The following is a 57,671-nucleotide window of genomic DNA, read 5'->3' on the forward strand; positions in this document are numbered from 1 at the left end:
GGTGCCGCCGACGCGCTCGAAGGTGCCGTCCTGCAGAACGCGGAGCAGCTTCGCCTGCACGCCGAGGGGCAGCTCGCCGATCTCGTCGAGGAAGAGGGTGCCCCCCTCGGCCAGCTCGAAGCGGCCTTGCTTGCGGCGGTCGGCCCCGGTGAAGGCCCCTTTCTCGTGGCCGAACAGCTCGCTCTCGAGCAACGGTTCGGGCAAGGCCGCGCAATTGACGGCGACGAGCGGGCCGGATCGGGTGGCGTCGGCCAGGTGGAGGGCCTGGGCGACCAGCTCCTTGCCGGTGCCGGTCTCGCCGGTGATCAGGACGTTGCAGTGGGCCGAGGCCACGCGCTCGACCCGCTCGAAGACGTCACGCATGCCGGGGCTGGTGCCGAGCAGGTTGTGGAAGCCGAAGCGCTGGCGGAGCCGGTCGCGGGCGTCGTTCACCTCGTCGAGCAGGGAGCGGTCGGCCAGGGCGCGCTCGACGAGCACCTGCACCTGGTCGGGGTCGATCGGCTTGGTCAGGAAGTCGTAGGCGCCGAGCTTCATGGCCTCGACGGCCACGTCGATCGAGGCGAAGGCGGTCATGACGATGACCGTCACGGGCAGGTCGCGTTGGCGGATCTCGCGGATCAGGTCGAGCCCGTCGATCCCCCGGCCGTCCATCCGCAGGTCGGTGAGGACGAGCGAGAACTTGCCGTCGACGATCCGTTCGAGGGCCTCGGTGCCGTTGGTGACCACCTTGATCCGGCGATCGGGTCGGCTGAGCAGCAACGAGAGCTGCTGGCAGGTCAGCTCACTATCATCGACCACGAGGATGCGTCGATCCATGGCGCTTCATCCCGGTTGAGCAGGCCCCCGGGCCCCTCCTGGGCAGGCCCGGCTTCGCCACTCGGGGCACTCCGGCCCCGATCCGGCGACGGGCGGGAGGACCCCGCCCGGTGGCGCATCATGCGATACACTGTAACCGACTATCGTGCGTGAGAGGCCCCCTGTCAAGACGTTTGACCCCCTTCGCGTGCTCATGCGATCACGCCCGGGGGTTGCCCAGGTGATGGTCGAGGAACCGGTACGACCGCTCCCGGACGTCGGGCGGGAAGTCGTGCTCGTCATCCGGATACTCGACGACCAGGTGATCGGGGGCCCCCAGCAGCCCGTAAATCGGCGTCGCCGACGCGATGCAGACGCGGACCCCCTCGACCTCGAAATTGGCGTCCCGCAGCGGGGAATTCGAGAAGAACGGCCGGGGGGCGAGCGCGCCGATCAGCTCGGGGAAATCGAACGGCATCTTCGCCGGGTCGGTCCCGTACTTCGAGACGATCCGGGGCATGTACCCCTTGTGCGACCAGCCGGCGATCTTCCCCTCGTAGTAATACGGGAAGCTGTTGTAGCCGCAGGACGAGACGATCGCCTTCACCCGGTCGTCGAAGACGGCCAGGAAGATCGAATTGTGCCCGCCGAGCGAGTGGCCGATGGCGCCGATGCGGTCGGCGGCGACCTCGGGGCGGCTCGCCAGCAGGTCGATGCCCCGCATATGGTTCCAGATCCCCTTCATCGAGGCGCTGGCGTAGCCGAGGGCGTAGGGATCGACCGTGTACTCGCCGAAGTTCGGGTAGTCGGGGGTCAGGACGACGTAGCCCCGCTCGGCCAACTCCTTGGCCGACGATCGGTTGGGCCGGGCCTCGACCCCGACCGGCTCGTCCTTGCCCGACCGGACGGTCTGGTGCAGGCAGATCATGGCCGGGAAGCCCCCTTCGGGAGGCTCGCCGTCGGGGATGGACAGCCAGGCCGGCACGCGGTCGCCCGGCTCGCTGGCATAGGTGACGTGGATGCGCGTGTAGCCGTCTTCGGCGACTTCCTCGCCGTACTCGGGGGCGAGGGGGACCCGGCGCTCGCCGCCGGGGAGCGGGCCCATCACCTCCTGGAGGTGGAAGAGGATGTGAGCCCGGCGCACGTCCCAGTCGCTCGGCGAGTCGACCGGATGCGGATTCCCCTGGCCGTCGAGCACGGTGGTCAGGTCCGTGTGGTCGTCGTAGGTCGGTGCCTTGAGTGAAGGATCGGTCGTCTGACGGTACATCGGGGTGCGGCTCCGGGGACGGGACGCTTAGCTCGGGGCGGGAGGGTTGGGGCCGTTCGTCTCGCCATTCCGCGACGGCCTCGGCCGGATGATCGATCTTTGTTGTACGGCCTGACGCGATTCGAGGCAACACGCGATCGGCTCGCCGGGCAGCCGAGGTGATCCGCCCGCTCCGCCCCGGTGTCGGCCAGGCGACGAGCCGAACGAATTCGGGGTGTGACCTAAGACTATCCTGGGGTCATCCGTTGTCTGATCGAGGGGCGTGGTACACTGAGGGCCACGTCCCGGGAGGGGCCGGTTTCTTGCCGGCGCGGTTGATCGAACCGATTGCGATGAGGCATTTGCGGACTCGCAAGGCACGACTGGACACGAAGAGGAGCGTCTGCCATGAGGAACTGGCACGGCCGAGCCGCCGTCTCGATGGCCCTGGTGCTGTCGGGGGCCATTGCCGTCTCCGCGCGACAGGGAGGGGGGAATCCCGACGACACCCCGAACGGAGAGGCGCTCCGGGTGCCGGATGCCCGGCAGGTGATCGAGCCGATCGCGCCCGACCTGCCCGGCGCGGTCGTCGAACACCTGCAAGAAGGCCAGTACGCCGAGGCCGCCGCCCTGCTCGAGGAATGGGGGGCGGCCGATGACGCCGACGCCGACCGCCGCGCCTATGCGGCCTGGATCCGAGGGGTGGCGCTCCGCCTCGGCAAGCAGCCGGACCAGGCCCGCGAGGTCCTGACCGCCGCCCTCGACGCCGACCCGGACGGCCGATGGTCGATCAAGCTCCGCTCCGAACTGGCCGCCACCGAGCTGGCCGCCGATCGCCCCGAGGTGGCCGAGACGCTGGCCCGCGCCCAGGTCGAGACCCTGCTCGACCCGGATCGCAAGGACGGCCTGGCCGGCGTGTACGTGGCCTTCGCCGATCGCCTCCTGGAACCCGAGCAGCCCTCCGCCACCCCCGATCCCGAGGCCGCGCACGCGCTGCTCGATCAGGCCCGATCGCTGGCCAAGGGGGACGAGCTGCGCGCCCGGATCCGCTTCCGGATGGGCCTGGCCAGCCAGCAAGCCGAGGTCTACGGGCGTGCCATCGAGGAATTCCAGGATTACATCGCGACTTTCCCCGAGGGGGACGACCTCGCCCGGGCCCGGTTCCATCTGGGAGAGGCCCAACTCGCCCTCGGCCAGTTGCTCCCGGCCCGATTGACCTGGACCGACCTGGCCCGCGACCTTGAGGACGACGACGCCGCGAAGGACGTGCGGGCCGACGCGATGTTCCAGATCGCGCGGACCTACGGCATCCCCCAGCCGCCCGACGACACGAGCCTCGACCTGGGCATCGCCGCCCTGAGGCGCTATCTCGACGCCTTCCCCGACCACGAAGAGGCCGTGAAGGCCGCCGCCTGGATCGGCACCTCGGCCCAGTTCCGCGGCCAGAGCCAGCGGGCGCTCGACGCCTTCCGCGCCTTCCTCTCGGAGGAGGCATTCCGCGTGACGACCGACGCCGCGCGCGACGACCTGGCCGAGCTGCGGATGACCGTCGCCTTCCAGGTGGCCCAGGTCCTCCGCCAGCAGGAACGCTTCGCCGAGGCGATCGACGCCTTCCGGGGCTATCTGGCCCAGTACCCCGACGGCCCGCAATCGGCCGACGCCCAGCGCGAGATCGTCAACACCCAGCTCATGATCGCCAACGATCAATGGCGCAAGGAACAGTTTGACGAGGCCCGGGCCTCGTTCCGCCAGTTCGTCAACCAGTATCCGCTCGATCCGAGGGTGCCCGAGCTGTTGTGGCAGGTCGGCGAGAGCTTCGCCCAGCAAGAGCGGTTCGACGAGGCGATCGCCGCCTGGGAGACGCTCATCGGCAAGTTCCCCGGCACCGAGGCGAGCGGCCACGCCCAGTTCCGCATCGGCGAGGTGCTGGAAGTCGAGCGGCAGCAGCCCGAGCAGGCCATCGAGCGCTACAAGCGCGTGGCGGTCGAGCCGTGGCAGTCGCGGGCCAGGCAACGGATCGTCACCATGGAATCGACCGAGCTGACGGTCGTCACCCCGAGGACCTTCCGGTCGGGCGAGGTGCCGGTGCTGGAGATCACGACCCGGAACATCGAGACGCTCACCTTCCGCTCGTTCACGCTGAACCCCGAGTCGTACTTCCGCAAGAAGCATGGCCTGAATGGGGTCGAATCGCTCGACGTGGGCCTGGTCGCCCCCGATGCCGAGTGGACGGCGGAGGTCCCCGACTACACCAACTATGCGCCGATCAAGCACGAGTTCACGCTCGATCAGGTCGAGGTCCCGGGCGTCCACGTCATCAAGGTCAGCGACGAGGAGAAGCTCCAGGCGACGACCCTGGTGATCGGCAGCGACCTGGACGCGATCGTCAAGACCTCGCGCGATCAGATGCTCGTCTTCGTGCAGGACATGGTGAAGGGGTCGGGACGGCCGGGGGCCCGCGTGCTCGTCTCGCAAGGGGGCCAGGTCGTCGTTGAGGAGACGACCGGCGACGACGGCGTGGTGCTGGCCGATTGGCCGCAGCCGAGGGACCCGGGTGCCCCGCTCTCGTACCTCGTCATCGACGGCCCGCACGTGGCCGGGACCGGCCTGGGCGTGCCGCAGCAGGTGGCCCGCGGCCTCAGCCCGAGGGCGTTCCTCTACACCGATCGCCCGGCGTATCGGCCCGGCCAGCAGGTCGAGCTGCGCGGGGTGGTCCGGGAGGTGAAGGACGGCCAGTATGACCACGTGCCGGGGGCGTCCTATCGCCTGGAGGTGGTCGACAGCCGGGGGCGGCGGATCATCGAGAAGGAGGTGACGCTCTCCGGCTTCGGCACCTTCCACGAGTCGATCCCGATCGATTCCTCGGCCCCGGTCGGCTCGTATCAGGTCCGGCTCGAACAGCCGGGCAAGAGCAGCTTCTCGGGGGCCTTCCAGGTCCAGGCGTATCAGTTGCGCAAGGTCGACCTCACGATCGACCTGCCTCGCTCGGTCTACTTCCGCGGCGAGACGGTCGAGGGGAAGGCAATCGCCCGCTACCAGTACGGCACGCCGCTGGCGGGGCGCTCGATCCTGGTGGAATTGCCCGACGGCCGCACGCTCTCGGGCGAAACGGACGACGACGGCGAATATGAATTTTCGTTCGAGACGACTGGCTTCGGCGAGGAGCAGCCGCTCGTCATCATCGGGCGGTTGCCCGAGGAAGGGGTGGCCGTCACCGGGTCGGCCATGCTGGCCGTGCGGGCCTTCCGGATCGACCTGACCACCTCGCGCGACGTCTACCTCGACGGCGAGGCGTTCCCGCTCAACGTCCGCACGATCGACGCCCTCGGCGAGCCGACCGGGGCGGAGCTGGAGCTGGCGATCCTCAAGCGGGTCGGCGAGCGGGGGCGGGTGGCCGAGCGTCAGGTCGAGATCAAGGAATTCACGACCGACGAGGCGACCGGGGCCGCCTCGGTCGACCTGGCCATCGACGATTCCGAAGGCGGCTCGTACGTCCTCCGGGCCTCGGGGACCGACCGCTTCGGCAACCCGATCGTCGCCGAGCGATCCCTCACGATCTCCGGCTCGGAAGACGCCGAGAAGTTGCGCATCCTGGCCGATCGCCTCGCCTTCAAGGTGGGCGAGCGGGCCGAGGTCAATGTGTACAACCGATCGGGCACCGGCCCGGCGCTGGTGACCTGGGAGGCCGACCGGATCCTCGACTACCGGATCGTCACCCTGAACGACGGGGAAAACACCGTCGCCTGGGACGCGAACGACGCCCAGTTCCCGAACGTCACCCTGGCCGCGGCCCGCATGGCCGATTCGGCCTTCCACAAGGCGCAGGCCGAGATCACCCTGCAGCGGGATTTGCGCGTGACGGTCGAACCGGCGAAGGATCGGGTCGGGCCGGGCGAGGACCTGGAGGTCGTCGTCACCGCGACCGACCAGCTCGGCAATCCCGTGAAGGCGGAGCTGTCGCTCGCGCTCGTCGATCGGGCTTTACTGAGCCTGTTTGAGGACCCTCATCCGCCGATCGGCCCCTTCTTCTACGACCAGGTGCGCACCGGGGCGTTTGCGACCGAGGCGACCAACACCTTCCGCTACGCCCCGCCGACCGAGCCGATCGCCGACGCCCTGCTCGAAGAACAGCAGCGGCAGGAACTGGCCGCCCTTGCCGATCGCGAGGCCGATGCCGCCCGCTCGCAGGCAGGCCAGATGATGGGCATGGAAGGTATGGGAGGCATGGGGGGAATGGGAGGCATGCCGGGTGGTCGGGACGGGATGTTCGCCGCCCCGGCCCCTGCATCCGAAAGTGCTGAGATGTCCCAGCTTTCCGTCGGTGCGGCCCTGGGGGAGGCCCAAACTCCCGCGATGGACGCTGAGGGAACGGTAATGGGGCGAACCAGGGCGCTCAACGCCCCTGCCCGCGCCAAGTCGGAATTCTTCTTCCGAGACATGGTTGAGAGTCGAGGGGCGGGGCGCCTCGAAGGGGTTGAGCCGGTCACCCGCCAGCAGTTCGTCGAGACGGCCTACTGGAACCCGAGCATCGTCACCGGCGAGGACGGCACGGCACGCGTGACCCTGACCGCGCCGACGGCCCTCTCGCGCTATGAGTTCTCGGCGCGGGGTGTGACCGGCGCCGACACCCTCGCCGGGCAAACCACGGCCGAGGTGCAGGTGGCCCAGGATTTCTTCGTCGAGCTGGGCGTGCCGAGCATCCTGACCGAGGGGGACCAGCCCCGGTTCCTCGCCCGGGTGCATCACACCGGGGTGAAGGGCCGGGTCGAGCTGCGGCTCGCCTCGTACGCGACCGGGCAGGAACGCCTCGACCCGAAGGCGATCGAGGTCGACGGCGACGGCGTGACCGAGGTCCTGTTCGACCCGCTCCCGATCCCCGACGCGACCTCGATCGAGTTGACCCTGACCGCCCGGGCGGGCGACCGGGCCGACGAGATCGCGACCACCGTCCCCGTCCGCCCCTGGGGCGTGCAGGCGATCGCCTCGGCCTCGGGATCGAGCCGCAACGATGCCACCGTCTTCCTCGAACTGCCGAAAGGGCGGCGCTACGACGCCCCCGAGATGCTCATCACGCTCTCGCCGTCGGTGCAGCGGATGCTGATCGAAGTGGCCCTCGGCCAGCAGTTCTGGCTCCGTTCCGGCCGCCTCGACAGCGACCTGGCCCGCATCTGCCTGCCTCCGTCGCACTCGGTGGCCGATCGCGCGTCGGACCTCCTGGCCGCGACCGAGGCGCTCGTCTATCTCCGCAAGGTGGGCGGGTCGGAGGCCCCCGAGGCCGCTCGGCTGACCGCCCGCATCCGGGGGCTGGTGGCCGAGCTGGTCGGGTTGCAGAACGAGGACGGCGGCTGGCCGTGGGTGCCGTCTCGGCCGGAATCGCCCGGGGCGAGCGACCGGCTCACGTCAAGCTCTGTGCTCTGGGCGCTGGCGGCGGCCGATTCGGTGGGGTTGCTCAGCGATCGCTCGGTCGCCGATCGCGCGGTCGGCTGGCTGGAACAGCAGTTCGCCCAGCTCGACGCGGGGGACCGCGAGACGCGGGCCGCCCTGCTCCACGCCCTCAGCACCCGGGGCCGAGGCGGATTCGAGCAGGCGAACCGCCTGAACCGCGACCGCCAGGATCTCTCCAATAGTGCGCTGGCGTTCCTGGCGCTGACGTTTGCAAACCTCGATCGGTCGAGCCTCGCCTCCGAGGTGCTCGGCGTGCTCGGCCCCCGGTCGAAGACGACCGCGCCCGAGCCGGGCGCCCCCCTGCAACGCTACTGGGAGGCCGACACCCGCCACCCCTTCCACCAGTCCACGACCGAGGTCACGGCACTGGCCGCGCTGGCCTATGCCCGCGTGCGACCGACGGCCCCCGAGGGCGACCAGGCCGCCGCCTGGCTCCTGGCGCAGCGGGTCGGGTTCGGCTGGAACCCGTACAAGGCGAAAGGGCCGGCGATCGCCGCGCTGAGCCGCGCCTTCGGCGAGGCCGACGCCGCGGCAGACAATTACCGGCTGGTCATCACCGTCAACGACGAGGAGGTCCACCGCGTCGAGGTCTCCGGGCGATCCGAAGGCCAGGCGATCCGCGTGCCCCGCAAGGCGATCGACCCCGCCGGGCGGAACCGCGTCCGATTCGACCTGGAGGGGCGCGGGACCTTCGGCTATGCCGTCACGCTGACCGGATTCACCCGGGAGTTCGGGCCGGATCAAGATCGGCACAACCGTTCCTTCACGATCGATCGCCGGGTGATGCTGGCCGCGGCCCCGGAGTTCGAAGGGAAGCCGCTGCCCACCGGCTTCTCGGTCGCGGTGAACCCGCAGACCTTCCGCAACGAGGTCTCTCAGGTCGCCCTGGGCGGCCGGGCCCGGGTCGAGCTGTCGGCGAGCCGGTACACCCCGTCGGGCCAGCCGACCTGGGAGCGCGAGTTCCTCGTCATCGAGGAACCCCTGCCGGCCGGCGTGATGCTGGTCGAAGACTCGATCCAGACGAGTGCCTCGCATTATGAGGTGAACGACGGCCTGTTGACCCTCTTCTTCGCCCCCGACCAGTACCCGGGGACGACGACGTATGACGTCTTCGGCAACCTCTCGGGGACGTTCCGAGCCCTGCCGCCGTCGATCCGGAGCGCCTACGATCCGGGGCGGGCCCACCTGGGCGCGCCGATGAACGTCACCGTGCTCGAACCCGGCCGGTCCTCGACCGACCCTTATCGGCCGACCCCGGACGAGCTGTTCGCCCGGGGGTCGGCCCTCTTCCAGGCGGATCGGTTCGCCGAGGCGGCCGAGGCCCTCGGGGCGCTCTGGTCCGGCTACACGCTGCGGGACGACGTCGCCCGGGAGGCGGCCCGGATGCTCCTGACCGCGCACATCCGGCTCGACCAACCCCGGCCGATCGTCCAGTTCTTCGAGATCCTCCGCGAGAAGGCCCCCGACATCGTGATCCCGTTTGAGGAGATCGCCGCCGTCGGCCGCTCCTACGCGGCGATCGGCGAATCGGAACGGGCCTATCTCGTCTGGCGGGCCACGGCCGAGGCGAGTTACCTCGAAGACGCCCGCGTGGGAGAGGTCCTTCGCCAGCGAGACCGCCCGCTCGAAGCGGTGGCGTACCTGCTCGACCTCTGGCGGACCTCGCCGGAAACCGCCTCGATCGAGAGCGACTTCTTCGCGCTTTCACAGGTCCTTGCGGGCCTTGCGGGCCAGGCGGGCGAGGATCCGGGCCTCCGGCAGACCCTGCTCGACGCCGAGGTGGCCCCGCCGCAGTTGCTCCTGCAGTCGATCCGGCTGGTGCGGACCTTCCTCGCCCAGTCGCCCGACAGCCCGATGGCCGACGAGGCGAGCCTGGCCCTGGTCAACACGTACCTCGACCTGAACGATCATGAGACCGTGGTGCGGCTGGCCGAGCGGTTCGCCGATCGCTTCCGGGAGAGCACCTATCTCGATAGCTTCCGCTACTCCGAGGCGCTCGGCCGCTTCCGCCTCGGTCAGTATGACCGCGCCATCGCCGTGGCCGAGACGATCGCCGCCGCCACCTACCGCGACGACCGCGGGGCCGAGGTCCCGAGCCCGAACAAGTGGCAGGCGATCTACATCCTCGGCCAGATTTTCCACGCCCGTCGCGACGCCTCGAAGGCCGTCTCGTTCTACGAGCAGGTCGCCGACCGCTTCACCGACGCCGCGGGGGCCATCCAGCAACTGACCCGGGAGGAGCTGGAACTGCCCGAGATCACCGAGATCCACCCGGCCCCGGCCCCCGAGGTCGCCGCCGGCGGCGATGGGGTCGTCCGGGCCTTCCTCGATGAGGACGACAACCCGGCCGACGGGCCTTCGGTCTCGCTCCGGTCGCGCAACATCGAGGAGGCCGCGGTCACGGTCTACCCGGTCGACCTGATGCGGCTGTACCTGACCCGCCGCAGCCTCGACGGCATCGCCGGCATCGACCTGGCGGGGATCACCCCCCTGGTCGAGACGACCGTGCCCCTCTCGGAGGGGATCGACTTCGACGCACACGCGACGGAGATCCCCCTGCCGGTCGAGTCGGAGGGTGCGTATCTGGTGATGATCCGGGGGGACGATCGCTATGCCTCGGGGATCGCCCTGGTGAGTCCCCTCGAGCTGGACGTCCTGGAAGAGACCGCCGCCGGGCGGGTCCGCGTGACCGTCCGACTCGCCGAGACCGGCGAGTTCTTGCCGGGCGTCCAGGTCCGCGTGATCGGGTCGGGGAATGAGCGGTTCTTCAGCGGAGAGACCGACCTGCGTGGGGTCTTCGTGGCCGAAGGGGTGCGTGGCCAGGTCACGGCGGTCGCCCGCCGCAACGGCGATCAGTACGCCTTCTATCGAGGGGCTTCTCCGGTGGGGGTTCCTGAATCGCCGCCCGTCCCGTCCTCCGAGCCCTCGGCCCCCGCGGAGGCGTCGCTCGAAGAGAACCTCCGACTGCAGAACCGCTCGAACCAGCTCCGCCAGATGGAACGCCTCGAACAGCGATTCCAGGAAGGGGGAGGCAAGGGCGTGCAGGTGGACAAGGCGTATTGATTGCAGGGCCGTGTCGGCTTGAAGTCGTGGGTCGTCGCCATGTCGATCCGATCCGGAGTTGCCCGGGTCGGATCGACATGGCATGATTCATCATGAACTCCACTCGAACTCGCTGGCCGTTGGTGACGACTCCTCCACCCCATCCCGATCCTGATCTCACGGTGACGGGCGAGGCCATGCCGTGCCCCTTCCGTCCCGATCGTGCACTTCGGCTGATTCATCGGCTCGCGTTTCCTCGCGCGGTGGGTTCGCCCGGAGAACGTCTGGCCGCGCGTCTGGTCGAGCGAGCGTTGGCCCGATCGGGCCGCGCGGTCGTCCGAGAGCGCTTTCCGGTCGGCACGACTGCCCGCAGGTTCGGCAGTCTGCTGGCCTTCCTCGGGGCGTCGGTCCTGGTGACGATCGGCGCGGTGGGTGCCATGCACGCGCCCGTTATCCTGACGCTGGCAGCCCTGGGGGCCGGATACCTGGTCAACGCCCCCTGGCTCGTGACCCGGTCGCTGGCCGACCGGCTCCGGGCTCGTGTCTGGTCAAACAACCTGGTCGCCTGGCCGCCTCGGGACGACGAGGCCGAGGCCCCTCCCGCCCGGGTGGTCTTCCTGGCGCACTACGATTCGAAGTCGCAGCGATTGCCGACCGGCCTGCGGGTCGCCCTGGTCGTGGCGGTGACGGCCGGCTGTGCGATGCTGGTGGCGGTGTCGATCGGGAGCATGATGCCGGGCGTCGCGGTCGGTGTCGTTCCGCTGGCGGTGATGGCGACCTTGATCGACGCCTGTCTCCTCGCCTTGATGTGCAACGCCTCGGGCAACCGCAGCCCCGGGGCCCTCGACAACGGCTCGGGACTGGCCGTCTTGCTGGAGCTGGCCCGATCGTGGCGTCCCAGGCCCGATGCGCCGGTCGATGCCGTCTTCCTGGCCACGGGGGCCGAGGAGGTCGGCCTCGACGGCGCCAGGGCCTTCCTCCAGCGTTATGAGTGGTGGCTCCGCGAGCGCCCGACCCTGCTCATCAACCTTGAAAGCCTCGGGGCGGGTGCCCGCGTCTGGCTCGCCGGATCGCCCGGGGCCGTCGCGCTGGCCGAGTCCGTGGCCGGGGCCGAGGCCATCCCCACCGCCCGCTTCCGCATCCTGGGCGCGGGCATGGACCACGAGCCGTTCGCCGCCGCCGGGCTGGAGGCCGTGAGCCTGCTCGGCGATGTGGTCGGCACGTCGGCATCACTGCATACCCCGCGCGACGGCGTCCATTTGATCGACCTTGATGCGATCGCCCGGTCCGCGCGGCTTGCCTCGGTGCTCGCCTGGAACTGGGGCGAGCGGCACCGTCTTCCGGACAGTCCGTCTCGGCCGACATCTCTGCCACCACCTTGCGAAAATGACCACAGCGTCCCGATCATGACTTAAGGTCCAGTGGGAGCGTTCCTCGTCAGGAGACGCTTGGCAAAGAATCCCGATGGCGTGATCCCAGAGGAGAGCAAGCATGTCGCTCGTGAGAGGTTTCGGCGCCCTGGCGCTCGTGGTCCTGTGTTCCAGCCCGGTGGCTGCCCAGCTCTATCCCGGCGCCATGATGCGCGGCGGTTGGGGCGGTTTCGGCACGGGAGGACGGGACCCAGGGGCCGATTATCTTCGGGGAAGCGGCTACTACATGCGGGCTCAGGCCGATTATCAGGTCAAGGCGGCCGAGGCGAGCAAGCTCCGGGCCGAGGCGTACGCCAAGTGGAACCAGGCGATCTCCGAGGCCCGCAAGGCCCAGGAGACTCGAGACGCCCAGCGGCGCGATCGCCAGGCCGTGGAGACCGCGATCCTGACCCGCGAGGGGATGGTCGAGGCCGGCATCCTGCTCAATCAAGCCGTCGATCGTATCCTTGATTTCCCGGCCGATGGCACGCACGACGCCCTGGCCTCCATCCCACTCGAGGCCGAAGTCCTGCGCGACATTCCTTTCGAAAACGCCTCGGAACCGATCACCGCCTGCCTGGCCGTGCTGACCCAGGAGGACGGCTGGCCCCCGCTCCTGCGTCAGGAGGAGTTCGATGAGCCGCGCCGGGCGTTCTCGAAGGCCATCACCGCCGCCCTGGCCGAGGACCTCTCCGGCTCCCTCTCCGACGCGACCCGATCGGAACTCGACGACGCCCTGAACGCGCTCCGGTCCGTGCTCAAGGGGGAACAGAAAGGCTTCCCCGTGGTCGGCGCCGACGACGCCGACCAGTTCCTCCGGACCCTCGCCGGCATGATCCGCTTGCTCGACGACCCCGAAGGCGGGGCCGTTTACCGGATGATCCAGTCGTATGAGCACGGGTCGATGGTTGACCTGGTCGGGTTCATGCACGCCTACAACCTGCGCTTCGGGCGGGCCAAGACGGATCGGCAGAAGGAAATTTACCGGCAGTTGGATGCCATGCTGGCCTCGGTTCCGGTCGCCCAGGCCCCTGCTCCGGATGCGGCCACGAAGCCTCTGGTCGAGAGCAGCAAGCTCGTCGGCGAGTCGGCCAGGGAACTCTTCTCGAACCTGAGCTGGGACGACATCGACAAGGCCGCCGGTCGCTGAATCGATCGGGCGATCGCCGTCGCGCGGCTCGCACCTCCGGCCGCGCAACCGGAATCACCGCCGACCGGGGTTCTCGAGTGCCCCAGCTTCGCGATCCAATGCGGCGATCGTCCACCCCCGGTCATCATGGCGGAGGTCGTTCACCGCGACGTGACGGATCGCGATGCGGTGATAGTCGGCCGGGGAAAATGCTTCAAACAGTGAGGTAATCAGCACGCGAATCACCACGCCATGCAGCACGACGACGACCGTCTCGCCCCGGTGCCGATCGGCCAACTCCCGGAACGGCGGCACCACCCGATCGCGCAGCTCCCGGTACGATTCGCCCCCGGGGTGGGCGGCATCCAGGTCCCCCTCGCCCCATCGTTTGATGAACGTATCGACCTCGGCGCGGACCTCGGCGATCGTCGCGTTCGACATCGAGCCCATCCGTCGTTCGTGAAGCTCGGGGACGATCCCCAGCGTCACCCCGCACGACCGGGCGATCGGCCCGGCCGTCTCGCGGGCCCGCGTCATGCCCGAGCTGTACACCGCGTCGGGCCGCAACCGGGCGATGGCCTCGGCGGCGGCCCGGGCCTGTTCGAACCCCTGAGGGCCGAGGCCGATGTCGGACTCGGCCCCGTGGAACCGGTCGGGGGCGGCGGTCATCGCGTGGCGAAGCAGCAAGATCCGCGTGGCAGGCATCGAGGGGGAACCGGTGGTCATGACGGTTGGGTTTCTCGGTCAGATGGTGTAAACTTTGAGGTGAATTTTCCCCGGGTCGGCGAGCACCCGACGACGGCCAGAACCCCGGCCTCGCGCATCCGGGGTTCCTCGTCGGGCGTGTGGCACGCACGATGGGCTTCGACGCCTTGCCGATCCCTTCCCTCGCCCGCCGCGTTCCCGATCGCTTGAGGTCGTCTCATGGCCCTGCCCGACAAGTTCCGGACCATCCTCCTCTTCGGCATGCCGGGCAGCGGCAAGGGAACGCAAGGCGTCGTGCTCGGCCACCTGCCCGGGGTCGTGCATATTTCCAGCGGCGACCTGTTCCGGAAACTCCCGAAGCACGGCGACCTGGGCCGAGAGGTCGTGTCCTACACCTCTCGCGGATTGCTCGTGCCAGACGATTTGACCATCCGCATCTGGAAACGTCACCTCCAGATTCTCCTGCTCCAGGAGGAAGTCACCCCCGGCTGCACCACCCTGGTCCTCGACGGCCTGCCGCGCAACTTCGAGCAGGCCGGGATGCTCGACGACGTCCTCGACGTCATCCAGATCTTCCACCTGATGATCTCCGACATCGACAAGGCCAGGGACCGCCTCGCCGCCCGGGCCCTCCGCGAGAACCGGCTCGACGACATCAACGAGGAGGTCGTGCAGCGCCGGCTCCAGGTCTACCACGACGAGACCTTCAAGACCCTCCAGTTCTACGACCCGTCGATCATCTACGAGATCAATGCCTCGCAATCCCCCCTGAAGGTCCACATGGACATCGTGCAGCGGCTCTGCGAGATGGAGAAGGTCCGCCAGTTCTCCACCGCCCCCGAGGTGGGGGCGAACGGCGGCGACCCCGGACCCGAGGACGCCCAGCGATCCGGCTTGACCGACTCGACCGATCCGGATAGAACCCCCTCGACGGTCGGCTAGCCTTCCGGGCTCTCCTGCGCGGCGAGCCCGAGCCGCTCGCCGCCACCGCCCCGGATCGTCCCGGAACGACTCTTGAATCCACCCCCACCGCGCAGAGGGACCGCCGCGCGATGGCCCACGCGACACGGAAGGTCGCCTTCCTGACGCCGCTCTACTTCGATGAGGCCTCGTGCCTCGGCGGCGGCGAGCGCTACGCGACCAACATGGCCGCCGGACTGGTGGAAGCCACCGGCGGGCGCTACGAGGTTGACCTCATCTCCTACGGAGTGGCCCCGGCCCGTCGCGAGCTCCGCCCCGGCGTGAGCCTCCGCGTGCTCCCGGTCGCCCGGCGCCCCGACAACCCGCTCGACGCCGTCTCGTGGGACCTGCCGGCCGCGATCGCCGAGGCGGACCTCGTTCATGTCCACATGGCCTTCAGCCGCTCCGGCGAGTTCGGCCTCCTCTCCGCACGGCAGCAGCGCAAGCCCACCTGCGCCTCCGACCACGGCGGCCATTCGAGCTGGCTCGGCGCGTCGCTCGGCAGCCTGGAGCTGGCCGATCGGATCGTCGCCTATTCCTCGTTCGGGGCCTCGCTCTTCCGCACGCCGACCCCCGTGGTCGTGATCCGGGGCGGCGTGGATGCGGCCCGATTCGCCCCCCCCGAGCCGCGCCCCCCGCGCGACCGGGTCCTGTACGTCGGCCGATTGCTCGCCCACAAGGGGATCGACCGCCTGATCGCCGCCCTGCCCCCCGAGCTTCCCCTGACCGTCTGCGGGCGGCCGTACGACCCCGACTACTTCGCCCTGCTCCGCCGCCTGTCCGCCGGCAAGGACGTGACCTTCGTCACCGACGCCGACGATGCCGCCGTCCGAGACCTGTACGCGAGGGCCTGGTGCAACGTCCTCCCGTCGGTCTACGTCGATTGCTACAACCGCCGCTACCGGGCCCCCGAGCTGATGGGCTTGACCCTGCTGGAGGCCATGAGCTGCGAGGCCGTGCCCGTCGCCTCCCGCGTGGCGGCCATGCCCGAATTCATCAAGCCCTATCAGAGCGGCTATCTGTTCGACACCCCCGACGAGCTGACCGCCCTGCTCCGCCGCCTGGCGAACGAGCCGGAGACGGTCGCCCAGGTGGGCCAGGAGGCCCGGCGCGAGGTCCTTCGGGCCTTCGATCTCACCGTCGCCGGCGCCAAGCTCGCCGCCCTGTACGACGAACTGCTCACGCCCCAGGCATCGCGGGAGGAGCGGGTGTCATGAAGATCCTCGTCCTTTCGAACTTCTACCCTCCCGAGGTCGTCGGCGGTTACGAGGTCGCCTGTGCCCAGGCCGTCGAGGCCCTGCGGCGCCTCGGCCATGAGGTGCTCGTCCTCACCGCGGCGGGCCGCTCGTATGTCGAGCCGCAGGAGGGCGTCCGCCGGGCGTTCGCGATCACCGACATCTGGAACCAGCACGCCATGAACCGCCGGCCCGCCGTGGTCCAGCGGGTGATGGACGTGCAGTCGCGGCTGATCAACGCCGCCAACGTTCAGGTGCTGGCCGAGACCGTCGCCCGCTTTCGGCCCGATGTCGCCTATGTTCATAATCTGACGGGCCTGGGCGGGCTCGGACTGATGGCCGCGCTCAACCACCTGGGGGTGCCCTGGGCCTGGCAACTGGGCGACTCGGTGCCGTCGTACTGCTGCTCGGTCTGGGGCAAGGTGGTTCCCGCGCTGGCCGATCGCTTCGGGGCCGAGATGCGGGGGACGTTCCTCGCCGTCAGCTCCCGGCTGGTCGCCGAGATCGAAGGCCAGGGGGTGCCGCTCAACGGCCGGGTGGAACTGCTCCCCTACTGGATCGACGGCCAAGCCGCCCCCCTCCCCCGCCGATCGGTGCGGAACGGCCCGCTCAAGGTGGTGTCGGCAGGACGCTTGACCCCCTACAAGGGGATCGACCTGTTGATCGAGGCGGTCGGCCTCGTCCGCGAGCAAGGCTGGTCGGTCGAGCTGGATCTGATCGGGGCCATCGCCGACGTCGATGAGAACCACTACCCCGCCCTGGTGCAGCAACATGGTGTCGATGACCGCGTCCGGTTCCTCGGTCCGCTCGACCATCAATCGCTGATCCGTCGATACCGCGACTACGAGATGTTCGCCTTCCCCACCTGGGAGCGGGAACCGTTCGGCATCGGGCCGATCGAGGCCGCGGCCCACGGGGGTTGCCTGCCGGTGATCTCGCAGAGCTGCGGCCTGGCCGAGTGGCTGGTTCACGGGGTCCACTGCCTGAAGGTCGCACCGACCGCACCCGCGATCGCCCGGGTGTTCCTCGACGTGCTGGAGCGACGGATCGATGCCGAGGCCGTCGCCGAGCGTGCCCGGGCCTCGACCTGGCGTGATTTCCATGTCGATGTCCTGGCGCCCCGCCTTGAGCAATTGCTCACCGATGCCACCCATGCGGCCCCCGTGTCGACTCCCGGCAGCCCGGCTGACGCCGTTCGGCTCGCTCGGCTTGCCGAGGGGCTGGCGGAGTCGCTGGTGGCCGAGGCGGCGTAGGTGGTCGACCAGTCCCTCCGCCGTTTCGCGAGGCGTGTCGCATTCCCAGTCTTCCCATGGTCCCCGCCCAGGAGGCCCGATCCCCCGTGCGAGACTTCGCCTTTTACAACGCGGGCATCACCGATGCGAAGGGACCGAAGCGCGTGCTCGGCCTGGCCCGTCGCCTGGTGCGCAGGCTCCTTCGCCCCATGTTCTTCCACCAGGAGGCCTTGTATCGCGACCTCCAGGGGCAGATCGACCACCTGCACGCCCAGGTCGAGGCCCTGAGCCGACGCTCGGCGACGTCCGATGCGTTTCGCTGGGACGCGGTTGCCATGTCTCGTCGACTGGCAACCATCGAGGACCATCTCGCCCGGGAGGGATGCCCGGACCACCCGCGACGAGCGGTCGCCGCGCCCGGTTGTCGCATCGACCCGGCCACGGGACACCCCTCGCCCCATGTCGGCTCCGTCAGCGGGCACCCGGCGTCGCGTGACACGGTCCCCGCATCGGGCGATGATCGTGACCTGGCGTGAGCTCCGGCTCGTGTGATGAACCGAATCACTTCTTGATCCCCGGCCGTCCGACCATGGCTCAGCCCTTGCTCTTGTCTGGTGCGCAGTCGCCCGGTGACGCGGTCCGTCCCGCAGGGCCCAACGAGGCCGCGGCCATCTGCACGGGCCGAGGGCCGGTGCCTCGTGATCGCCTCCGGGTCCTCATCGCCATCCCCACCACGAACCAGATGTACTCCGGCATCGGCCGGGCGATTTTCGAGCTGGCGAGGCGGCTGCATGATCGGGTGGAGTTCGCCTTCGCGATGGATGACCGCGACCCCCGGTCCCTGCGCCGCGTCTGGGAGTTCGCCGCCCCGCTGGACATCCCCCTGCTGATCGGTCCCCACCGGTTCGAACCGGATTGCGTCGAACCGGTTAACGAGTGCTTGCCTGAAGTGATCCGATCCTCGCGATGGGACGCCGTCGAACTGATCGGCTTCGCCAACGCCGCGACCGGCCGAGCGGTCCTGGAACACCTCGACGACCGGACGACGCTCTGCTACACGCCCCACGATCAGCCGCTCTGGACGGTCCCCATGACCCCCGAGCAAGAAGCGAACGTCGCCGCCACCCACCGCCGCGTGATCGAGCGGGCCGACCTGGTGCTGGCCGATTCGCCCGCCGAATGCCGGGCCTTGCGGCGCATCGCCCCCGGACAGGTCAATGCCGTGGCCGTGCCGCTCGGCTGCGACTTCGAGGCGTTCGGGCCCGGGCCGACGGATCGCCCCCCGCAACTGCTCTTCGTCGGGGATCTGGCGGAGATCCGGAAACGCTTCGATCGCGTCATCCGGGTGTTCGAGCACGTCCTGGCCCGCTGGCCCGAATACCGGCTCGTCGTGATCGGCAATCGGAGCGAGGCGTCGGCCGACCGCATCCCGCCTGCCCTGCGCCCGTTCGTCGAGCTGAAGGGTTATGTCGGCGAGGCGGAGTTGCGGGCCGCGTATCGGTCGAGCCGCGCACTCCTTTTGCTGTCCGATGTGGAGGCGTTCGGCCTGCCCATCCTCGAAGCCCTCGCCAGCGGGACCCCCGTGCTCCTGGGCCGCCTGGAGACGACCGAGAGCCTCTTCGCCGACTGCCCCGGGGCGCATTTCTGCCCGCTCGACGACCACGAGGGGACCTTGCAGGTCGTGGATCGGCTCCTGAGTCAGCCTGCCACGAGCATCGCCCGGGCATGCTCGGATCGGCCGCGACTCCGGGCCGTGTTCGATTGGGACGCACTCGCCGAGCGGAAGTGGGAGCTGCTCCGCTCGGCCTGGGCGCGGCGTCACGCCTGGGCCTGGAGTGAGCCCCTCCGGGGATCGCCGCCGCGCGGTCCCTCCCGAACCGATTCCGTCACCGCTGCCCCGCCCCGGTCCTCAACCCCCGAGCGCGTCCCATGCCCATGATCTCCTACGCGCAAAATGCGGAAGACGTCCTCCTCCGTCGCGTCTTCCCCGACACTGACCGGGGCTTTTATGTCGATGTGGGGGCCAATCACCCCACCTTGCATTCGGTCACCCGGCATTTCTCCGATCGCGGCTGGACGGGGGTCAACGTCGAGCCGGTCGCGCGGGTCTGGGAGATGCTCCGGGCCGAGCGCCCGAACGACGTGAACCTCTCCCTCGCCATCTCCGATCACGAGGGGACGATGACCCTGCACGAGCCGAGCGACTCGCTCGGCATGTCCACGCTCGACGTGAACTTCGCCGCCGGACTGAAGTTGCACGGTTACTCGTATGTCGAACGGATGGTGGAGGTCATCACCCTCGCGACCCTCTGCGAGCGTCACGTGGGCGACCGGACCATCGACTTCCTCAAGATCGACGTCGAGGGGCATGAACTCGCCGTCATCCGGGGGGCCGACTGGCGCCGGTGGCGTCCTCGGGTCCTCGTGATCGAGGCCACCATCCGGCCCGAGACCTGGGAGCCGATCCTCCTGGCCGCCGACTACCTCCCCGCCGCCTTCGACGGCCTGAATCGTTACTATGTCCGCCTTGAAGATCGCAACTGGCTTTCACACTTTCAAGCACCGGTTAATGTGCTCGACGATTATGTTCCGTTTGAGCACTTGCAACAGCTTGACGTTCTGCGTCGTGAGCGAGACGAGGCCCTTGCTCGGCTTTCTCGCTACGAGGACCTGGGCGCCACCAGCCTGACCGTCGCCCGACAACTTCGGCGGGTGGCCCGTCATGTGCCGATCGTGCCGTCGGTCGTCCGCCGGATGCTCCCCAAGGTCGGCTAGCCGGACAACACAAACGGGATTTCAGGCCATCATGACCTGAAATCCCGTTGTTTGACTCCGCGATCGGAACCGTCGGTCGATCAGACCTGATCGGGCACGACGTACGGTGCGCGGTACTCGCGCGTCAGCATCGCGTTGGCCTCGGGATCGTCGAGGAACGCCTCGTTCTCGACGTCGATGTGCAGCTTCCGGCCCAGCCTTAGGGCGATGTTGCCCAGGTGGCAGAAGGCGCTCGACAGGTGGCCTTCCTCGATCTCGGCGTTCAGGATCGAGCGGTCTCGGGTGCGGACGGCCTCGATGAAGTTGGCGTAGTGGTCGCCGCCGCCCGTGCCCTTCGGGCCCGGCTCCATCTTGTGGCCGAAGAAGGTCTGCCAGGTGGTGTAGCTGTCGAGGGTCAGGATCCCCTCGGTGCCGTAGAAGATGTCGCCGACCTTCACACCCTGCTCGTCGTTGGTGGGCAGGCCGCGCACCTCGAATTGCAGCAAGACGTCGTCATACTCGAAGTTGACGGTCTGGGTGTTGGCCGTCTCGCCGTCGTCCTCGTACCCGTAGCGCCCGCCGGCCGACATGACGGTCCTCGGGAACTCGTTCTTGCCGATCCCCCAGCGGGCCAGGTCCATCTGGTGGATCCCCTGGTTGCCCAGATCGCCGTTGCCGGTGTTCCAGACCCAGTGCCAGTTGTAGTGCAGGATGTTCGGGTTGTAGACGCTCGGGTCGCCGGGCTTGTGGAACTCGGCCGGGCCGGTCCAGAGGTCGTAGTCGAGCCCTTCCGGCACCGGCTGCAGCGAGCCGTGGCCGATCGACCCGCGGGGCTTGTAGCAGAGCCCCTTGGCCATGTAGACCTTGCCGATCCCCCCGTCGCGGAGGAACTGCATCGCGTCCTGGATCCCCTTGTGGCTGCGGCACTGGGTCCCGCACTGGACGATCCGGTCGTACTTCCGGGCCGCCTCGACCAGCTTCCGGCCCTCATACACATTGTGGCTGACCGGCTTCTCGACATAAGCATCCTTGCCGGCCTGGCAGGCCCAGATGCCCATGAGGCTGTGCCAGTGGTTCGGCGTGGCGACGGAGATGATGTCGATCGCCGGGTCGTCGAGCACCTCGCGGACGTCCTTCACCAGCGACGGGGCCGACCCGCTGGCCGTCTCGATCGCCTTCATCGCGTTGCCGACGACGTTCTCGTCGACGTCGCAGACGGTCGTCACGCGCACGCCGTCGTCCTTCAGGTTCAGGAACCCCCGGACGTGGTCCATCCCCCGGCCCCGGACCCCCACGACGGCGACGTTCAGCGAGTCGTTCGCGCTGGTGCGCCGAGGGGCCGTGCGGGGCTCGGCCGAGGCTCGTGAGGCGTTCGAGGCGGTCAGGGCGGCCAGGCTGGCGGCCGACGCCTGGAGGAAATCTCGGCGCTGGAACGATCGCATCGTGTTGGACTCCAGAGAGCTTCCGCGAAACAATGGGAGGGTCCGAAGCCTTCATGAGAACCTCCCGGCGCGGCCTCGTCAAGCGCCGAGCCGGGCCGATCATGCGTCGATTTGAGCAGGACGTTGCCGTGATCCTGACGATTCCGAGACGTTGCCTCGTCGTCCTGGTCGGCCCGACCGGCTCGGGCAAGAGCACCTTCGCCCGCCGCCACTTCCGGCCGACCGAGATCGTCTCGTCCGACGAGTGCCGGGCGATCGTCTCCGACGACCCGAACAACCAACTCGCCACGGCCGACGCCTTCGACCTGCTCCACCTGATCGTCGACCGCCGCCTGGCCCGGGGGCGGCTGACCGTCGTCGACGCCACGAACGTCCGCGCGTCGACCCGGTCGGCCCTGGTCCGCCTGGCCCGGATCCATCACGTCGAGCCGATCGCCCTGGTCTTCGACCTGCCCGAGTCCCTCCTGCTCGATCGCGCCCAGGCGCGGACCGATCGGCGGATCGAGGCGGATGTCGTCCACCGCCACCGCTCGCAGCTCTCGCGGTCGATCGCCGACCTCCCTCGCGAGGGGTTCGACCGCATCGTCACGTTCTCGAGCGCTCACGACATTGAGTCCGTGGCCATCAACCGGGTCCCCCTGCCCAGCGACCGCCGGGGCGATCGGGGGCCGTTCGACCTGATCGGCGACGTGCACGGCTGCGCCGACGAGCTGGAGCAACTGCTCGACCGGCTCGGCTACGAGGCCGCCTCGCAATCGAGCGAACCGGCCTGGCCCGGCCCCGTCTACGCCCACCCGGAGGGTCGGGTCGCCGCCTTCGTGGGCGACCTGGTCGATCGCGGGCCCCGCATCCTGGACACGGTCCGGATCGTCCGGAACATGGTCGCCCACGGGTCGGGCCTCTGCGTGGTGGGCAATCACGACGACAAGCTTTTGCGCAAGCTCCGCGGCCGGAACGTCCGGGTCGCCCACGGCCTGGAGCAGACCCTGGCCGAGATCGAGCTGCTTCCCTGGGGGATTCGGGAGACGACCGTCGACGCCCTGACCGACTTCTTCGGCACCATGTCGCACCATTATGTGCTCGATCGCGGGCGGCTCGTCGTCGCCCATGCCGGCCTGCCCAAACCGATGCACGGCCGAGACGCCCCGGGCGTCCGCGGCTTCGCGCTCTATGGCGAGACCACCGGCGAGGTCGATCAGTACGGCCTCCCCGTACGCCTGAAGTGGGCGAGGGACTACCACGGCCGAGCGCTGGTCGTCTACGGTCACACGCCCGTCCCCGAGCCGGAGTGGATTCGAGCATCGGTCAACATCGACACCGGTTGCGTCTTCGGCGGCCACCTGACCGCCCTGCGCTACCCCGAGCTGGAAGCCATCGCCGTGCCCGCCGCCCGCGAGTACTGCCAGTCGAGACGCCCCTTCCGGGCGAGCCGACCGCCCATCGACCCGCCCGCCTTGCCGGCGGACCAGGCGGACAGCCCCCCCTGATCGCCCCCAGACGCGATCGCCGCCCGACCTGTCCTGCCGTCCCGCGAGGCTCGCGAAGCCGGTGCGCAACTTGCACACTCATGATGCTCGCCAACGGGGTCTGACCCGGCCGGAATCGCCCGGCCGCATGTTTGAATGCTGATCGAGGCGCGATCATGATGCGAACGATCGTCCTGTCCGGGGTCTTCTGTGCCCTCACCGCAACATTCAACGCCGTCCATGCCTGTCCGGTCTGCAACGAACCGCTTGGCCAGCAGGTCCGGGCCGGCATTTTCGACGAGACCTTCGGCTCCAACCTGGTCGCCACCCTGTTCCCCTTCGCCATCTTTCTTGGGGTGGTCGCGGCCATTCACGGCGGGGGCAAGGGCCCGTGTGAGGGTCAGGACGTCGGCCCCCAGACCTCTCCTTCGGCGGCCAACGACGCCCGAACCTCGGGAGCACGCTCATGACCTCGGCCCGAAACCGCAGGCCCCTGATCGCGGCGGGGACGTTGCTCGGGATCGGCATGGGCGGATTCGTCGACGGGATTCTCTTTCACCAGATCCTTCAACTGCACAACATGCTCTCGGCGCGACGGCCCGTCGTGAACCTCGTCAATTCCGAAATCAATATGTTCTGGGATGGATTGTTCCATGCCCTGACATGGACGATGACCGCACTGGGCATCGCCCTGCTCTGGCGGGCCGGCCAACGTCCGGAGGTCCCCTGGTCGACCCGCACCTTCCTCGGGTCGCTTGCCTTCGGCTGGGGCCTCTTTAATCTGGTCGAGGGGGTGATCGACCATCATCTGTTGCACGTTCACCACGTGGTCGAATCGCTCGGCCCGTCGGTCTGGGATCTCGTCTTCCTCGCCTCGGGCCTGGTGCTGATCGCCCTCGGTGGCCTCCTGATCCGGCGCGATCGCCACTCCGCCGCGACCCGGCCCGGCGCTGCCTCGACCCCATGAACCCGTTACGGGCATCGTGCGCGTCAGATCCCCCTCCCTCTCCCCGCGGACGTGTCGCGAGCGGGGAGAGGGGGACCTCGTCCAGAACGCCAGGCCCGGCGATCACTCGCCGCCGGTCAGTTCGTTCAGCAGGGCATCGGCCTGGTAGACCGACTTCAACGCCTCGGCGATGGCCCGGGAATCGACCGAGACGGCCCGGGCGAGCGTGTCGTCGTAGCCGAAGTCCAGGATCAACGAGTGGATATTCCCGTCGAAGATCAGGCCGACGACCTTCCCCTCGCGGTCGACGACCGGGCTGCCCGAATTGCCGCCGATGATGTCGGCCGTCGAGACGAAGTTCATCGGCGTCGACAGATCAAGCCGCCCCGAGTCCTTCGCCTCGACCCACGACTCGGGCACGCGGTACGGCTCGACATTCCCCTTCGCCTCGGCCTTCTCGAACAGGCCCTCGACCCGGGTGTAGGGCGGGATCGTCTCCCCGTCTTCTTCCCAGCCGGCCACGGTGCCGAACGCCAGGCGGAGCGTGAAGGTGGCATCGGGATAGACCGCGTCGCCGAGGCTCTCGAACAGCGCCCTGGCGATCCGGGCGTACTGGGCCGACTCGACCCCCTCGACCTCGTCTTCCCAGATCTTCCGCACGGCCCGAGACTCGGGGTCGACCGCCGCCGCCAGGGCGAGCATCGGATCGTCGCCGGCGGCGATCGCCTCCGAGCCCCCCTTGGCGATTGTCTTGCGGACCTTCACGTCCCCCAGCTTGGTCCCTCCGACCAGGCCGCGCGCCACCTCTTCCGGCTCGCGATCTCCCAGCACGCGCCGAACCACCGGGTCGTCCGCGCCGACGGTGTCGCGCCAGTATTCCAGGGCGTTGCTCAGCCGGAAGATCTCGTATTCCGGGTAGATCGGCGCCTCGGAGTAGAGCCCGAGGAACAGCGACGGCAGGGCCGTCTCGCGGTACTCGCGCAGGCGGTCCTCGTTCGGCTTCTCCTGCTCGTCGGCCAGGCGGACGAGGGTCCGGGCGATCTGGAAGAGCCGAGACTCGAACGCCTGGCCCCGCTCCAGCATGTTGTACGCCGCCAGGTGCCCGGCCGCGACGCCCCGGGACGCGGCGATCTTCTCCCAGGCATCCCCGTACGCCCTGGCCGATTCCGGGTCCGAGGCGACCCGGTCGCGCAGCGCCCGCTCGGCCTCCCGCTTGCGACGCATGAAGTTCTCATCGCGCAAGCCCTGGTAGCCTCCCAGGCGGGCCTTGCGGCTGTTCTGGTAGCCGAACAGGTCTTCCTTCGCCTGCCTCGCCTCCTCCTCGCCCCGCCGGCTGAAGGCGGCGAGCGACGCCTCGCGGTTGCGGATCAGGTCCAGCAGGAACGGGAAGCCGGTATCCCGGAAGTATTCCAGGTGCGCCACCGTGTTCAACCGGCTCGTCCGGCCTGGGTGCCCCGCGACGAAGATCAGGTCCCCCTCTTCCGACCCGTCCGCGCTCCAGCTCAGGTAATGCCCGGGCCGGGCCGGTTCGCCGTCCTCGTACGCCCTGACGAAGGCCACGTCGAGGCAGTAGCGGGGGTATTCGAAGTTGTCCTCGTCCCCGCCGAAGAAGGCCGCGTCGAACTCGGGGGCGAAGACGAGCCGGACGTCCGTGTACTTCTTGTAGGTGTAAAGATGATACTGCCCCCCCTGGTACAGGGTGACGACGTCGTTGCGCAGGCCGTTCGCCTCCGACGCCTCCTGCTCGATGCCCGCCATGGCCGATCGGCGGGCCGCGGCGGCCTCGGCGTCCGACATCGACTCCGTCACGGCGGCATTGACCCGGTCGGTGACGTCCTCGATCGCCACCGTCACGTTCAGCTCGAGGTCCGGGGCGGGAAGCTCCGCCTCGCGCGACCCGGCGAGGAAGCCGACGCGGTAGTAGTCGTTCTCCGCCGTGCTCAGCTTCTGGAGCGTGTCGGCGGCGACGTGGTGGTTGGTCATCACCAGGCCGTCGGCCGAGACGAACGAGCCGGAGCCGCCGTTGTTGAAGCGCACGGCCGACGACCGGAGGCGGGTGATCCACTCCTCCGTCGGCTCGAAGCCGTACGTCTCCTTCAACTGGTCGAGCGGCAGGTTGTTGAACACCCACATCCCCTCGTCGGCCGGGGATCGAGAAGCCGTCGTCATGATCGTCAGCAGCCCGATCAGGGCCATCCTTCGTCCCAGAGTCATCGTTCGGGTCCACTCCTTGGCGGTGAGTTCGTGGTGACGCCCCGCGCCGCGGGCGGCCGCGGCTCGACGCCCATTCTCTCAGGTCCGGCCCCGTGTCGGGAAGGGGGGGCACGTCAGATCCGGGGCGCCCCCCGGGCCTGGCCTCGGCCCCCCGGCCCCCGTCGGGCCCCCGGGGACGCGACGCCGAACCCCGGAGGCGCCCGGGGTCGGCTTCGAACGCCCGACGGCCGCCCTCGGCCGCACCGCCCGATCGGGAATACGCCACCGACAGGGCGTTGCAATCGCTCCGCAAGACGCCCAGAAGGGATTCACAAAGGCTCACCGATGGGGGTATGATACGTCGTTGCCATGCCTCGTGCCGCCACGGTGAAATCCGCGGGCTTGTGGCGGTCTCCGGTCGCTCGGATCTGCGTGTGGACGATCCTCGCGACACCACGACGTTCTGCGTTCTGCTCGTCCTCATTCGTGCCTGTGCTGATCGCCTCCTGGAGGATTCCCCCTCCTTCTCGACGAGGTCCGTGACTTGATGACCCCCTCCACGCGTGTGATCCGAGATCGAACCCATGCCGATCTCGGCGCGATCCTCCGACGAGACGCCGAGGCGATGCTCGACACCTGGGCCGAGCGGGCCATCGCCCAGGGGCACGGCCGGCCCGGCGCCCACCGGGAGGAGCTGCGCGACCACCTGCCCGAGTTCCTCGTCGCCCTCGGCGACGACCTGGCCGGCGACGACGACACCCCCCTCGACGAGGCCAACAAGCACGGGCGGTTCCGCTGGAAAGACGGCTGGGAGCTGCAGGATGTCGTGGTCGACTACCAGTTGCTCCGCATCGTGATCCTCGAACATCTGCAACAGACGCTCGGACACGACCCCTCGTTCGATCAGGTTGTGTCCATCGGTGTCCACATCGATGATGCGATCGCTCAGGCCGTGGTCGCCTACGTCGACCACCAGGCCGTGCAGTTGCAGCAGGCCCACCAGCGGCTCAACGAGTTCCTCGGCGTGCTCGGCCACGAGCTGCGCAACCCGCTCGGCACCATCGCCGTCGGCCTGCAACTGGCCAAGCTCTGCCAGCCCTCGTCGGGCGACCTCTCCGACGCGGTCGAGGGGATCAACCGGGGCGTCCTGACCATGACCCGGTTGATGGACGACATGCTCGACGTGGCCCGCGTCACCCGGGGCGACCTGGAGATCCGGCGCTCCCTGGTCTCGCTGTCCGAGGTCATCACCTCGGCCGTCTCCTCGAGCCGCTCCCTGGTCGACGAGTCCCGGCACCGCCTGACCCTGTCGCTCCCGGCCGACCCGATCACCATCGACGCCGATCCGACCCGCCTGGAGCAGGTGATCGTCAACCTCATCACCAACTCGGCCAAGTACACCGACCCGGGCGGCCTGATCGAGGTCGTCGCCGATCGGTCGCAGGACCAGGCCGTGATCCAGGTCCGGGACAACGGCTCGGGCATCGCCCCCGAATTCCTCCCCCACCTGTTCGACCTGTTCGCCCAGGCCCCGGAGCACAACGGCCGGGGACTCGGGATCGGCCTGGCCCTGGTGCGCAACCTGGTCGAACGCCACGGCGGCACCATCTCCGCCCAGAGCGACGGCAACGGCAAGGGGAGCACCTTCACCATTCGCCTGCCGATCGCCCCGCGCCCCGCCGCGACCGGCCAAGGGCTCGCCGCCGACCCCGCCGCCCAGGGCGGCCCGGATTCGGCCTCATCCCCCCGGCGCATCCTCGTGGTCGACGACGAGCGCGACGCCGCCCGGCTGCTCGCCCTCCTGCTCGAACAGGATGGGCACGAGGTCCGCGTGGCCTTCGACGGCGCCTCGGCCCTGGCCGAGGCCGAGACCATGCGCCCCGACCTGATCCTGCTCGACCTCGGCCTGCCGGACCTCAACGGCCGGGACGTGGCCCAGCGCATCCTCGACTCATCCGGCCCGGCGCGCCCCCTGATCGTCGCGCTCACCGGCTTCAGCCCCGGCCAGCGACCGGGACAGGTCCCCCTGGAGCAGGACGACCGCTTCGACCTCTTCCTGACCAAGCCGGTCGAGGCCGACAGCCTGGCCCGCGTCCTCGCCCTGCACCCCCGGTGACGCGGTCATTCCGGCCAGCTCATGAACCAGGCGTGCAGGGTCCCGCTCCAGAGCCCCATGCAGGCGATCGCCGTCACCAGGCCGAGCACGACCGCGATCCTGGCCCGCAGGGCGATCATCTTCGAGCGGTGCTCGACCCGCCTCAACTCCTTGGCCAGCATGGTCATCTGGCATTCGATCCATTCGAACCGCTCGATGAGCATCTCCGACGGCATCGACGGGTTCTGGGCCTTCTCGTCCAGGTCGCCGGTGCCGGCCGCCAGGGCGTTGCGGGTGCTGTCCCAGCGGCGACGACGCTCGTGCAGGGCGAGCCGTTGCAGCCGATCAAAGACCTCAGGTTCTTGGTCACGACTCAGACGCTCAGCCATGTGTGCTCAACTCCAAGACCCCTCGCGAGATGCGCCGTGCTGCCCGTGCAGCCCCGGCCCCGCCCGGGGACCTCGCCCGCGCTCTCCTGCCCGATCCCCGCACGCACTGCGAGGAGAAGACGCCGCCCGCCCTCCGCATCCGCCGCTCCCAGGACTCGCCCGGCCCTGCCCTCGCTCCTCCTCGAGTCAGCCCGAGGCGAGCAGTCGGATGAGCGCGATCGGGATGCCGGTCGACCGACCGACTGACTGACCGGGACACGTCGCGCTCACCCTCTCCGCGGCTCCAATCGAGTGCCTCGCAGATCCCCCGTCGCCTCGGCCCATCCGCTTTCCCCGCACACCGGCGAGGACGCCGGCTGCGTCCGGCGCAAAACCGCATCGGATGATCCACGCCAGGGCGACCGGGAATCGCGCCGAATCGCCCGGGTCCGGGGCCTCCCGCGAGGGCCGACCCTGCGGACCGATCCCCCGATGCCATCAGGAGATCGGCCCGAAGGGTCGGCCCTGCAAGGGCAACGCGTCCGGGCCATTCGGCCTCGGTCTTCGAGAACTCTAGTTCGCGATTTCGCGGGCGAAGGTGGCCTGCCCGCCCGCGCCCCCGAATCCCGCTCCGGCCCCTCCTCCGCCCGCCGCCTTCCCTCGAATCGCCGTCGCTCGCCCACCGCGGCCGTGCCGCCGGGCGAGCCTTCGGGAGGAGTCCGTACTCCCTGGCCGCTCGCTCGCCACGCTCCATCCTCGGGGGGCGATCCTGCCTCCTGCGCCCGGATTCCGCGATTCTTGGGCGAATTCCCGATTTCTGTGCTTGGGCCTCCCCATTTTCCTGATCTTTAAGGACGACGGCGTAACGCCTCGATTGCTCCCCGACATGGAGGGCTTCCCCAGATCGTCGGACGATCCTCCCCCTGCCCGCCCTCGCCCCCGAATTCCACCCTCGATTCCCGAAACGAACCCTCGTCGACTTGCAGAATCCGTTCTTTGACAAGCAGTTACGCTATTTCTCCCCGGCGCACCGGCGGCGCACCCGACGGCGCACCCGACGGCGCACCAGCGGCGCACCGGCCCTTGGGGCGAGCACTCCCGGCGATCGCCCCGAAGCCGACCCGTTGTGGAGAACCGGTCGAGCCGGTCGGAGCGAGCGTCCCCTGCCCGACCGGGAGCCGATCATCGGCCGCCGGTCCGGCCGACCGGAGACTTCCCCCGGGATGGCCCCGGGCGATTTCCCGAAACGAACGGTCAGAATCGCCCGAACGCTCGGCCTCGCTTTCGGTTCCGTGCACCGCGTCCGGCGCATCGGACGCGCACCGCATGGCGCACCGGACGCGCACCGGGACCGTGCGACCTCGGCTCAGGGCGAGGTCGGCGGGTGGTGGACGGAGGCGCCGTTGACCGCCGAGGGGGGCGGAGTCGCCTGAGCGGGACCCCCCGGCTCCTCGGTCCTGTCGGCGTCGGGCTCGGCCTCGGGGTCAGCGACGGCCGGCTCGGGCCCCTCCTCGAAGAACTCCCCGATGCGGCGGAACTTCTGGTAGCGGTGTTCCAGCAGCTCCTCGCGGGGGATCTCGGCGATCTTGCGGAGCGACCGGGTCAGGAACCCCTTCAGGGCGACGGCGGCCCCCCGGGGGTCGCGGTGGGCGCCGCCGGGGGGTTCCTCGACCACCTCGTCGATGATCCCGAACCGCAAGAGGTCGCGCCCGGTCATCTTCAACGCCTCGGCGGCCCGGTCCTTCCGCTCGGCGGTCTTCCAGAGGATCGTGGCGCAGCCTTCGGGGCTGATGACGGAGTAATACGAGTGCTCCATCATCCCCACGCGGTCGCCGATGCCGATGCCCAGGGCGCCCCCGGAGCCCCCCTCGCCGATGACGACGCAGACGATCGGCGTGTCGATCTGGCTCATCGCCATCAGGTTCTCGGCGATGATGGCCGCCTGCCCGCGCTCCTCGGCCTGGATGCCGGGATAGGCGCCGGGCGTGTCGATCAGGCAGACGATCGGCAAGCGGTGCCGCTCGGCCAACTTCATGGCCCGCAAGGCCTTGCGGTAGCCTTCCGGGTGGGCGCAGCCGAAGTTGCAGGCGGTCCGCTCGGCCAGGTCCCGGCCCTTCTGGTGGCCGATGAACATCAGCTTCTTCTCGCCGAGGTGGGCGAAGCCGGTGACCATGGCCGGGTCGTCGCCGACGGCCCGGTCGCCGTGGATCTCCAGGAACTGGTCGAAGATCAGCTCCAGGTAATCGCGCGACTGGGGCCGGAGCTGGTGCCGGGACACCTGGACCGTCTCCCAGGGGGTCAGGTTGGCGAAGATCGCCCGCTTCAGGCCGATCAGCTCGCGCCGGATGGTGCGAATCTGGTCGGTCAGCCCGGAGCCGTCCCCCTGCGATTGCCGGGCCTCGAGCTCGGCGAGCCGGGCCTCCATCTCGAAGATGGGGGCCTCGAAGGGCAGGCGGTACTGATTGGGGGCCTGGGTATTGGTGTTCGGGTTGGTGGCGGGGGGCATGGTCGGCCGCCTCCTCCTGGCGCGGGCCGTTCGCCGGGGGGGGCCGGCGGGGTCGTGTCTGGGGTCGGTTCGATTGGGTTCGGGTCGGGTCCCGAGGCGATTGCGATGCGGGATTGCCGGGCGATCACATGGAGTAGCGGTCGGCCATGGGGTCGGGGTCGTCCTTGAGGATCCGGATCCGGTTGAACGCGGCCAGGAACTCCCGCAAATCCTTGAGACGATCGTCGGGTTTTTTGGCGATCATCTTCAAGACCAGATCGGAGAATTCTTTCGTCACGTTCTTGTTGTGGGCGATCGGCGGGACCGGCTTCTCCTTCATGTGCTTGTTGAGCAGCTCCATCGGCGAGTTGGCCCGGAAGGGCTGCCGGCCGGTCGCCAGCTCGTAGCAGGTGATCCCGAAGCTGTAGATGTCGGCCGCGGCCGAGGGGGGGAGCCGGCGGATGACGTCGGGCGAGATGTAGCTGTAAGTCCCTTCCCTGGGAGGCTTTCCGGAAAAGATCTTGCCCAGTCCGGAGGGGATCTTCTTGGCCAGGGCGTAGTCGATGACCCGGACCTCGCCCGACCGGTTGATGAGGATGTTCTCGGGCTTGACGTCGCGGTGGGCCCAGCCTTGCTCGTGCATGTAGGCCAGCGCCTCGGCCGATTGACGGAGCACCGAGTGGGGCCGGCCGGCCGGCAGCGAGTAGTCCTGCGGCTTCCCGATGACCAGGCGGAGCGTCATGCCCGGGAAGTAGTCCATGACGAAGTAGGGCGAGGGCTTGGCGTTGACGAACTCGTGGACCCGGATCAGGTTCGGGTGGGTGAACATCAGGCCGAGCTTGGCCTCGAAGGCCAGGGCCTTCCGCTCGGCCGGGTCGCCCGATCGGCTCTCGAGCAACTCCTTCAGGGCGAAGCGGCGGCCCGAGCCCTCCTGGACGACCTCCATGATCACGGAGTTCTGGCCCATCTGGAGGACCCGGACGATCCGATAGTTGCCGATCCGGTCTTCGCCGGTCGTGGTGGTTCCGGTGGCCACGGGCCCTCCTCGGCGGCGAGTTGCCGGGCCGCCGTCTCGGGCATTCCTGGACGTCAGGAACGGGCGGCGGCCCGGGGCTGGTCGAAACATTGAGCGGCGGTCGATCTTACCAAACCCGCCGCCCGGCACAACGCGGGTCGGCCCGGGTTGAGGCGGTTCGGCCCGGCCCGATCGGACGCCAGCGACTCAGATCTCGGTCCCGTCGGGGATCACGGCGAACTTGGGCACGACCACGATCCCGTCTCGAACATAGTACAGGCCCTCGCGGTCGACCTCCTGGTCCCTCGGTTGCTTGCGGATGCGGACCCCCCGGCCGACCCGGGCGTTCTTGTCGATGATCGCATCCTCGATGATCGAGTCGTCACCCACGCCGATGTTCGGCCGCCCTTCCTCCTGGTTCTTCTGGATGCCGCGCTGGCCTTCGAAGACGTCGGCCCCCATGACGTAGGAGTTGCGGATGGTCACATTCTCGCCGATCTGGGTCCGGAGGCCGACGATCGAGTGCTCCAGCACCGTCCCCTTGCCGATGGCCGCGCCGTCGGCGATCAGGCAGCGGGTCAGGGTCGCCCCGTTGACCTTCGAGGGGGCCATGAAGCGCGGGCGGGTGAAGATCGTCTTGTTGTCGGCCGCGAAGTCGAACGGGGCGTCCACTCGGGTCAGGTCGATGTTCGCCTTGTGGAAGGCGCCGATGGTGCCGATGTCCTCCCAGTAGCCGTCGAAGGGATAGATCTGGACCCTCATGTCGGGGTCGGCGATGGCGGCGGGGAAGACCCCCTTGCCGAAGTCGTCCACGTCCATGCGGTTGAGCAGGTCGACGAGCACCTCACGGTTGAAGAGGTAGATGCCCATGCTCGCCAGGTACGAGCGGTTGCCGGCCCGAATCCCCTGGCCTTCCAGCCACTTCGGGTCGGTGCGGACCGAGTCGAGCGCGTCTCGGGTCTTCGGCTTCTCGAGGAAGTTGTGCACCTGGCCGTCGGGCTGGATCTGCATGATGCCGCAGGCGGTCGCCTCCTGCTCGTCGACCGGCAGGGCGGCGATGGTGGCCACCGACTTCGTCTCGTGGTGCAGGCGGATCATCTCCTGGAAATTCATCCGGTAGAGCTGGTCCCCGGAGAGGATCAGGACCAGGTCGCTCAGCTCGTCCTTGAGCAGGTCGAGGTTCTGGCGGACCGCGTCGGCCGTCCCCTGGTACCACTCCTGGTTCTCCATCGTCTGCTGGGCGGCCAGGATCTCGACGAAGCCGCCGCCGAAGCCGTCGAACTTGTAAGTGTTCGTAATGTGTCGATGCAAGCTCAGCGAGTTGAACTGCGTCAGCACGTACATCCGGTTCAGGCCGGAATAGATGCAGTTGGAGATGGGGATGTCGATCAGCCGGTACTTGCCGGCGATCGGCACGGCAGGCTTGCTCCGCAAGGCGGTCAGCGGAAAGAGCCGGGTGCCTCGGCCGCCCCCCAGAATCAGACAGGTCACATTATTGCGAGTCATGACAGGAAACCCCCTGGCGATTCGGATCGGCGCGGTGTCTCGCCGAGAGGACCGACCCGAGCATCCGACGTACCCTACCCCCAGTCTAACCGAAGGCGGGAGGAGGCTCGACCGTCGGGCCCAAAATGCGCCGGGATCGGCGGCGACGGGCGGCCCGTGGGGCGGGTTCTGCGGGGTGCGCGGCGCACGCGGCCGGAGCCCGCCCCGGGACTTGGGTCGGTCGAATCGCCGGCCGGTTACCAGCCGAGCGACATGTTGGACTCGATGACCTTGCGGGCGTCGTCCAGGTCGGTGCCGGTCTGCTGCATGTACAGGCGGACGGCGTGCAGCTTGTCTCCCCGCGCGTTGGACAGGCACTCGCGTGCCTTGGTACACGGGTCGATCCCCCCCTCGATCCCCAGCAACCGCTTGGAGATCACCCAGGCGTCACGCGGACGGTGCGTGACGCGGAGCACCTCCTCGCCCGGGTAGTTTTCCTCGGCGAAGGCTCGCGCGGCCGATTCACCCTCGACGCACGCGATCATGATGTGCGACGTCGTTTCCACCTCGAACAGAGGCATGATGATGCCCCCTTTCTACGAGTCGAGCGGCCGGCCGTCGATCACGACGATGTCGGCCGGGGCCGCGAGGCTCATCGAGTTGTGAGTCAGAGAGATGGGTTCCGCCACTGGGAATCGTAAGTCGCCGCGCCACCCCGGGTCAAACCTTTTGGGCCGAAAATGGAGGGGCCCCGGCCGGGCGAATGGAGCGAGGGGCGCCGGCCGCCCAACCGGCCCGACCGTCGCCCCCGGGGGCAGCGCCTACCTCCCGTTCGCCCGACGGATTACCATGGCGATCGAGCGGAACCCCGGCCCGTCGCCGCCGAGGAGGATGGTTCCGAGGATCGTTGCATTCTCGCATGAAAATGCGTTGGGGAGAAATTTCGATGATGCGGTTGCTCGTGGCGGCCCTGGTTCTGGGAACGATGGGCTCGGTTCCGGCCTCGGCCGGAGAACTTCGGGTCGGTGCCGCCCGGGAGGTGATCACGCCCCCTCCCGGGACGCCGATGGCCGGCTACTACTTCGAACGGGCCGCGGAGGAGGTGCACGACGACCTGTTCGCCAAGGCCATCGTGATCGAGTCGGGCGAGATGCGGGCCGCCCTGGTCGCGCTCGACGTCATCACCACGACGCGAGACCTCGTGGTCGATGCCCGACGCGCCATCGAGGAGGCGACCGGGATCCCGGGCGATCATGTGATGATCAGTGCGACGCATGCGCACACCGGCCCGGTGATCGCCGATCGATCGCGGCGGTCGCAGTCGCTCGGCGGGGGCTCGGACCTGTCGCAACGCTACCGGGAGGGCCTGCCGGCGAAGATCGCCGAGGCCGTCCGGCGTGCCGACGCGGCCAAGGTGCCCGCGAAGGCCAGCGCGGCCCGGGGCAGCGAGTCGTCGATCGCGTTCAATCGGCGGTTCCACATGGTCGACGGCTCCGTCGGCTGGAACCCCGGCAAGCGGAACCCGAGGATCGTGAAGCCGGCCGGCGTGATCGACCCCTCCGTGCCGATCGTCTACTTCGAGTCGCTCGACGGCGACCCCCTGGCCGTGTACGTCAACTATGCCGTGCACCTGGACAACGTGGGCGGGCCGGCCATCTCGGCCGACCTGCCGCACACCCTCTCGAAGCTGATCGCCGAGTTCAAGGGGCCGGAGGTGGTGACGGTCTTCACGGCCGGCTGCTGCGGGGATATTAATCATATCGACGTCTTCTGGGCCGAGCCGCAGAAGGGGTTCGAGAACGCCGCCCGCATGGGGATCATCCTGGCCGCCGAGGTCCTCCGCAACTGGCCGAAGCTGGAGGATGTGGAGGACGTCGCGCTCCGGATCGATCGTGAAATGGTCGCCCTGCCCTTGCCCGAAATTTCTCCGGAAGACGTGCCGGAGGCCGAGGCCGTGGTCGAGCGGCATCGTTCCGGCTCGACACCGCAGCCGAGCTTCCTCGAGACCGTCAACGCGTACAAGGTGCTCGATGTGGCCGCTCGGGACGGCGAGCCGAACGAGGTGGAGGTCCAGGTGATCGCCCTGGGCGACCTGATCGCCTGGGTGTCGTTGCCGGGCGAGATCTTCGTCGAGCTGGGGCTGGAGATCAAGCAGGATTCGCCGTTTCAGCATACGATCATCGCCGAGCTTGCGAACGGGTCGATCGGTTATATCCCGTCCCGGCGGGCGCATGGCCAGGGGAATTACGAGGTGGTGAGCGCACGCTGCGCGGAAGGGTCGGGCGAGATGCTGGTCGATGCCGCCGTCCGGATGCTCAAGGCCCTGCATGGCGAAGCAATCAAGGAGTGAAGGGTTATGAAAATGCGTTCCATTGTGCTTCGAACGCTGGTGCCGTGCATTGCGTGTTCGCTCGGGTTGCTGCTCGTCGCGACCGGAGCCGCGACGATGGCCCAGCAGCCGGAACCGCGGAAGGGGCCGCTCGAACCCGAGGAGGAGAGGCAGACGATCCACGTCGATCCCGGGCTGCGGGTCGAGCTGGTCGCCGCCGAGCCGCAGATCACGAGCCCGGTGGCGATGGCGTTCGACGAGCAAGGGCGGCTCTGGGTGGTCGAGATGCGCGACTACCCGAACGGACCGGCCCCCGGCGAGCCACCCGAAGGCAGACTCAAGATCCTTGAGGACCGAGATGGCGACGGGTTTTTCGAGGATGCCCGGGTCTTCGCCGACGAGCTGCTCTTCGCGAACGGCGTCATGCCCTGGAAGGACGGGGCGATTGTGACGGCCGCGCCTTATGTGATCTGGCTCCGTGATACGGATGGTGACGGTCAGGCCGACGTCCGCGAGATCCTGTACGAAGGCTTCGCCGTCGAGAATCCGCAGTTGCGCGTCAGCCATCCGACGCTCGGGATTGACGGTTGGATTTATGTGGCGAACGGACTGCGAGGCGGCCAGGTCCGCCGCGCCGGCGATGACGACGCCGAGCCGATCGACCTGAGCGGCCGCGATTTCCGGTTCGACCTGGTGCACGATCGCGCCGAGCCGATCGCGGGGATGGGGCAGTACGGCCTGACCTTCGACGACTGGGGCCGCCGCTTCGTCTGCACGAACCGCAACCACCTGGTGCCGATCATCCTGGAAGACCGCTATGCCCGGCGGAACCCCGACCTGCCCGCCCCCGGCCGCGCCTCGGACGATCAGACGGCCGGCGGGGCGGCCGAGGTCTTCCCCCTGGTCGACCAGTTCACCACATCATCATTGCACATTGGCAGCTTCAGCGCCGCCTGCGGCGTGACGGTGTACCGGGGGGATTTGCTGCCGGAGGGTTACAAGGGATCGGTCTTCACCTGTGAGCCGACGGGGAGCCTGGTCCATCAAGAAGTACTCACGCCGGAGGGTGCCGCGTTCTCGTGGAAGCCGCCGCGCGAGGGGGTGGAGTTCTTCGCCAGCACCGACGATTGGTGCCGCCCGGTCGCGATGGCACACGGCCCCGATGGTGCGCTGTATGTTGTGGATATGTACCGGGCGGTGATCGAACATCCTCAGTGGATGCCCCCCGAATTGAGGGAACGAGCCGACCTGCTCGACGGGAAGGAGCGGGGGCGGATCTGGCGGATCGTGCCGGAAAACCGGGAGGATCGGCCGGAATCGCCCAGGCTCGGGGAGTCCTCGACGGCCGAACTGGTGGCCCTGCTCGATCACCCGGACGCCTGGTGGCGGACGACCGCCCAGCGGTTGCTCTTGCAGCGAGAGGACCCGGAGTCGGTCGCGCCGCTCCGCGAGCTGGCCCGATCGTCGAAGTCCCCCGAGGGGCGTGCCCATGCGGCCTGGCTGCTGGAACATGCCGGGGAACTGGACGGGGAAACCCTGCTCGGATTGCTCGGCGACGATCACCCGAGGATCCGGGAGCAAGGGGCCTTGCTGGTCGAGCGTCGCCTCGCGGGGGAGCGGGAATTGCTCGACGCGGTGATCGACCTGGCCGACGATGACGATGCCCGGGTCCGGTTCCAGGCGGCGCTGGCGCTTGGGTTCGTGGATGATGATGTGATCCTCGATCCGCTGGCGACCATCGCACGGCTCGGGGCCGGGGACCGCTGGACGCGGGCCGCGGTGGGCAGCGCCGTTCCGGGCCGTGCCGGCCCGCTTCTATTAACCTTGCTTGATGCGCCGCAAAATCTGACCGAAGACATCGATGACGGGCGATTGACCCTGCTGCAAGAACTGGCGGCGCTCGTCGGCACCCGTCGCGACCCGGAGGAGTGTGCCGAGGTGCTGGAGGCGCTCTGGCAGATCGACCGCGACGCCGACCGCTGGCGGCTGGCCGGGCTGAATGGCCTGGCCGACGGGTTGGGGCGTCGAGGGACTCGGTTGGGGACATTCCTCGGTGAGTTGCCCGGGGCGATCGCCGCCCAGACCGCCGAGGCACTTGCCGGGTTCGCCGACCTGGCGGAGGATGCCGACGCCGACCCGACCGCCCGGCGCGATGCGATTCGGTTGCTGGCCGATGCCCCCTGGGACGTGGCCGACGGTGCGCTGTCGCGACTCCTGGTCGAGGAACCGGATCAGGGGTTGCGGATCGCCGCGGCCCAGGCACTCGCGGCGCGGGCCGAGCCGGAGGTGGCCGCTCGCTTGCTGGGACCGTGGCGGGGCCTGACCCCCGCGGTGCGTCGCGAGGTGGCGCAGGGGATGGTGGCGCGAGCGGATCGGGCCGGTGCGCTGCTGGATGCGATGGAGCAAGGGATTCTCGCCCCTCGGGATCTGGATGCGAACCAGAGTCGGCGACTGCGCGAGCATCCGACCCCGGAGGTCCGCGACCGGGCGCAATCCCTGCTGGCGTCGAGCCTGCCCGCGGAGCGTGCGGCGGTGCTGGAACGCTACCAGGAAGCGATCGAGCTGCCGGCCGACCCGCACCGCGGGCGCGAGGTGTTCCGAAAGCTTTGCACCACCTGTCACCGCTTGGAGGATGAGGGGGTGGTGGTGGGTCCGGACATCGGCGACACGAGGACCCGGACCAAGGCCGCCCTGCTCACGGACATCCTGAACCCGAACGAGGCGATCGATGCGAATTACGTGAGCTACACGGTGGCCACGGTGGATGGGCAGGTGCTCGGCGGCCTGATCGCCTCGGAGACGGCCTCGGCCCTGACCCTCATGAGGGCGGAAGGCCAGACCGACACGATCCTGAAGCAGGAGATCGACGAGATCCAATCGGACGGCGTCTCGCTGATGCCCGAGGGGATCGAGCAGGATCTGACGGTGCAGGAGATGGCAGACTTGCTGGATTATTTGAAGAACTGGAGGTACATGGATGGGGTGGTGCCACTGAGCGAACAGGAGTGACGGGAATTAGAGAACATGTGAGCCACGGATGAAACACGGATGAAACACGGATAAGAAGAAGGGGATAAGAAAATTCGAGTGATCCCCATCAGGTCGAGCCAATGGAGAAAATCTCTTGCTCACCATCTGCGTTTCATCCGTGTTTCATCCGTGGCTCGTTCTCGGATTCAAGCGGCCTCGACCCGGCGGGGGACGGCGCGGCCGGCGAGGTCGGAGGAGGCGTCGTCGCCGCCTTCCTCGTGGTACTCGGCGTCGGTGTTGACCTTCCAGGTGTCGTAGGAGCCGAGGCCGAGGATGTTCCGCGCGGCCAGCAGGGCGGTCATCATCGAGTGGTCTTGATTGTTGTACTTGTGCATGCCGTTGCGGCCGGCGAGTTCGAGGTTGTCGAACCGGGAGAGCCAGCGGCGGATGACGGCGACGCGGTCGCGGTAGGAGTCGTCGTAGACGGGATACGCCTTGGGCATCCGGACGACGCAGCCGTCGATGACGGAGGAGCCCGGGACGAGGCCGATGGTGTCGATCTCGCGGCGGCCGAGCTCGATCAGGTCGGCGTCGCTCATGCCCCAGAGGTCGTCCCCCTCGAAGCAGAAGTATTCGAGCCCGAGGCTGGAGGTGTTCGGGTCGGGCACCATCTCGGGCGACCAGTTCTTGAAGTTCTGGACGCGGCCGAGCCGGACGCAAGGGTCATGGACATAGATCCATGTGTCGGGGAAGGTCTCGGCGCGGTTGACGATGAGGACGACCGTGAGGAAGTCGCGGTAGCGGAGCCCGGCGGCGGCCTCGCGCACCTCGTCGGGGGCGGCGGGGCTCATGGCGTTGATCAGGTGCCGGATGGGCATGGTCGAGAGGAAGTGCCGGCCGAGGTAGCGGGTGGTGCGCCCTTCGGGATCGACGCTGACGAAGGCGTTGATGGAGCGGCCGTCGTGCTCGATGCGGTCGACGCGGCGGCCGAGCTGGACGGAGCCGCCCCCCTCCTGGACGCGGTCGCGGACGGCTTCCCACATCTGGCCGGGTCCGAGGCGAGGGTATTTGAATTCCTCGATGAGGGTCTTGACGACCTCTCCCCCTCGGCCGGGCAGGCCGATGCGCAGGGCGCTCAGGGCGGCCTTGATGAGGCTCAGCCCTTTGATGCGCTGGGCGGCCCAGTCGGCCGAGATGGCGGAGGTGGGCATCCCCCAGACCTTCTCGGTGTAGGTCTTGAAGAAGATGTCGAAGAGGGTGCGGCCGAATCGGTTGACGATCCAGTCTTCGAAGCTGCGCTCGGGTTCGATGGGCTTCAGGCGCGCCTTGAGGTAGCTGGCGAGGATGCGGACCGATCGGAGCGGGCCGAGCTTGAGCAGGGCGTCGACCGGGCGGAGCGGGTAGTGGAAGAACTTACGGTCGTAGTAGATGCGGCTCAGGCGAGGCCGGCGGAGGAACTGGTCGCCGAGGACCTCGTCCCAGAAGGCGTTGACCTCGGGGCTCTTGGAGAAGAAGCGATGGCCGCCGATGTCGAAGCGGTATCCTTTGTAAACGTCGGTGCGACTGATGCCGCCGACGAGGTGCGGGTCGGCCTCGATCACGACGCAGCGGCGGCCGTGCCGGGTCAGTTCGAGGGCGGCGGTCAGGCCCGCCGGGCCGGCGCCGGCGATGACCGCCTCGTACGCCCCGACGACGGCCTCCCGATCCGGATCCTCGACGCGATGCCAGCGATGCGGCGGAAGATTGCTCCGCGTGGTCGCGGGCCTCGACTCCTGACTGCCCATGCCGGACTCCCCATCCATGAGGACTCAGCGGTTTTGACCGCGATTCCGTCCCGTCCCCAGGCGTTGCCAACGGCCGATCGCCTCCGAAAGGGGGGGGCGAGGCTGGTCGCTCGGCGTGGGGTGGAAGGGGTGTTCTGTCAGATCCGGGCCGGATGGTCAAGGCCGGACGGTGCTGGATGACGCCTCGGGGCTGAGCAACTCCAGGGTGCGGCTGACGAAGGCCGAGGCGGCATCGAGGGCCTCATCCGGTGCGAGCCGCAGCTCCTGGGCCCGCTCGAAGGCGTGGAGGTGCCGCGCGTCGAGCTGCCCGGGGCGGACGTAGAGGGCGTCGCAGGCGAGGATGAGGCAGCGGAGCCCCGCCTCGCGGTACCCCTGCTGATAGACGAGGGCTCGGAGGCAGCAGAACATGGCCTCGTAGCTCATCAGGCAGAGGTCGGTCGGATCCCCCTTGGGATTGGCCCGGAGGTTGGCGGCGGCCTCGAGCCGGTCGGCGGCGCGGAGGAGCAGCTCGCCGACGCGATCGGCGGCCGAGTCATCGCGGCGAAGGTAGGGGCTTTGGAGGCACGCCTCGAAGGTCTGGACGATGGCCATGGGCTTGGGTGTCGGGCGAAAGTGGGAGAAATGGGGGCGTAAGAGCTGGGGGACCACCGGGTTTGATTGTCGCGTCGGGGGACTTTGGTTGCCAGGGGGATCAGGGAGCGGGAGGCTCCGGGTCGCTCTCGTCGGCCTCGCCGTCCGGCGGGATCTCGACGAGGCCGTGCGTCTTGAGGTAGTCCTGGCGGCGTTGCTGGAAGCGGTCGACCTGCGCGATGCTCTCGTTGCGGAGGGTGAGGAAGCCGTCGGGGGCGTCGAGCGCCGGGTGCTCCTCGGGCTGGTCGAGGTGGCGCGCGAGGGCCTGGAGCGACCGGTTCAGGGCCTCCTGGGCGGCGAGGATGGCGTCTCGCATGGCGAGAAGGTCGGGGTCGTCGGCCTCGATCCGGGCGAGGTCGGCCCGGTTGGCTTCCCCTTCGGCGAGCAGGGTGTCGAGCTGGGCGCGGTCGGCGGGTGCGACGACGGGGGCCAGACGCATCCGATTGAGCAAGGCGTCGAGTTCCGTGTTGATCGTGTCGAACCGCTGGAGGGCGGGGCGCATGGCCTCGGCCATGTCCTGGTAGGCTCGCAACGGCTTGCCGAGTTCCTGCTTGAGCAGCGCGAGGATCTCCGGGTCGCGACGGACCTGGCTGGTGACGAACTGCCCGAGCAGCACCAAGGCCGAGGCGACCGCGATTCCGCCGAGCAGTTGCCGGATCAGGCCGGCCGTGGGGCGGGCGACCGGCCAGGGGCGTTGCAGGAGCAGGCCGGCGACGAATCCGGAGGCCAGGCCGCCGAGGTGCGCGGCGTTGTCGATGCCGGGGATCGCCAGGCCGAACAGCGTGTTGTAGACGACGAAGGCGATCACCCCCCCCCTCACGCTGGCGACGACCGGCGCGGGGATGGCCGACCGGTGCGAGATCAAGAAGGCCCCGAGGCCGCCGATCAGGCCGAAGATCGCCCCCGAGGCCCCGACGCTGACGACCAGCGGATGCCACCAGGCGCTGGCCAGGGCGCCGCCGAGCCCGGCGGCCAGGTAGAGCAAGGTGAACCCGAGGTTTCCGTACAGGCGTTCGACGAGCGGGCCGATCCGGGAGAGGACCCAGAGGTTCACGCCCAGGTGGATGATGCCGCCGTGGAGGAAGACGGAGGTCAGGAGCCTCCAGAACTGGCCGTCGATCGCCACGGCCGCGCCGACGTTGCCGCCCCAGGCGATCAGGGCCGGGACGCTCGGGCTCAGGATCGAGATGCCCGAGAGGACCATCGCCACGAAGACGATCAGGCAGGCACCGATGAGCACCGGGGTCACGACCACGCGAGGGGTGGCCGCCTGCACGTCGGCCTGGAACGATCGGACCTCGCCGTCGACCTGATGCAGGGCGGCGGCCTGCCGGGCGACGTGGCCGATCTCGGCCCGGGCGCGGTTCAGGGCGTCGCGCGAGGTCGAGCCGGCCAGGTCGCCCGAGCGTCGGGCGTGGGACAGGGTGGAAAGGACGTCGGCCAGGGCCTCGGCGGTGCCGTTGCCTTCGGGCGATCGTATCGGGAGCGTCTGCCGGTGGCCGAGGTCGAGCGTCGTGTCGAGCGTGCCGGCGACCCGGACCGATTCGGGGAGTTCGTCGAAGCCCAGGGCGTTGCCGGACCGCGGCGAGCCGCCGCCGGGCCAGCAGATCCGCTGCGAGGTGATCGTGCAGGCGGGGACCGGGCCGGCCGGGCCGGGCTGTTCGACGATCGCCAGCAAGAGCTCGTCGGGCCTCGGGACGAGGTACGACTTCAGCGCCCGGACGGCCGCGGAGGGGTCGAGCTGCGGGGCGACGAAGCACCCCGGATGGCCCCGGAGCGGCTGGCAGGCGGCCAGCGCGAAGAGTTCCCAGGCGTCGACCTCGGGGCCGGAATCGGAGTCGTCGTGCACGGTGCCGGTCCTCGAAGTCGAAGGAGTCGGGAGGGGGGAGGGCTCACGGGAGGCGATGGGCGGTCGCGATTCCGGGGGCGGGGGCGGCGATGGGGGTCGCGGCGGCGGCCGAGGGGGCGGGGCGATTTCGGTCTCGATCGCGGTCGAGGTCGGTTGGGGGCAGGGTGATGGCGAGCATCGAGCTGCCGGCCATGCGCATCGAGTCGAGCAAGGGGGTGGGGGCCAGGCCGAAGCCGACGGCGGCCAGCGTGGCCAGGCCGATGGGCCAGGCAATCCCCCGAGGCGCGGGCCTCGGCGCGCGGTCGCCCCGGCGGAGGAACATGGCGCGGAGGACCCGGGCGTAGTAGAAGGCCGAGATGACCGAGTTGACCAGGGCCAGGGCGACCAGGGTCAAGAGCAAGGGGCGGGCGGTCGGGTCGGCGTTCAGGACTTCGAGGAAGAGGTAGAGCTTGGCGAAGAACCCGGCCGTCGGCGGCACGCCGATCAAGGAGAGCATCAGGACGACGATGCAGGCCGCCAGTCCGGGCGCGTGCACGCCCAGGCCGTTGAGGTCGTCGATGTCGTCTCGCCCCGTGTCGGAGACGAGCCAGGCGGCCACGGCGAAGGCGCCGACGGTCGTGAGGCTGTAGATGACCAGGTAGAACAGGACCGACCCGGCGGTCTCCCCGCTCGTCGAGTCGGCCCGGATCGTCACCGCCGCGGCCACGACGCCGACCAGGATGTAGCCGGCGTGGGCGATCGACGAGTAGGCCAGCAGCCGCTTGAGGTTCCGCTGCCCGAGGGCGGCGAGGTTGCCGAAGGTCATCGTGATGGCCGCGATCAGGGCGAGGATCAGGACCCAGCCCCCTGCCCCGTCTGTCCCGGCGGTCCCGGCCCAGGGGCCGAGGGCGTGCAGGAAGACCTTCATCAGGGCGACGAAGCCGGCGACCTTCGATCCCGAGGCGATCCAGGCCGACACCGGGGCCGGGGCCCCTTCGTAGGTGTCGGGGGCCCAATGGTGGAACGGGACGGCGGCGATCTTGAAGCCGAAGCCGACGAGCACGAGCAGGACGGCCGTGCCGCCGAGCACGTCCCCGGCGATCCCCAGCGACACCTCGCCGCCGACGCGGTCGAGCAGGACCTTGCGGATACCGTCCAGGTGGGTCGTGCCGGTGAGGCCGTAGATCAGGCTCAGGCCGAACAGGAACAACGCCGAGCAGACCGAGCCGTAGACGAAGTATTTCATCCCCGCCTCGGACGACCGCAGGCGAGCCTTCTCGAAGGCCGAGGCGAGGTAGAGGCAGATGGTCATCATCTCCAGGCTGATGAGGAGGATGAGCAGCTCCTCGGCCGAGACGAGCACCATCATGCCGACGCCCGCCCAGAGCATCAGGGCATAATAGGGACCCCAGTGCTCGGTGAAGTCCCAGGTCAGCGAAAGGCCGAGCACCATCGCCAGCAGGAGGGCGATGAGCGCATGGAAGGACTGGGTGAGCAGGTCGCCGGCGATCGTGCCGTAGAAGAGGGTCGGGTCGAGGTCGGAGAACCCCGCCGAGGGGACGAGCAAGGGGGCCAGCAGGAGGGCGAGCACGCCGATCGGGCCGAGCAGGGCCAGCAGGCCGAGCCGATTGCGCCGGGAAGGGCCCGAAGCCCCTCTCATCAGGGCGACGTCGAGCAGCAGGACGACGAGTCCCCAGAGGGTCAGCCAGAGCGGGGCCGCCAGGGACCAGAGCTGGCCGAGGTTCACCGGCTCGGCGGCGAAAGCGGGCATGGGAAAGGGTCCGATCGCAGGGTGCCAAAAGGGGGAGTCGTTCGGAGAGGGACCGGCCGAAGTTCGATCGGCCGGTCGGGCGGGGTCGAGCCGGGCATCAACCGGACATGCTGTTGTAACGGTCCACGTCGGCGGCGAGCCAGCGTCGGTAGCAGAGCAGGATCAGGGCGATCCCGACGGCGACCTCGGCCGCGGCGATCGTGATCACGAAGATCGCCAGCATGACGCCCGAGATCGGCGCGCCCTCGGGGCTGGCCGCGTCGTTGAACCGCCAGAAGGCGACGAGATTGATGTTGGCCGCGTTGAGCATGATCTCGATGGCCATCAAGAGCGCGATGGCGTTGCGCCGGGAGAGCACGCCGAACAGGCCGATGGCGAAGGCGGCGGCCGCGAAGAAGAGGAACCAGCTCAGGGGGATGTCGCCACTGTTCGTCATCATGATTGCGGGGACCTCGTCGCGGCGCCGGGAGACTCGGGGCGGGCAGGCGGTCGGGAGCCTCCCGGAGGACCGGCGGGGGCCGCGGCCGGTTCGGGATCGCCGGCCAGGCCGCTCGGGGGGAGGGGCCGACCCGAGGCGAGGCGATCGGCCAGGGCCTCGGACAGCTTCGGGGCGTCCCGCCGTTCCTGGCGGGCCAGGACGATGGCGCCGACGAGGGCCGCCGTCAGCATCAGGCCGGCGACCTCGAAGGGGACGACCGACCGGGTCATCAGCTCCAGGCCGACGGCCCGGGGCATGTCGGCGATGACCGCGGCCGTCGTGGTGGTGGGGCTGGCGGACGCGGCCCAGGCACCGTCCCGATCGTCGTAGAAGGTGATGGGCCTCCCCTCGGGGGCCAGGGCCAGGCGGATCCCTTGCGGTCCGGCGGCGATCTGGGCGAACGGGCCGACCGGCCCGGTCAGGGCAATTTCGACCGGATCGGCCCCATTGGACTCGGGATCGAGGGACCAGACCTGAATGACGGGCCGGATCTCAGCATCGTCGGCTTCGGCCTCGGCGTCCGCCGAGTCCGATCCAGGGGCAGGCAAGACGAGGGCGGCGACCCGTCGGGCGTCGCTGGCCAGGGAGACGGCGATCGGGACGCCGCGGAGCCCTTCGACGGCGACGACCTCGGCACGGTCGGGGATGTTCAGGACGCGGAGATCCCACCGGCCCGGCGATCCGCTGACGAGCGAGGCGACGGCCACCAGCGGGCCGACGGCTCCCCCCGCGGCCGGCGGGGGCGGAGGGGGCGGCGGGGGCCCCTGGGGATCGGAGGCGATCGGCTCGGGCGGGGGGACCAGGCTGAGCGCGACGGCTCCGATCGGCTGCCCTTCGCCGGACGAGGCGATCGAGGTCGATTCGCCGGTCGAGAGGTTCCAGGTCACGACCCGGCGGTCGGCCCCGGCGGTGATCAGGTGTCCTTCGGGGGTGAAGGTCATGGCGAGCACCGCGCCGTCGTGGGCGTCCAGCTCGACCGGCTCGGGGCCGACCCAGACCCGGACGATCCCGTCCCTGCCGCCGGCGGCGACCAGCAGGTTTGCCCCGTCGTCCTCGAACTGGGGGGGGCTGACGGCGACCGACGTGATCGAGCCGGGACGGCCTCCGGAGCGGTCGAGGATGGTCCGGTTGCTCAGGGTCTGCCAGGCGCGGACCCGCCCCCGATCGTCGGCCGAGACGACCAGCGAGGAGTCGGGACTAAACGCAACGGCCGAGGGGGCAAGGCCCTCCGGGTGCAGGACCGCGCGTTGGTTCCCGGCGATCGTCCAGAGGCGGACCCGCCCGTCGGCGTCGGCCGAGGCGACGAACTGGCCCGAAGCACTGTAAGCTAGAGCGTGCGATGCCGGCCCGCCGATCCGGGGGTTCACCCCCCCGGGGCGAGAACCGATGCGGGCCCACGACTCCTGGCCCGGTCGGCCGCGCTCGGCGTTGATCCCGAACAACAAGACCCCCAGGACGCCCAGGGCGACGAGGCCGGCCGGGAGTTTCCAGGCCCAGTGGCCGCCGGTCGTCTCGTCTCCCTGGACGTTCCGGGTGAGCATGATCCCGAACAGCAGGAGGATCGAGACGGCGCCGATGTAGATGAGCACCTGCATCGCCGCCAGGAACTCGGCCTCGAGCAGGACGAACTGGCAGGCGATCGTGAAGAAGAAGGCGACCAGGAACAGGGCCGCATGCACGAGGTTCCGCGCCAGCACCGTGCCCAGGGCCGTCAGCAGGCCGACGGTCGAGACGATCAGGAAGATGAGCTGAAGGGGGCTCACGGTCGTGCGTCCTCGGGGGCGGTTCGGCTCATCACAGGGAGCGTGAGGGGGTGGGGGTGGGGGTCGGTTGTGCCAGGGTCGCCTTGCCGAGGACCGGCGCGGGGCCTTCGGTCCGGGAGAGGCGGACGAATCCGGCCACCGCGACGATCAGGACCGGCAGGGTGACGAGCCAGCCGAGCAATGGCTGGCCGCGCCGGACGCCCACTTCCAGCCAGGCCGCGGCCACGAGGATGTTGACCAGGCAGAGCGGGATCAAGACCTTCCAGGCGAAGTTCATCAGGCGGTCCACCCGCATCCGGGGCAAGGTGGCTCGGACCCAGAAGACGAGGAAGATCATCAACGCGACCTTCACGCCGAAGATGCCGACCAGGATGACATTGGCCAGGATCACCGAGTCGACCGACCCGAGCGGCCAGGTCGTCCCCGGCAAGGTGCCCCCGCCCAGGAAGGTGGCGACGGCCAGGCACGAGATGCCGAAGATCGCCAGGTACTCGGCCAGGAAGAAGAGGCCGAACCGCATGCCGGAATACTCGGTATGGTAGCCGGCGATGATCTCCGACTCGGCCTCGGGCAGGTCGAACGGGGCGCGGTTGACCTCGGCGATGCTGGCGATGACCAGGAGCACGAAGGCGGCGATCCCCGGCGGCGAGAAGAGGAACCACCCCTGATCGAGCTGGGCGTTGAAGATGCCGACGAGGCTCAAACTCCCCGTCCAGAGGATCACCGGCACGAGGGAAAGGACCTGCGGAATCTCGTACGAGACGAGCTGGGCCACCCCCCGCATCGAGCCGATCAGGGCGAACTTGTTGCGGCTCGACCAGCCGGCCAGGAAGATGCCGAGCACCGACAGGCTGGCCGCGGCGATCAGGTAGAGCAGCCCCGAGGCGGTATCGACCGCCGCCAGGCCGGGATACCAGCGCGAGGCTTCGTCCGGGGCTTCCGCCAGGCCGAAGGGGATCATGTCGCGATCGGTCGATCGGACCCCGAACGGGATGACGGCCAGGACCAGGAACGCGGAGATCATCAGCAAGACCGGCGCGAGCAGGTGGACGAAGGCGTCGGCCGATCGGGGGACGAGATTCTCCTTGGTCACGAGCTTGATGGCGTCGGCGATCGGCTGCAGGAGGCCGAACGGGCCGACCCGGTTCGGGCCGATCCGGTCCTGGAACCGGCCGGCGAGCTTGCGCTCGGCCAGGACGATGTAGGCCACGATCCCCGGGAAGACGACCAGGAAGACCAGCAGCCAACCAGCCCAGTAAAGCCAGGCAGGCCCGGCAAGCCCGGCCCGTCGCAGGCCGTCGTCGCCAACGGCGAGCAGGAACACCGGGTTCAGCAGCGGGGCGATCACGGGGCCTTCTCTCCTTCGGACGCGAGCCTTCGCCGGCGGTGCGATGCCATCCGGGTTCGATCACTCACTCAGACCCAGCGAAGGTCGCCGGACGCCCACGCATAGGCCAGGCCCACGGCGAGCATGACCAGGAAGATGACCATCTCCACCAGGACGAACAGCCCGAATCCCAGCTCGGCCAGGCCGAGGTAGCTGACGGCCCAGGGGTAGAGGAAGACCGTCTCGATGTCGAAGACGACGAACAGGATGGCGTAGATGTAATACTGCAAGCGGAACCGGACCCAGGTCTCGCCGGTCGTCCGGACGCCGCACTCGTAGGTCTCCCCCTTCTCGACCGACCCTTTGCGGGGGGCGATCAGGGCCACCAGCACGAGCGGCCCGACGGCGAAGGCGATCGCCGCGAAGAGCAAGAGGCCGATGAAGCCGTAGTTCGGGATCATCGCAAGGCGGTCCTTCACGTCGAAGCGAGAAATAAGGAGGGATCAGCCGAGACCCACCCGGACGCGAGCCGACGCGCGACGACCGGGGCGATCCTCGGACGCGGCCCCGGCCGATCGGCTCGATGGACCGGCGAGCGACCCTGGCGGTCGCGGTCACTCGAACGAGGGTCAGACCGACTGCGGGGCCGGTCCGCTCGCGGTGGCCGAGGCGGGGGCCGGGGTGTCGAGCGTCTCGACCCGGGTGTTCTCGTCGAGCGCGATGTTGGTGATCTCGCCGTCGTCGCGGCGGAGGCGCAGGGTCGGCTGGTGGCAGTAGAGGGCCTTGCCCCCCATCTCCATGCCGCCGACCGGGCGCAGCCCCTCGCCCTCGACGGTGCCGGTGACCTCGGTCTTCCAGCGACGATGGCCGACGCGGACGAATTGCACGACCCGCACCCGGGTTCCAGGCACGTACTGGGGTTCAGGCTTGTTCAGGAACATCGGCGAATCGGACTCCATTTGCGGATGGCGGGCGATCGTCTCCGCGCCGGCGGGGCCACACGAAGGGGCCGGCGGCATTGGCGAACATTGTAGCGACCCGGGGCCGCCTTTGCGTAGGGCAAGGCGCCGGTGGATGGGGAAAGTCGGGGCGATGACGGTCACGCCCCGGTCTCGGCCGGCTGGGCCGGGGCGAGTGCCTTCTGGAGCCGCTGGGTTTTCTTCTTCTCGACCTTGGCCCGTTCGGCGGCTTCCTCGGGGCTGGCCCAGGCTTCGGGGTGCGTCTCGGCGTAGTAGGCGCTGGAGACGAGCAGATCCTGGAGCGAGTAGATGTGCGACTGGTGCCGCTCGTAGTTCGACAGCTCGAAGTTCTGGTCCATCTTGATGGCGTCGAACGGGCAATACTCGGCGCAGAGGCCGCAGTTCATGCAGACGTCCATGTCGATGTAGAACTCCTCGGGGAGCGGGACCACGTTCCCCCTGGCGTTTTTGGCCTGGGACATCCAGATGCACTGCGGCGGGCAGACCTTCGCGCAGATGTTGCAACTGGTGCAGCGGACGTTGCCGTCCTCGTCGTCGTAGATCAGGACCGGCAGGACGCGGAAGCGTTCGCGGGTCGGTAGGCGTTCGTCGGGGTACTCGACGGTGAACAGGCCTTCGGTATCCGGCCCCTGATCGACGACCGGCCCGCGCCGGTGTTCGGGGCGTTTCCACCAGAGGTCGATCGGCAGGTCGCCGCCCCCGTGCCTTGAGGCGGTCGCCCCGTGGCCGACGGTGAAGGTGCGGAGGAAGCGTCGCATCGTCACCAGGTGCCCGGCGATCATCCCCTTGCCGAACGGCCAGAGTCCCAGCACGGCCGAGATGGCCGCGCCGATCGCCCCGAAGACGGCCCCCATGATCCTCCTGAACCCGTTCATTCGTTCCAACCTTTCACGCCAAAGCGAATCCGCTGTGCTGCCGCGGTTCGGGAGATTTCTAGCCGAGGACGATGCGGTCGTTCACGTTTCAAGGTCGCTCCACGGCGATGGATTGAAGTGCTCAGGGCTGCTGTTGCCCTAATCCTGATGTCCAGAACATGAAATCGTGTGGGCCATGTATTTCAAGGTTGTTGCCGTCGAAGCTCGTCGACAACCTGTCTCTGAAAACCTCCGGAGGGGATCGGGCCGGATCGGGCCAATGGTGAAGCTCGAAGAACCGGGAGTGCCGGCCGTCGTCGAATTCGAGTCGATAACGGCCATGAGGGTCAATCCGAGAGTAGCGATGAACGAAGACGACGCTCAACGGTGGTTCCGCGGGAACGGCCAGCACCTGGACCACGTCGCGACGGATCCGCACGCGTTCGACCGTGACGAACAAGGAGGCGATCACACCGATCGACACCAAGGCCAGCAAGAGCCATCGCCGCGTCGTCATGCGAGCTTCACCGATCCACCTCTCCCAGCACGATGTCGAGGCTGCCGAGGATGCCGACGACGTCGGCGACGGTGTGGCCGAGGCACATGGTTTCCAGGGCCGTCAGGTTGATGAAGCTCGGGCTGCGGACGTGGTAGCGGTAGGCGGTCGGGCCGCCGTCGGCGACGACGTAGTAGCCGAGCTCTCCCTTGGGGTTCTCGACGCGGGAATAGGCCTCGCCGGCGGGGACCTTGATCTGATAGCTCTTCTTGCCCGGCAGGATCGGGCCGTCGGGCAGGTCGCGGAGGGCCTGCCTGAGGATGCGGACACTCTCGCGCATCTCGAGCAGGCGGATCAGGTAGCGGTCGTAGACGTCGCCGTTGGTGGTGCTGATGACGTTGAAGTCGAACCGGTCGTAGATCGAATAGGGCGCAGCCCGGCGGACGTCGTACGGGACGTTCGAGGCCCGCAGCACCGGCCCGGCCGTCGAGTAGGCGATGGCCTGTTCCCGGGTGATGACGCCGATCCCCTTCGACCGGTCCTTCAGGATCTCGTTCTCCGAGAGCAAGCGGTCGAGCTCGTCGATCTTGCGGTCGAGCCGGTCGTTGACGATCCCCCGGCAGCGCTCGGCCCATCCCGGGGGCAGGTCGAAGGCGACGCCGCCGAAGCGGAAGTAGTTGCACATCATCCGGCTGCCGGCGACCCACTCGAACAGGTCGAGGATCAGCTCGCGTTCCTCGATCGCGTACAAGGCCGGGGTGAAGAACGCGCCGAGGTCGTTGAGCAGGAAGCCGATCGACCACATGTGGCTGGCGACCCGCGTCAGCTCGGCCATGATGACGCGGAGGTACTCGGCACGCTCGGGGACCTTGGCGTCGTCCCCCATCAGTTGCTCGATGGCCAGGGCAAAGCCGAAGTTGTTGCCCATCGAGGTGAGGTAGTCGAGCCGATCGGTGAACGGGAAGTTCATCAGGAACGTGTTCCGCTCGCCGATCTTCTCGTGGTTGCGGTGCATGTAGCCCATCACGGGCTTCAGGCCGACGATCGTCTCGCCGTCGACCCGCAGGTTCATCCGGAAGACGCCGTGGGTCGAGGGGTGTTGCGGCCCCATGCTCAGGACGAACTGGTCGGTGTCGAGCCCCTGCAAATCGACCCCGTCTCCCAGGGGAGTCAGGCCGATCCCCTTGGGGTCGAGCGCCGGGTCGAAGTGGTCCCAGTCCCGGTGCGACTGGGGAATCTTCAGGTTCGTGCCGTGCGGGTTGAATTCCTCGGCGCGGAAGTGGTGCCCCTGGCCGTCCTCGATGCGGCTCGGGAAGACCTTGACCGGGTGCTCGTAGTACGGTTCCAGGTAGTCTTTGCGGAGCGGGTAGTAGGCGAAGCCTTCCCACATGAGGATGCGCGTCAGGTTCGGGTGCCCGGCGAAGCGGACACCCATCATGTCGTAGACCTCGCGCTCCTGGAAATCGGCCCCGTGCCAGACGGAAGCGACCGAGGGCACCTCCCCTGCCCCCTCGGGCTCGGCGGTCCGTACTCGTAACGCGATCAACGAGCCGGGGATTGCGGTGCTGTCGAGCTGGTAGACGACCTCGATGCAGTCGTCGTAATGGACGCTCTGGAGGCTGGCGAGGTAGTCATACCGGATCGGGTTGCGGTCGCGGAGGAACCCGGCCACGTCGAGCAATTTCTCGGCCGGAATCAAAAGGGCGGCGCGGATGATCGTGGCGGTCCCGTCGCCGAAAGAGGCGTTGAGGCGGTCGGCCAGCTCCTTCAACCCCGAGTCGCCGAGCCAGACGAGGCTCGGGCGGGCCTCGGCCACCTTGACCTTCTTCGCGGGCTTGCCGGCGGCTTTCTTCGAGGGCGGAGCAGCGGCGGCGGCGGCCTCGGCCCCTTCGGGAATCGCCTCGCCGCGGGCCTTGGCGCGGATCAACTCGATCTTGCTCATCGGCCGAGGGGCGGCGGAGGCGTCCGGCTTCGCGGGGATTTCGTCGGGATCTGCCGGCGGCTCGGGGGCTTCGGGCTGGGGCGCCGGGATTTTCAGCGGGCGTTCGAGGGTGGCTTCCCGGGCCTCGATCAGGCCGGCGGCGGTCCGTTCGGCGGTCAGTTCGAGGGTGCGGACGTCGATCAGGTCGGGGCCGAGGACCGGAACGGGGATGTCGCGCTCGACCTCGGGGTCGTACCAGGGGGTGTTCCCCTTCCGGCCGATCGCCGGGATGTCGAGCCGTTCGCCGTCGATCTTCTTCTGGAGCGTGATCAGGCCATGCAGCAGGGCCTGCGGGGTCGGCGGGCAGCCGGGGATGTAGACGTCGACGGGGAGATACTTGTCGATCCCCGAGACGACGTTGTACCCCTCCTTGAACGGCCCGCCGCCGGAGGCGCAGGCCCCCATGCTGATGACGTACTTCGGCTCGGGCATCTGGTCGTAGAGCCGGGCGATGACCGGCATCATCGTCTTGGTGACGGTGCCGGAGACGATCATCACGTCGGCCTGGCGGGGGCTGCCGCGGAAGACCTCGGCGCCGAACCGGGCGATGTCGAACCGGCTGCTGGCGGTGCAGATCATCTCGATGGCGCAGCAGGCCAGGCCGAAGCCGAGGGGCCAGAGGGCCGAGCGGCGTCCCCAGTTGTAGACCGTGTCGACCACCCCGAGCAGCTTGTCCCAGCTCGTGACCAGGACGTGACGTTCCAGCTCTTGCTGCAAGACCGGGTCGATCGGGATCGACCATTCGAGGCGATCGGGGGTCGGGCGTGGTGCGGTCGGCATGGGTCAGTTGCCCTGACTTCGGCGAGGGACGGGGGCGTCGATGCCCGGGGCCGCGTCGGGCGGCGGATCGGACGGAAACGGCACGGTCGCAAGTCACGATTCAGACGCGATTCCTGGCGTCTCGGTTCGGATCGGATTCCGTTCGAACCGTCCGATTCGGCCCGCGTCCGGGCCGGGGGGCGGCATGGCCCGGACACCCCGAACGATCGGGCCGATCGTGAGCGACGAATTGTAGTCTGATGGCCGATTCCGTTCCAGTCGCTCCCTTCCCGCTCGGGCCGGGCCGGCCCATAATACGGGCATGCAACGCCTGCCAATTCAATTGAGCGTGGCCGCCCTGCTGGTCGTGGTGGCGGGCGTCGCGCTCAATCTCTGGATCTTCCGATTCGGCGCGCTGGCCGGCTTGCTCGGCCTGAGCGTGACGAAGCACCTGGTGATCGCCTGGCTCTGCCAGGTGCTCGGGGTCGATCGCCGGCCGCGATCGGACCCGGAACGGGTCGGCGAGCCTCATGCGGGCCGTCCCGGCCTGACCGAGTGTCGGGCGGCTCCCCCCTCGCGGTGACGCGGATTCGCCGATCCGGGCACGGGCCTCGTCCGGAGAAATCCCGGCGATTCTCCCCGGGAGTCGCGGTCCTGATCATTTGAATGACCGTCCGACTCATTTGTTTTTGGGATTCCCGAGTGGGCGCGGATCACTCCGGTCGCTAGAGTACGGCCTGGGGCAAGGATGCTCCGAGGAGGGATCGCCGATGCCGACGGATCGCGACGGCACGCTGCTGCTCGTCGAAGACGAGGACTTATTGCGTACCCTCGTCTCACAGTTCTTGCAAAGCTCGGGCTTTTCGGTGGTCGAGGCCGCCGACGGCCCCGAGGCCCTGCGGCGGATCGACGAGGACGGCCCCTTCGATCTGGCCCTGGTCGACCTGAACCTGCCCCGGCTCTCGGGGGTCGATGTCTGCCGGAGCCTCCGGGGCCGGTGGCCGCAACATCCGGTGATCATCTGCAGCGCCGCCGTGCTCGACGAACACGAAGTCGCCTTGCGACGCCTGGGAATCGATCACTACCTGACCAAGCCGTATCACCCCGAAGTGCTCCTGGAGCACGTCAGTCGGTGGCTGGGCCGCGCCGCCTGAGCCGTCGGCCGCGGCGCCTAGGCAATCGCGCTCTCGCTTGGTTAGAATGCCCGCTGGAACGTGTTGGCCAACGGTCTTCCGGACGCCCGATCCGGGCCGCTCGCCTTCTGATCGCCGACTGCATTGGCCATCGCCCCGACGAAGGATCATGCCCATGGCCGGCAAGCCGAAAAATCGTTTGGAGTTGCGTCGTCAGTACGAGGCTGCCGAGGACCTCGACCCCGTCGAGGACGACGCCGCCCTCGTCGATGATACCGATGACGACGAGGAGGTCGAGCGGAAGCCGAAGAAGAAGAAGGCTCCCGCCAAGAGCAAGGCCAAGTCGGCCAAGGCCGTCAAGCCGACCGCCCGCATGCGCGTCGTCTGGAACGTCGTGAGCGACGCCTTCAAGACCGTCGCCACCTTCGACTTCTCTCAGCGGGCCGAGGCCGAAGCCAAGGCCGAGGAGCTGAACGCCAAGGGCAAGGGGACCTACTTCGTCCAGAAGGCGAAGGAACCGATGCCCGACGACGCCCCCGGCCTCGGTGCGTCGATCACCCGCACCACCCCCCCTCCTCCCAAGGCCGTCCCCGACGCCGAGCTCGAGGTCGACTCCGAGCCCGAGGACGAGGAGGATGAGATCGACGACGACGAGGACATCGACGACGACGAGGACGACGAGTAAAGGCGTCGGTCGGCCCCCGGCCGATCCATCGCCCATCGCCAGGACCGGCCGCCTCGCGTCGTGACATTGAGACGCGAGGCGGCCGGTCCTGTTCGCTGCGCGTGTCCCGCCCCCCCCAGCCTTCTCCCGATCGCCGATAACGTGCATTCCCATGAAACATTCAGAAACCGGAGTGATCTGGGATTTGAGCGATGAGGCGTCGGATGTTCATGGGACGCACCTTCGGGATCGCAAGTCTTCATCGCCGGGGGCCGTCGCGGTGAGGCCAGGCGGCCGGTCGTCCGCGACGCGGTGAGCCGAGACCTCCGCGAGCCCTTGATCGTTTGCGGAATCCCCAAGACCCCGATCGCGCCACTCCTGAACTCATCCAGCCAGGGTTTCCAGGACGTTCCGGAGAACCATTCGCCACCCAAGCTATTGAAGGCGAAGCCTCACGGGGGATTGCCCCGGATTTCCGCGTCGGGGATTGCGGAATGATCGGAGATCTGCTGCACTGAGGGGTGGGGTTAGGGGTATGAGCGGCCCGGGGAACGAGTCCCCTCGTCCCGGGCGTGTCCGCGAGGGCATTTGACAACAACTGGTGGTGCCCCGGTCGCGGGCGTGGGGCCGTCGTGCCCGATTCGATGACGCTCAGTCGGACCTTGTCCTGCGAGGTACGAGATGACGACCTCGGTTCAATCGCTGCCCGAGAGGGGTGGCGTTGCGGATGCGCGCGGTTCGGTCAACGACCTGGCGATCCGGGTCGGGACGGTCAACGGCTCGGGGAGCCAGTCGGCGAACCTCGTGCTGGTGCGGGCCCTGTTCGCGATGGGCATCCCCTGCGCCGCGAAGAACGTGTTCCCCTCGAACATCGAGGGGTTGCCGACCTGGTTCCACATCCGGGCCTGCGACAAGGAATATATCGGCAACCACCCGGATCCTCAGGTGCTCGTCTGCATGAACGAGCAGACGGCCGCCGACGACGTGCGCCAGCTCTGTGCCGGGGGCGTGTGCATTCATCGCGATGATTTCAAGGAAAGTATTGACGGGGGCCGCGACGACGTCCGGTTCGTCCCGGTGCCGTTCGCGAGGCTCGTGGGCGAGGCGTACCCGCCGGACAAGTCGGACCCGGGATACCGCGAGAAGCTCCGCAAGGTCATCAACATGGTCTACGTCGGCGTGGTCGCCGGCGGGACCGGGATCGAGATGGATGCCGTCCGGACGGCGATCCGACAGCAGTTCCCCGGTCGCAAGGCGAAGGCCGCCGAGACGAACATCGCCGCGGCCGAGGCCGGCTACGCGTGGGCCGTGGAGAACCTGCCGGAAGGCCTGCCGTACCGGGTCGAGCGGATGGACGGCACCGCCGGCAAGATCCTCGTCGAGGGGAACCAGGCCGCCGCGCTGGGCGCGGTCTTCGGCGGGGCGACCGTCCTGAGCTGGTACCCGATCACCCCCTCCAGCAGCCTGGCCGAGTATGCCGAGGCGTACCTCAGGAAGTACCGGACCAACCCCGACGGCACCCGAAACTTCACCGTCGTGCAGGCCGAGGACGAGCTGGCGGCCATTGGCATGGGCGTCGGCGCCGGCTGGGCCGGGGCACGGTCGATCACCGCGACCAGCGGGCCGGGCATCTCGCTGATGGCCGAGTTCGTCGGCCTGGCGTACTTCGCCGAGATCCCGGTGGTCATCGTCGATGTCCAGCGCATGGGGCCGTCCACCGGCCTGCCGACCCGCACCAGCCAGGGCGACATCCTCACGATGCACACGCTCGGCCACGGCGACGGCCGGCACATCGTGCTGATCCCCGCCTCGCCGGCCGAGTGCTTCTCGATGACGGCCGAGGCGCTCGACCTGGCCGCCGAGTTCCAGACGCCGGTGTTCGTCGCCACCGACCTCGACCTCGGCATGAACCTCTGGATGAGCGACCCGTTCGAATACCCCGAGACGCCCATCCGGCGCGGCAAGGTCCTCGACGCCGATGCGTTGGAGGCCCACATCCAGCAGTTCGGCGGCTTCGGCCGCTACCGCGACGTCGACGGCGACGGGGTCTGCTACCGCACCCTGCCCGGCACCGAGCATCCCCTGGCGGCGTACTTCACCCGAGGGACCGGCCACAACGAGAAATCCGGCTACAGCGAGCGGCCCGAGGACTGGCAGGCGAACCTCGATCGGCTCACCCGCAAGCTGGAAACCGCCCGCGAGTCGCTGCCGAGGCCGGTGATCGAGGCCGACCCCGACGCCCGAGTGGGCCTGATCGCCTACGGTTCGAGCCACTGGGCGGCGGTCGAGGCCCGCGACCTGTTACGCGAGCAGGGCATCCCCACCGGCTACTGCCGCTTGCGAGCCCTGCCGGTCGACGCCACCCTCGGCCCCACGTTCGTCGAGAAGTACGACCGCGTCTACGTCGTCGACCAGAACCGCGACGGCCAGGTCTACAGCCTGCTGCGGATGGCGATGGTCGGCGGCCTCGACGCCCG

Annotated in this window: 41 protein-coding genes and 1 pseudogene (2 of these 42 cut by a window edge); 19 read left to right on the forward strand and 23 right to left on the reverse strand. The window is 68.8% G+C overall.

The genetic code is table 11. The features are described 5' to 3' along the window. Window positions 1-816 carry the 5' portion of a sigma-54 dependent transcriptional regulator gene (locus AB1L88_RS11355; protein ID WP_367096774.1) on the reverse strand. The gene continues 630 nt to the left of window position 1, outside the view, so the window shows 816 of its 1,446 coding nt (coding positions 1-816); it begins with the start codon at window positions 814-816; the stop codon falls past the left edge of the window. Window positions 817-1,015: 199 nt separating this feature from the next. Beyond that, a complete protein-coding gene (locus AB1L88_RS11360) occupies window positions 1,016-2,062 on the reverse strand; it encodes a dienelactone hydrolase family protein (RefSeq protein WP_367096775.1) in 1,047 nt (348 codons plus the stop codon). 387 nt (window positions 2,063-2,449) lie between these two features. Here AB1L88_RS11360 and AB1L88_RS11365 point away from each other — a divergent pair, with 387 nt between their 5' ends. The 3 genes from AB1L88_RS11365 to AB1L88_RS11375 all read left to right on the forward strand — a co-directional run bounded on the left by AB1L88_RS11365 (window position 2,450) and on the right by AB1L88_RS11375 (window position 13,087). Further along, window positions 2,450-10,549, forward strand: coding sequence for a tetratricopeptide repeat protein (locus AB1L88_RS11365; protein ID WP_367096776.1), 8,100 nt, complete (start codon window positions 2,450-2,452; stop codon window positions 10,547-10,549). 290 nt (window positions 10,550-10,839) lie between these two features. Then, window positions 10,840-11,943 carry a M28 family peptidase gene (locus tag AB1L88_RS11370; RefSeq protein ID WP_367096777.1) on the forward strand — a complete coding sequence of 368 codons (1,104 nt, stop codon included), beginning with the start codon at window positions 10,840-10,842 and terminating at the stop codon, window positions 11,941-11,943. A gap of 76 nt (window positions 11,944-12,019) precedes the next feature. Continuing rightward, a complete protein-coding gene (locus AB1L88_RS11375) occupies window positions 12,020-13,087 on the forward strand; it encodes a hypothetical protein (protein ID WP_367096778.1) in 1,068 nt (355 codons plus the stop codon). A gap of 54 nt (window positions 13,088-13,141) precedes the next feature. Here AB1L88_RS11375 and AB1L88_RS11380 read toward each other — a convergent pair whose 3' ends face one another. Next, window positions 13,142-13,792: a histidine phosphatase family protein gene (locus tag AB1L88_RS11380; RefSeq protein ID WP_367096779.1), complete on the reverse strand. Its 651-nt coding sequence runs from the start codon at window positions 13,790-13,792 to the stop codon at window positions 13,142-13,144. Window positions 13,793-13,990: 198 nt separating this feature from the next. On the opposite strand from AB1L88_RS11380, the gene AB1L88_RS11385 reads away from it, so the two are divergent. The 6 genes from AB1L88_RS11385 to AB1L88_RS11410 all read left to right on the forward strand — a co-directional run bounded on the left by AB1L88_RS11385 (window position 13,991) and on the right by AB1L88_RS11410 (window position 19,973). Continuing rightward, entirely contained in the window at window positions 13,991-14,713 is a 723-nt protein-coding gene (locus AB1L88_RS11385) for a nucleoside monophosphate kinase (protein ID WP_367096780.1), read from the forward strand. Window positions 14,714-14,823: 110 nt separating this feature from the next. Then, window positions 14,824-15,948: a glycosyltransferase family 4 protein gene (locus tag AB1L88_RS11390; protein WP_367096781.1), complete on the forward strand. Its 1,125-nt coding sequence runs from the start codon at window positions 14,824-14,826 to the stop codon at window positions 15,946-15,948. After that, the gene (locus AB1L88_RS11395; protein ID WP_367096782.1) at window positions 15,945-17,219 is read left to right on the forward strand and encodes a glycosyltransferase family 4 protein; all 1,275 of its coding nucleotides are present in this window, start codon (window positions 15,945-15,947) and stop codon (window positions 17,217-17,219) included. The genes AB1L88_RS11390 and AB1L88_RS11395 overlap by 4 nt, the downstream gene beginning before the upstream one ends. Before the next feature lie 86 nt (window positions 17,220-17,305). Beyond that, a complete protein-coding gene (locus AB1L88_RS11400; protein WP_367096783.1) occupies window positions 17,306-17,734 on the forward strand; it encodes a hypothetical protein in 429 nt (142 codons plus the stop codon). Between the two features lie 155 nt (window positions 17,735-17,889). Next, window positions 17,890-19,137, forward strand: a complete 1,248-nt coding sequence (locus AB1L88_RS11405) for a glycosyltransferase family 4 protein (protein WP_367096784.1) — start codon at window positions 17,890-17,892, stop codon at window positions 19,135-19,137. After that, the gene (locus AB1L88_RS11410; protein ID WP_367096785.1) at window positions 19,128-19,973 is read left to right on the forward strand and encodes an FkbM family methyltransferase; all 846 of its coding nucleotides are present in this window, start codon (window positions 19,128-19,130) and stop codon (window positions 19,971-19,973) included. The genes AB1L88_RS11405 and AB1L88_RS11410 overlap by 10 nt, the downstream gene beginning before the upstream one ends. An 80-nt stretch (window positions 19,974-20,053) precedes the next feature. On the opposite strand, the gene AB1L88_RS11415 is transcribed toward AB1L88_RS11410, so the two are convergent. Beyond that, window positions 20,054-21,394 carry a Gfo/Idh/MocA family oxidoreductase gene (locus tag AB1L88_RS11415; protein WP_367096786.1) on the reverse strand — a complete coding sequence of 447 codons (1,341 nt, stop codon included), beginning with the start codon at window positions 21,392-21,394 and terminating at the stop codon, window positions 20,054-20,056. A gap of 101 nt (window positions 21,395-21,495) precedes the next feature. Here AB1L88_RS11415 and AB1L88_RS11420 point away from each other — a divergent pair, with 101 nt between their 5' ends. The 3 genes from AB1L88_RS11420 (at window position 21,496) to AB1L88_RS11430 (ending at window position 23,827) form a co-directional block, all read left to right on the forward strand. Beyond that, the gene (locus tag AB1L88_RS11420; protein WP_367096787.1) at window positions 21,496-22,881 is read left to right on the forward strand and encodes an AAA family ATPase; all 1,386 of its coding nucleotides are present in this window, start codon (window positions 21,496-21,498) and stop codon (window positions 22,879-22,881) included. Between the two features lie 155 nt (window positions 22,882-23,036). Further along, complete coding sequence (locus AB1L88_RS11425; protein ID WP_367096788.1) at window positions 23,037-23,330, forward strand: hypothetical protein; 294 nt, start codon at window positions 23,037-23,039, stop codon at window positions 23,328-23,330. Then, on the forward strand, window positions 23,327-23,827 hold the full coding sequence (locus AB1L88_RS11430) for a DUF2243 domain-containing protein (RefSeq protein ID WP_367096789.1): 501 nt from the start codon (window positions 23,327-23,329) through the stop codon (window positions 23,825-23,827). Before AB1L88_RS11425 ends, AB1L88_RS11430 begins: the two co-directional genes overlap by 4 nt. Before the next feature lie 102 nt (window positions 23,828-23,929). Here AB1L88_RS11430 and AB1L88_RS11435 read toward each other — a convergent pair whose 3' ends face one another. Beyond that, complete coding sequence (locus AB1L88_RS11435; RefSeq protein ID WP_367096790.1) at window positions 23,930-26,020, reverse strand: S46 family peptidase; 2,091 nt, start codon at window positions 26,018-26,020, stop codon at window positions 23,930-23,932. A 526-nt stretch (window positions 26,021-26,546) separates the two neighbouring features. Here AB1L88_RS11435 and AB1L88_RS11440 point away from each other — a divergent pair. Further along, window positions 26,547-28,115 (forward strand): hybrid sensor histidine kinase/response regulator, encoded by a 1,569-nt coding sequence (locus tag AB1L88_RS11440; RefSeq protein ID WP_367096791.1) that lies wholly within the window; start codon window positions 26,547-26,549, stop codon window positions 28,113-28,115. A gap of 5 nt (window positions 28,116-28,120) precedes the next feature. On the opposite strand, the gene AB1L88_RS11445 is transcribed toward AB1L88_RS11440, so the two are convergent. The 5 genes from AB1L88_RS11445 to AB1L88_RS11465 all read right to left on the reverse strand — a co-directional run bounded on the left by AB1L88_RS11445 (window position 28,121) and on the right by AB1L88_RS11465 (window position 34,028). After that, window positions 28,121-28,483 carry a hypothetical protein gene (locus tag AB1L88_RS11445; protein WP_367096792.1) on the reverse strand — a complete coding sequence of 121 codons (363 nt, stop codon included), beginning with the start codon at window positions 28,481-28,483 and terminating at the stop codon, window positions 28,121-28,123. A gap of 1,345 nt (window positions 28,484-29,828) precedes the next feature. Continuing rightward, on the reverse strand, window positions 29,829-30,968 hold the full coding sequence (locus AB1L88_RS11450; protein WP_367096793.1) for an acetyl-CoA carboxylase carboxyltransferase subunit alpha: 1,140 nt from the start codon (window positions 30,966-30,968) through the stop codon (window positions 29,829-29,831). Window positions 30,969-31,092: 124 nt separating this feature from the next. After that, window positions 31,093-31,983: a serine/threonine-protein kinase gene (locus AB1L88_RS11455; RefSeq protein ID WP_367096794.1), complete on the reverse strand. Its 891-nt coding sequence runs from the start codon at window positions 31,981-31,983 to the stop codon at window positions 31,093-31,095. 186 nt (window positions 31,984-32,169) lie between these two features. Beyond that, window positions 32,170-33,468, reverse strand: a complete 1,299-nt coding sequence (locus AB1L88_RS11460; protein WP_367096795.1) for a glucose-1-phosphate adenylyltransferase — start codon at window positions 33,466-33,468, stop codon at window positions 32,170-32,172. Between the two features lie 236 nt (window positions 33,469-33,704). Next, window positions 33,705-34,028, reverse strand: coding sequence for a DUF6793 family protein (locus tag AB1L88_RS11465; RefSeq protein ID WP_367096796.1), 324 nt, complete (start codon window positions 34,026-34,028; stop codon window positions 33,705-33,707). Window positions 34,029-34,393: 365 nt separating this feature from the next. Between AB1L88_RS11465 and AB1L88_RS11470 the strand changes: the two genes are divergently transcribed. Together AB1L88_RS11470 and AB1L88_RS11475 are read left to right on the forward strand one after the other, a co-directional pair. Continuing rightward, window positions 34,394-35,797, forward strand: a complete 1,404-nt coding sequence (locus AB1L88_RS11470; protein WP_367096797.1) for a hypothetical protein — start codon at window positions 34,394-34,396, stop codon at window positions 35,795-35,797. 6 nt (window positions 35,798-35,803) lie between these two features. Continuing rightward, window positions 35,804-38,785, forward strand: coding sequence for a PVC-type heme-binding CxxCH protein (locus AB1L88_RS11475; RefSeq protein ID WP_367096798.1), 2,982 nt, complete (start codon window positions 35,804-35,806; stop codon window positions 38,783-38,785). A gap of 167 nt (window positions 38,786-38,952) precedes the next feature. On the opposite strand, the gene AB1L88_RS11480 is transcribed toward AB1L88_RS11475, so the two are convergent. The 13 genes and pseudogenes from AB1L88_RS11480 to nuoB form a co-directional block, all read right to left on the reverse strand. Continuing rightward, a complete protein-coding gene (locus AB1L88_RS11480) occupies window positions 38,953-40,530 on the reverse strand; it encodes an NAD(P)/FAD-dependent oxidoreductase (RefSeq protein WP_367096799.1) in 1,578 nt (525 codons plus the stop codon). Window positions 40,531-40,686: 156 nt separating this feature from the next. Beyond that, complete coding sequence (locus AB1L88_RS11485; RefSeq protein WP_367096800.1) at window positions 40,687-41,121, reverse strand: hypothetical protein; 435 nt, start codon at window positions 41,119-41,121, stop codon at window positions 40,687-40,689. Window positions 41,122-41,221: 100 nt separating this feature from the next. Continuing rightward, the gene (locus tag AB1L88_RS11490) at window positions 41,222-43,009 is read right to left on the reverse strand and encodes a rhomboid family intramembrane serine protease (RefSeq protein WP_367096801.1); all 1,788 of its coding nucleotides are present in this window, start codon (window positions 43,007-43,009) and stop codon (window positions 41,222-41,224) included. 43 nt (window positions 43,010-43,052) lie between these two features. Next, entirely contained in the window at window positions 43,053-44,759 is a 1,707-nt protein-coding gene (locus AB1L88_RS11495; RefSeq protein ID WP_367096802.1) for an NADH-quinone oxidoreductase subunit N, read from the reverse strand. Window positions 44,760-44,856: 97 nt separating this feature from the next. Beyond that, a complete protein-coding gene (nuoK, locus tag AB1L88_RS11500) occupies window positions 44,857-45,195 on the reverse strand; it encodes an NADH-quinone oxidoreductase subunit NuoK (protein WP_367096885.1) in 339 nt (112 codons plus the stop codon). Continuing rightward, window positions 45,195-47,000: an NADH-quinone oxidoreductase subunit J gene (locus AB1L88_RS11505; RefSeq protein ID WP_367096803.1), complete on the reverse strand. Its 1,806-nt coding sequence runs from the start codon at window positions 46,998-47,000 to the stop codon at window positions 45,195-45,197. The genes nuoK and AB1L88_RS11505 overlap by 1 nt, the downstream gene beginning before the upstream one ends. A 31-nt stretch (window positions 47,001-47,031) precedes the next feature. Continuing rightward, window positions 47,032-48,348 carry an NADH-quinone oxidoreductase subunit NuoH gene (gene nuoH / locus AB1L88_RS11510; protein WP_367096804.1) on the reverse strand — a complete coding sequence of 439 codons (1,317 nt, stop codon included), beginning with the start codon at window positions 48,346-48,348 and terminating at the stop codon, window positions 47,032-47,034. A 68-nt stretch (window positions 48,349-48,416) separates the two neighbouring features. Then, window positions 48,417-48,788 (reverse strand): NADH-quinone oxidoreductase subunit A, encoded by a 372-nt coding sequence (locus tag AB1L88_RS11515; RefSeq protein ID WP_367096805.1) that lies wholly within the window; start codon window positions 48,786-48,788, stop codon window positions 48,417-48,419. Between the two features lie 168 nt (window positions 48,789-48,956). Next, complete coding sequence (locus AB1L88_RS11520; protein ID WP_367096806.1) at window positions 48,957-49,268, reverse strand: hypothetical protein; 312 nt, start codon at window positions 49,266-49,268, stop codon at window positions 48,957-48,959. Window positions 49,269-49,426: 158 nt separating this feature from the next. After that, a complete protein-coding gene (locus tag AB1L88_RS11525) occupies window positions 49,427-50,182 on the reverse strand; it encodes a 4Fe-4S binding protein (RefSeq protein WP_367096807.1) in 756 nt (251 codons plus the stop codon). A 121-nt stretch (window positions 50,183-50,303) separates the two neighbouring features. Continuing rightward, on the reverse strand, window positions 50,304-50,678 hold the full coding sequence (locus AB1L88_RS11530; RefSeq protein WP_367096808.1) for a hypothetical protein: 375 nt from the start codon (window positions 50,676-50,678) through the stop codon (window positions 50,304-50,306). Between the two features lie 7 nt (window positions 50,679-50,685). Next, window positions 50,686-51,768 (reverse strand): NADH-quinone oxidoreductase subunit D, encoded by a 1,083-nt coding sequence (locus AB1L88_RS11535; RefSeq protein ID WP_367096886.1) that lies wholly within the window; start codon window positions 51,766-51,768, stop codon window positions 50,686-50,688. Between the two features lie 249 nt (window positions 51,769-52,017). Next, window positions 52,018-53,418: pseudogene (gene nuoB, locus AB1L88_RS11540) on the reverse strand (NADH-quinone oxidoreductase subunit NuoB); the annotation flags it as partial. Between the two features lie 301 nt (window positions 53,419-53,719). Here nuoB and AB1L88_RS11545 point away from each other — a divergent pair. The 4 genes from AB1L88_RS11545 to AB1L88_RS11560 all read left to right on the forward strand — a co-directional run. Then, window positions 53,720-53,980 (forward strand): hypothetical protein, encoded by a 261-nt coding sequence (locus tag AB1L88_RS11545; RefSeq protein ID WP_367096809.1) that lies wholly within the window; start codon window positions 53,720-53,722, stop codon window positions 53,978-53,980. Between the two features lie 187 nt (window positions 53,981-54,167). Further along, window positions 54,168-54,551, forward strand: a complete 384-nt coding sequence (locus AB1L88_RS11550; protein ID WP_367096810.1) for a response regulator — start codon at window positions 54,168-54,170, stop codon at window positions 54,549-54,551. A 154-nt stretch (window positions 54,552-54,705) separates the two neighbouring features. Continuing rightward, on the forward strand, window positions 54,706-55,215 hold the full coding sequence (locus tag AB1L88_RS11555) for a hypothetical protein (RefSeq protein ID WP_367096811.1): 510 nt from the start codon (window positions 54,706-54,708) through the stop codon (window positions 55,213-55,215). A 660-nt stretch (window positions 55,216-55,875) separates the two neighbouring features. After that, on the forward strand, window positions 55,876-57,671 hold the 5' portion of the coding sequence (locus AB1L88_RS11560) for a 2-oxoacid:acceptor oxidoreductase subunit alpha (protein WP_367096812.1). The gene runs 166 nt beyond the window's last position; the window shows 1,796 of its 1,962 coding nt (coding positions 1-1,796); its start codon is at window positions 55,876-55,878; the stop codon falls past the right edge of the window.

It is taken from the genome of Tautonia sp. JC769, assembly GCF_040717455.1.
In the GTDB taxonomy this organism is placed as follows: domain Bacteria; phylum Planctomycetota; class Planctomycetia; order Isosphaerales; family Isosphaeraceae; genus Tautonia.

Excerpts from the sequence above, each read along its gene's own strand:
- AB1L88_RS11485 (WP_367096800.1), bottom strand. The coding sequence starts at position 41,121 with ATGGCCATCGTCCAGACCTTCGAGGCGTGCCTCCAAAGCCCCTACCTT.
- AB1L88_RS11525 (WP_367096807.1), bottom strand. The coding sequence starts at position 50,182 with ATGAACGGGTTCAGGAGGATCATGGGGGCCGTCTTCGGGGCGATCGGC.
- AB1L88_RS11425 (WP_367096788.1), top strand. The coding sequence starts at position 23,037 with ATGATGCGAACGATCGTCCTGTCCGGGGTCTTCTGTGCCCTCACCGCA.
- AB1L88_RS11420 (WP_367096787.1), top strand. The coding sequence starts at position 21,496 with ATGCGTCGATTTGAGCAGGACGTTGCCGTGATCCTGACGATTCCGAGA.
- AB1L88_RS11520 (WP_367096806.1), bottom strand. The coding sequence starts at position 49,268 with ATGTTCCTGAACAAGCCTGAACCCCAGTACGTGCCTGGAACCCGGGTG.
- AB1L88_RS11535 (WP_367096886.1), bottom strand. The coding sequence starts at position 51,768 with ATGGGGCCGCAACACCCCTCGACCCACGGCGTCTTCCGGATGAACCTG.
- AB1L88_RS11460 (WP_367096795.1), bottom strand. The coding sequence starts at position 33,468 with ATGACTCGCAATAATGTGACCTGTCTGATTCTGGGGGGCGGCCGAGGC.
- AB1L88_RS11415 (WP_367096786.1), bottom strand. The coding sequence starts at position 21,394 with ATGCGATCGTTCCAGCGCCGAGATTTCCTCCAGGCGTCGGCCGCCAGC.
- AB1L88_RS11390 (WP_367096781.1), top strand. The coding sequence starts at position 14,824 with ATGGCCCACGCGACACGGAAGGTCGCCTTCCTGACGCCGCTCTACTTC.
- AB1L88_RS11515 (WP_367096805.1), bottom strand. The coding sequence starts at position 48,788 with ATGATCCCGAACTACGGCTTCATCGGCCTCTTGCTCTTCGCGGCGATC.
- AB1L88_RS11450 (WP_367096793.1), bottom strand. The coding sequence starts at position 30,968 with ATGCCCCCCGCCACCAACCCGAACACCAATACCCAGGCCCCCAATCAG.
- AB1L88_RS11440 (WP_367096791.1), top strand. The coding sequence starts at position 26,547 with ATGACCCCCTCCACGCGTGTGATCCGAGATCGAACCCATGCCGATCTC.
- AB1L88_RS11470 (WP_367096797.1), top strand. The coding sequence starts at position 34,394 with ATGATGCGGTTGCTCGTGGCGGCCCTGGTTCTGGGAACGATGGGCTCG.
- AB1L88_RS11430 (WP_367096789.1), top strand. The coding sequence starts at position 23,327 with ATGACCTCGGCCCGAAACCGCAGGCCCCTGATCGCGGCGGGGACGTTG.
- AB1L88_RS11360 (WP_367096775.1), bottom strand. The coding sequence starts at position 2,062 with ATGTACCGTCAGACGACCGATCCTTCACTCAAGGCACCGACCTACGAC.
- AB1L88_RS11375 (WP_367096778.1), top strand. The coding sequence starts at position 12,020 with ATGTCGCTCGTGAGAGGTTTCGGCGCCCTGGCGCTCGTGGTCCTGTGT.
- AB1L88_RS11465 (WP_367096796.1), bottom strand. The coding sequence starts at position 34,028 with ATGCCTCTGTTCGAGGTGGAAACGACGTCGCACATCATGATCGCGTGC.
- AB1L88_RS11380 (WP_367096779.1), bottom strand. The coding sequence starts at position 13,792 with ATGACCACCGGTTCCCCCTCGATGCCTGCCACGCGGATCTTGCTGCTT.
- AB1L88_RS11410 (WP_367096785.1), top strand. The coding sequence starts at position 19,128 with ATGCCCATGATCTCCTACGCGCAAAATGCGGAAGACGTCCTCCTCCGT.
- AB1L88_RS11495 (WP_367096802.1), bottom strand. The coding sequence starts at position 44,759 with ATGCCCGCTTTCGCCGCCGAGCCGGTGAACCTCGGCCAGCTCTGGTCC.
- AB1L88_RS11545 (WP_367096809.1), top strand. The coding sequence starts at position 53,720 with ATGCAACGCCTGCCAATTCAATTGAGCGTGGCCGCCCTGCTGGTCGTG.
- AB1L88_RS11530 (WP_367096808.1), bottom strand. The coding sequence starts at position 50,678 with ATGACGACGCGGCGATGGCTCTTGCTGGCCTTGGTGTCGATCGGTGTG.
- AB1L88_RS11480 (WP_367096799.1), bottom strand. The coding sequence starts at position 40,530 with ATGGGCAGTCAGGAGTCGAGGCCCGCGACCACGCGGAGCAATCTTCCG.
- AB1L88_RS11365 (WP_367096776.1), top strand. The coding sequence starts at position 2,450 with ATGAGGAACTGGCACGGCCGAGCCGCCGTCTCGATGGCCCTGGTGCTG.
- AB1L88_RS11435 (WP_367096790.1), bottom strand. The coding sequence starts at position 26,020 with ATGACTCTGGGACGAAGGATGGCCCTGATCGGGCTGCTGACGATCATG.
- nuoK (WP_367096885.1), bottom strand. The coding sequence starts at position 45,195 with ATGACGAACAGTGGCGACATCCCCCTGAGCTGGTTCCTCTTCTTCGCG.
- AB1L88_RS11555 (WP_367096811.1), top strand. The coding sequence starts at position 54,706 with ATGGCCGGCAAGCCGAAAAATCGTTTGGAGTTGCGTCGTCAGTACGAG.
- AB1L88_RS11385 (WP_367096780.1), top strand. The coding sequence starts at position 13,991 with ATGGCCCTGCCCGACAAGTTCCGGACCATCCTCCTCTTCGGCATGCCG.
- AB1L88_RS11395 (WP_367096782.1), top strand. The coding sequence starts at position 15,945 with ATGAAGATCCTCGTCCTTTCGAACTTCTACCCTCCCGAGGTCGTCGGC.
- AB1L88_RS11550 (WP_367096810.1), top strand. The coding sequence starts at position 54,168 with ATGCCGACGGATCGCGACGGCACGCTGCTGCTCGTCGAAGACGAGGAC.
- AB1L88_RS11475 (WP_367096798.1), top strand. The coding sequence starts at position 35,804 with ATGAAAATGCGTTCCATTGTGCTTCGAACGCTGGTGCCGTGCATTGCG.
- AB1L88_RS11445 (WP_367096792.1), bottom strand. The coding sequence starts at position 28,483 with ATGGCTGAGCGTCTGAGTCGTGACCAAGAACCTGAGGTCTTTGATCGG.